Below are 55823 nucleotides of genomic sequence, written 5' to 3' on the forward strand. Positions count from 1 at the left end.
CGTCGTGCGTCGCCGTTCCGGCCACGCGATCCAGCGTGAAATTTTCATCCGCGCTGCGCGACCAGATCGCGGCCCAAACTTCGGCGACAGCTATCCACTCCGTTATCGAACCTCCGGCGCCATCGCTCGTTCGTTCCGGTCGCTCGATGACAATGCGATGCCGGAGGTCACCGGCTTTGACAGGTGCCTTCATAGCCGAATCGTCCGAAATGGATTGATGAGGTCGCTCACGGCATCCGGAATGCGCGCGCCGTCTTGTCCGATCTCGCGCGGATCGCGATGCTCGTACCAATGCGCGGCCAGCATCAGGATCGCGTGCTTCAGCGGCGCGGGAACACTCGCCGCACTATCTCCGAATCCCGCCGTCAAATCGATTTCGATGCCCTTCGCGGCCCGGCCCGGCAGCGGCGGCACGCTATTGTTCCAGATGAGACGCGGCGGCCGCGAGGCGAGGTCGACGAGATAACTCTGATCCGAAACGGTCGTCGCATGTCCGGAGGCGTCGATGACACGAACGCCGCCGACGGAGCGCAACGGCGCGATCGGCAGCTCGATCTCGCGCGACTTCGACCAGCGATCGAGCGTGAGCTTCCATGACTGCGTGATGAGCGCCAGAGACAGCGCCGTCTCGATGTGCAGTCGCGATGTCAGAACGAGGCTGCCAATCAATATGTCTTCGGCATCGGTATCGATGCGCATGTGCGCCTTGGCTTCAGCGACCGTCACCGGCTCGACAGCAGGCGGGCTCGTCATCACGAGAGACATTGCATTTCCTTATTTGTTTGCGCTCGGCGACTCGCGTTCCGCGAGCCGGCCGCCGAGCGTGCTGATGTTGCTCCGTCCGCGCGACAAGGCCGCGCGTTGCGGCCGGCTCCGCGAAGCGGAGTCGCAACGCGCAAACAAAAATGCGAGATCACCGCACTGCGATGACCCCGCACACTTCCACGCGGGCGGGAGGGAAACCCGCGCGAAACTTTTTGATTGCGCCCGGCGACTATCCCCCGGGGAGCCGGCCGCCGGACGCGGGTTTGCTTACTCCGCGAACTTCAGCAGCTTGATCGCGTCAAAGTCCTGCACGCCGCCGCCGACGCGCTTCGTCGTATAGAAGAGCACGTAGGGCTTGGCGCTGTAGGGATCGCGCAGCACACGGATGCCAGCGCGATCGACGATCAGATATCCGCGCGAGAAATCGCCGAACGCGATCGACAGCGAAGCGCTATCGATGGCCGGCATGTCCTCGCTCTCGGCAACGGGATAACCCATCAGCGACGGCCATTCGCCGGGCGCGTTCGCCGGCTGCCAGAGATAGTTGCCATCGCCGTCCTTGAGCTTGCGCACCGCCGCGACCGTCGAACGGCTCATGATGAATGTGCCGTTGGCGCGATAAGGCGCCTTCGTCGCGTAGATGAGATCGAGCAGCTTATCGCCGGGCGCTGTCGACGGGAACGCACCCGCGGCGCCGGTCGCAACGAACCCGATCTTGCCCCACGCCCATGAAGCGTTGGCGACGGTATCGTAGGCGAGAAAGCCCTTCGGCTTGTTCGAACCATCGCCGGAGACGAAGGCCGTGCCCTCCTGCTCCGCGAACGCGATGCGGACTTCGTCCGCCAGCCACTCGTCGATGTTGACGATCGTATCGTCGAGCAGAGATTGCGATGCGGCGGGCATCGCATAAAGCTCCATCGTCGGGAACTGCAGGTTGGCGAGCGTCGGCGTCGACGTTTGCGTGCGCGACGCGGTTTCGGCGACCCAGCCGGTACCGACTCCGCTCGTCGCGAACGGACGATTGTAGACCGCACCGGAGACCTGGCGAAGTCCCGAGATCGCGCGCATCGGCGAGATCGCCTTCAACGCGCGATTGACGGCAGCTTCCGTTTCCGCCGGCACAAGATAACCGCCATCGGGAGCCGATCCGGTCGACAGGGCTTTTTCTTCGATCCGTGCCATCCGCGAAGCGTCGCCACGGCGCACGTAGCCATCGAAGGCCGCTTTATGCGCGAGTTGCGACGCGGGCGACGCACCGCCTGCGAGATGTGGCCGCGCCGACTTCAGAGCCAGATTGTCCGCGGCGCGCTTCGTGGAGTCGAGCGTCTCCTCGATCCGCGCCAGCTTCTCGGCGACGAGAACGTCGGACGCGCCGCGCTGCTCGATCTCTGAGAGACGCTGGTCGTTGGTTTCCTTGAAGGCTTCGAAGGCTTCGATGAATTCTTCGAAGGCGCGCGCGGTTTCTCCGCCCGCCCCCTTCGTTTCGAGGGAAGTCGTATCGGTCATGTGATGTCCTGTTTACGTTTGAATCCTCTCCCCGCGTGCAGGGAGATGGAACTTACATTGCCTGCATCAGCCGCGCGGCTTCGCGAAACCGCGAAGCAAGCATGGCATCGTCGTCGACTGAGCGGCGCGCATCCCGCAGGGCCTTCAGTCCATGAAAGCCCGAGCGGAGAACCGCCTGCGCTTCCGTTCGCGTCAGCCCAGCATCTCGCGTAAGCCAGCGCTCAAAGTCTCTCATCGTCGGAGTCATCGCCACGAATGGCCGCCTCTTCACGCTTTCGACGCGCGCACCGGGCAGCATCGGAAAGGTGACGACGGATATTTCCCAAAGATCGATTTTTTCCAGACGCCGCACGCCGCTCGCCGCATCGCGACGCGCCTTGACCGTCTTGAACCCGATCGACAAACCATCGAGCGCACCGGCCCGCATCAGTGCGAGGACCTCACGCCCTTTCACGACGGCGGTCATCAATCGGCCGCGCACATAAAGCCCGCGCGCATCCTCGCGGATTTCATCCCAGACGCCGATCGGTTCGGCCGGATCATGCTGGAATAGCATCTTGATGCGTGCCGCACCGCGACTCTGCAGGCTTTCGCGAAACGCGCCTGGCGCAATGACGTCGTGCCCCAGATCCTCGCGATTGAAGAGACTCGCATAGCCTTCGAACACGCCGTCGCCGAGCGACTTCGCCTCGAACGGCAATGCCCGGCTCCGCTTCGACAGCGAAGCGGGCAGCAGAAAGTGTTCGGTCGCGTACATGTGCGCTCCGTCGGTTTGCGAACTGAAGTTATGAGTTTCGCCAGACTGGCGATCTAAATTTTTACGGCGCGCCGAGCGGCCGGCTCCGCGAAGCGGAGTCGCTCGGCGCAATCAAAAGCTAGGCGTTTTCGGAGCACATCGAGTTTGAATCAGATCTTTCCGGTAAGATATGGCTCCTGCTCCAGCCTCTTCAGCAGTGACGAAAGAAAATCTCGCACACGCTCGCCGTCCGTAAAATAAACGCCAGATGGCGTCGACGACCAGAAATCAGACATTTCCTCGGCTGAGAGCTTCCTTGCAAGCAACGATTGGAGAAATTGACGCACAACTGCCGCCTGTGGATGCTCAACACCAATCAATGCATAAGGAACCAGTCCATCCATCGACCCCACTTGTTCAACAACATCGTATCCGATCTGCCGAACCATATGTTTGAATTCAACAGGCATCGCCATTTGGCTCATTTTTTAATCCTCCGTCAGCGGAAACGCCGAGTAAATGTACCATCCCCTCGAATTATTGCCTGTGCGCCGAACGCGAACCTCTAAGCTATTTGTCGGTCTTATAATGGGCTCGGAACGTCCGTTAGGAGCGAATGCCTCATAGCCCGTTGGTGACCTGAATGAACTCGTCGGATACAAATATAGATTTGGCAGCAGAAACAGGAGATTTCCCTCTCCAAAACTCTTAAGTTTTTGCTGATTCTGCGGCTCCGCAATAACTGAGTTTATCAATTTATTGGCCGCTTCCACGGATGTAAAAGATCCTGCTCGTTTTTCGCCGTACTCGCCGACCCCTGGAATACTTTTTCTACTCTCCAGAACGCGTGCTCTGAGATACTGCTCGGATTTGCCCACATGTCTTTCAAGCGTGTGCCCGCCAAGTTTATCCTCCTCTAGAATGTCAACCGGATATCCGGATCGCTCTCCGGCCTGCGCGACACGCACGCGGCCGTCGGAGATGCGGCTCGCGCCGCCACCTCCATCCGTCCACTGCCCTCAGCCCGATTGACCGGCGGGAACGCGCGGCTGGTCTTCTGTATATTTTGCGCTCGGCGACTCTCCTTCGTCGAGCCGGCCGCCGAGCGCGTCATATCCCGCCGCAGCGCGTTTCTCGTCGGTGATGATGAAGGATGCGGCGTCTTACGCGCCGAGCGGCCGGCTACGCGAAGCGGAGTCGCTCGACGCAATCAAAAGCTCGGCGTTTCCACAGCGCGTCGCGTTCGGGTGCCAGCGCTTCAATCTGATCGAGGTCAATCCATCTTCACATAGTTAGGACTATTCGGCCTAGGCCTAGCAAACCATGGGCAACGCTCAATCATCGAATAGGAGTCGTAAGGAACAGGTTCCCATTCCGTGATTATGGCTTCAGCAATTGCCTCTCGGCTCGAGCCGTACTGCGTCTGACGGGTCCAATTAAACCCACTTCCGGGAATATGGCGCACCGGCACAGCTCCTGCATCCAAGAGCGCGTAGATGGCGCGGCGGACGTAATCAGCGAGCGCTTCTCCGGACAGCCCAAAAGCGACGCGTCCATCCGGCACGATCTGCCAAATCCCAACGGCGTCAAGATCCAGTTCTCCAGGGTATTGGGATATAGCTTCGCTCAGTGTTTCCCCGGTGTCCTTATCTCGTGGTTCGTCGATCATTTTTTATGAACCTTGTAGCCGTTCTTGAGAATGGTTTCGTCGGCTGATTTCAATACGTCAAGCGTCTCGCCATACTCAACACTTCGGCGCACCCCAATCTCTGTGCCGTCCGGCCGCTGGTACGCTTTTCCGTCATAGCCACGTGGAGGCTCTATTTCCTTTGCGCCATCGAGGATTTCGGACTTCAATTTTTCGAAATCGTCTTTGTCCAGAGTGCGAATTCCTGGGCGCGCTTTGGCAGCTTGAACACCGAGTTCTTTTCCACCCGGCTTCAACAATTCCTCAAGCGTCTTTTCTGCCGGCTTCAGAACCTTCGGGTTGCGCAGAAGGTAGCGGGCAGCACCTTGGATGATCTTGGCCATCGCGAGGCGATCGCCATCCGTCCACTGCCCTCCGCCAGATTGGCCTGCGGGAACGCGCGCTTGATCGTCATTATATTTTGCGCTCGGCGCCACTAAGAGAGAGCCGTTTCCATAGCGCGCCGCGCTCGGATCAGGATTCCTGATATGGCGGCTGGACCAGTCTGGCGCCCAGCAATCTCAGGAAGCCTTCGACGTGCTCACCGTCATAGAAATAAATCTCTGAGGGCGTTTCGCGCCAAAAGTCTACCCTCTGTTTCGATGAGAGTCCCTTATTAAGGAAGTCATCGATGAACTCACGTATTGCTTTCGCTTCATTCCTATCAATACCGATAATCGCAGTCTGGACGAGGAGAGTATTTGCGTCAGCAACGCTCATCGCTCGGGTTTTGCGCGCAAGATCTTGTCCTAGGTTCCGGCAAGCCTTACGAAATTCTGGGGGTATATCGATCTGCACGTGTCACTCCTCATTCATTGGCCATGCTGAATCGACGTAGTAGCCTCGCTGCACCCTGTCGGTCCTTATCAATCTTACCGTTACTCCAGATGTAGATCTTATTTTCGGAATTGTTCTATCATCGGGCGAATAAGCCTCAATTCCGGTTGGCGAGGAAAAGCTCTTAAAGATCCGCAGTTCCGGAAGCCAAAATGGGAATTTCGCCTCGCGGAACATCTCGATTTTTGAAGCATTTTCAGGATCTCCTACGGTCGAATTAACGAGCTTATTTGCCGCGTCCACAGAGGGGAACGAACCCGCCCGTTTTTCCCCTACGCCAAAGATATATGGAACGCCGGAACGACTTCCGGTGATCCGTGCTTTCAGATACTCTTCTGACTTTCCAACATGCTCGGCATATGTATGCCCACCGACTTCATCTTCTTCCAGTATGTTGATCGGGTATCCTGATCTTCCGCCATCGGCTTGAGCGACACGAACGCGACCATTATTTGAGCCTGACCCGACGCCAGCACCATCCGTCCATTGGCCGCCGCCGGATTGGCCTGCGGGAACGCGCGGCTGGTCTGGAGCATACTTCGCGCCCGGCGGCCTCCCCGCGAAGGCGGGGATCGACGAAGGAGAGTCGCCGGGCGCATCAGAAAGACTCGCATATCCCGCCGCAGCCCGTTTCTCGTCTGTGGTGAGGAACGATGCGGCTTCGAGACGTTTCCACAGCGCATCGCGTTCGGGTGCCAGCGCTTCGATCTGGTCAAGGTCAGGTTTGAGTTCTAGCACGCTTGGCGGCCGGCTCGCGGAACGCGAGTCGCCAAGCGCAAACAAAGACTCATCCCTAGCTCCGAATGCCGAGCTTTTTTCAAATGCCGGCGCCAGCCAGTTCGCCAGCGCCCGCGCCGTGCGGCTTACCAGCGGCAGCACCGTTTGACGCCAGAAGGCGCGCTGCGCCTCCTGATAGTTCGAGTACGTATTATCGCCCGGAATGCCGAGCAGCATCGGCGGCACGCCGATCGCCAGCGCGATCTCGCGCGCAGCGGCGTTCTTGGCCTCGATGAAATCCATGTCCTTCGGCGACAGCGACAAGGGCTTCCAGTCGAGGCCGCCTTCGAGCAGCAGCGGGCGCCCGGCGGCGCGCGCGCCTTGAAAATTCGTTTCGAGCTCGCTTTTCAGCCGCGTGAACTGTTCGTCCGTCATCTGACCGTTCGACGCGGCGTAGACGAGTGCGCCGGAGGGCCGCGCGGAATTATCGAGCAGCGCCTTGTTCCAGGCCGCCGCCGTGTTGTGAATGTCGATCGCGGTTGCGGCCGCCTCGATCGGGCTCATGCCGTAGTGATCGTTGAGCGGATGAAAGAGCTTCAAGTGCAGGATCGGCCGCACATCCTCGACGACCTCGTCGAGAAAACGCACACTTCGTCCGCAGACGGTGTATTCGTAGCCTTCGGGCCAGCCGTCGACGCCAGGGATCACCTTCATGCGGTCGGGCCGCAGGATGTGCAGCTCGCGCAACTCGCCATCAAGAGCAACGGCTTCGACGTAGGCGTTGCCCGAGACGAGTAGGAAGCCGTACCAGGCTTCGAGAAAATCGGTGCCGGTGTGATCGAGGCTCGGCCGCCGGAGCAGCCCGATCAGCGGATGATCCTCGATCTCGGTCGTGCCCTCATAGAGGAGCAACGGGATCGAGGCGGCGGCCTCCGCTATCATGCGCACGCAGCGATAGACGATGGCATTCTGCATGAAGCCTTCGCGCGCGAAGGCGGAGTAGTCGCGCGGCGCCCACACCGGTTCGCCGAGATTGTGATAGGCGATGAGCGGGCCCGTCGCAGTGGCTTTGTTGATTGTGCCAAGCGACTCGCGTTCCGCGAGCCGGCCGCTTGGCACACGACCGTGCACCGGCAGCCAGCGCGTCAGCGCTTCCGAGATTATTGACATGCTAAAACCTTTGAAATTTTCGTATCGTCGAAGGCTCCGCACGGCGGCTTGCAACGCGCGCGGTTGATCGGTTATTCTGTTCAGGTAAGCTTAGTTTGGCAGGTACGCTGGGTTTTTCAGGTTGGGGTTCGAATCCCCATCTCGTGGTCTGTCTCACTGGCCTTCTGACGTTGATCGCACTGAGTTTCCTTCAGTATCTCAGCATCGGCCTCAAAATCGGGGCAGAAAGGAAGGTTGGCATGAAGAAGAATGACAAGGCTCGTGTCTCGTTGTTGTTGAAAGCTTTCACCTCAACGTCTTGGGCCATTGGGACTTCCATGTGGTCTGGTTTGACCCTGTCAAACTAAGCTTACGCCCCCCTCAGAGCATCCTGACCGTTGGCTTCAGCGCGGCGCTCAGCAGCAAATCCGTGATCGCCCAGACGAGCGCGTCGACGCGATCGGGGCTGCGGCCCTTGACCGTACCGTCGCTCCCGAATGCGCACATCTGATCTTCGAGCGCATCGAGCCGCCCGACGTGCGCGACGCGGCCTTCCGCGTAAAGCGCCGCAACCGGCTCGGCACGAACCCATTTTCCCCGCGTCGCTCTGACTTTGACGACGGGGAAATTCTGTCGAAACTGCTGCAGAACGGAGATGACGAGATCTCCGCCTTGATTGACTTCCGCGACCATGCGGTCGGCTTCGTAATCGTCGAACGCTGAGAGCGCCGCACGCGCCCACACCTCTGGCGTTCGTCCCTGTACGGTGCGATCGGCGAGAACATAGGCGCGCTTATCGACACCCAATCCCGCAACAACGATTCCGCACGCATCCGACGACGCCGTCGCCGTCACCGGCGGATCGACCGCCACGACGACACGTTGCATCTCGGGAGCCGCCTCGACGCGCGCTTCCTCGATCCAGTGGCGCCGCCACAAACCGTCGCTCGCATCCTCGACGATCTCGCCGAGCAGTTCCTGCCGCCCGATAGCCGAGCCCGCATAGCGACGCGTCATCTCGGCGAGGAACGTCGGCGCGAGATTCAACGCATTGTCGGCCGTTGCGAGATTGACAGTCACGGTCGCCTCGTCGGCAATAATCAATTTCAAAAGCTTCGTTGCGCGCGGCGTCGTCGTCACGCAGGCGCGCGGTGCATCTCCGAGGCGCAGAGCAAACTGAAGCATGTCCCACGCTTTCTCCGCGTTGCGCCACTTCGCAAGCTCATCGCACCAGGCAGCGGTGAACTGCGGCCCGCGCAAGGCTTCTGCTTCGTCCGCCGAAAACAATTCCGCGACCGCGCCGTTCCGCCATGTCAGCCTCCGCTTCGACGGTTCGAACACAGGCCGCTCGTGTGCCGGATGCACGGCAAGCAATCCCGACTGACCTTCGACCATCACGTTGCGAACATCGGCCAATGTTTTTCCCACTAGCGCGAGTCTTGCTGGCGCCTTGCGACTCCCCTGCGGAGAGCTGGCCGCAAGGCGCGGCCCTGGATCATCGCCACAGGCAAGACTGCGAATCCACTCTGCGCCAGCGCGCGTCTTGCCCGACCCGCGTCCGCCAAGCAGCATCCACACGCGCCATGCTTTATTGATCGGCGCTTCCGACATCTTTTTGTTGGCACCCGGCGAGTCCCCTGCGGGGAGCCGGACGCCGGGCGCGCTTGATGTTGCGCCCTGCTCTTTCAACAAGGCCGCGCCTTGCTGCCGGCTCTGCGGAGCAAAGTCGCAAGGCGCAATCAACAATGGCGCAAGCTGATCGTCCCGCGCCCATAATTCCCAATCATGCGCGATGAACTCCAGCTCGGCCGCACTCAGCTCATTCAGAACTTCGCTGAGACGTCCGTTTTCGATTGAGGCGTTCAAGACGTTCCGCAATTTCGCGGCGTAGGTCTTCCGCATGAGCCAGCGCCTCCTTGCTCTTGGCGTCGCCCCCCGTTGCCTTTCGCTTCGTCATCTCGCGTTGCATCTCAACGGCTTTCTCCAAAGCATTGACCATCTGCGACAGCGCCCGGGACGCACGCTCGCGATCCTGCGAGGTGAGGCCCTTCTGCTTTTCGAGTTTTTCCAGTTCGCCATCGATCGTGTTGTAGACACGTTGCACGAGCGCGCCGGGCTTGGATTTTTTAGCTGGCACCGAGTTAGTTGGCACCGAGCGACTCGCGTGCCGCGAGCCGGCCGCTCGGTGCGGGCTCGTTGCATCGTCTGAGATTTCTTTCCGGCTTCCCTTCTGGGAGCCGGTTGAGTTCTGCTTTTGCGCGCCGCGACTCCCGTTCTTGGAGCCGGCCGCAGCACGTGGCGTGGTTTTCTTCGAGCGGACACGCGTCGTCGTTCGCCGCGCGCTCGATGCCGCTGCCATGCGCTTGCTCACCTTTTCAAAATTTCGGGAAACGCGTCCCGGCACAATGGCCCGCACTTCGGTGAGAGCGTCGTCTCACACTTTCCGCGTTATACAGAGAAGATGCCTGATAAGCGTCGCGCTGTCAATTGACAAAATGCAATAACATATTGAAAATTAAGGCGATTATTAAATTTATAGAGCCAAACCGTCCAAGTATAAATCAGTGCCGGCAAACGAGGATAAGTTTCCTCGACAGATAGCGGTTCGTAGATCGGCACGGATCTTCGTTGCGTGGCCGCGGTCAAATGGCAGCCCACACCCGTCATGGCCGCGAAGGCGGCCATCCACGACCTCAACGGCAGCTTTGCTGACATCGGGCCTGCGCGTCTGCAGACCGACGTTCGACGACGAATGGTTCCGAGCGAGGCGCCCGCGGTGCCTGCTCTAAAAAATAGCTCGCAGAAAAAACGTGGATAGCCGCCTTCACGGCCACGACGTGAAGTGAAGGCTTCTGGCGTCGATAAAACGATGGCAGTTCAAGCCGACGACAACCACCGCTCCATGGCCGGGCTCGCCCCGCCCATCCAGGGCAGCTTGCTCAAACGGCTCCAAATGAAGGCCGCAACGCCCGCCTTAGCTCTTGGAGCTGACAGCACGCTCCTTGGACTTGCGCCGCTGCTGAGGTTCGCCATGATCCTCGCCCTGCCCCAAATCCGGAATGATGTAGCGCCAGTAGTTCTCTTCCTTGACGCGCCGCTCGCTCATCGCGAACGAACTGACGGCGATGCCCGCCTGATGCACGGTCTCGGGCGATCCCGAAACGAGCGGATGCCACCACGGCAGATCGCGCCCCTCGTCGACAATGCGATAGCCGCACGTCGGCGGCAGCCATTTCAGCTCGCGCGCGCGTTTGACGTCGATCTGGAGGCAATCGGGCATCTTGCTGAAACGATTCGCATAATCCCGGCAGCGGCAGGTGCCCACGTTCAGCATGCTACACGCGAGCTTCGTAGTGTAGACCTCACTCGTATCCTCGTCCTCGAGCTTGACGAGGCAGCAGCGGCCGCAGCCGTCGCAGAGTGATTCCCACTCCTCGGGCGACAGCTGCTCGAGCGTTTTGGTCTTCCAGAACGGTTTGCTGTCGCCGTCCAACGTCGGTCTCTCTTTCACTTGCCAGCGCCGCCGAATTGACCACAATTTGGTCGCCTTGGGACGCGTAACGTCCGTCGCCGAGGGTTTGCGGTGCATCCAGAGGGACGCGCCGCAATTGGTGCTTGCAATGCGTCACGTGTTTTGGTGCTGAAGGGGGCTTAAGCCCCCCTGCGCTGCAAGGCAAGTCTGGCCCCGCAAGGCAGGTCTGGCGTCGGGGGCGGCGTGGCAAGGGGTGACGGGTCTTGAACGACTGGTTCTTCAGACAGGGCGGACGCGACCGTTTCATCAACTGGCTTGCCCTTGATTCGAAACTCAACTCGACGCTCGGCGAGAGTTGGTCTCGCATCAAGGATTACTGGAACGCCGGTTCGAGTTACTTCGCGCGCTTTCAGCTCGTGGGCTGGCGCCGCCTGCTGAACGAATTTGCCTCCGAAGGCCTGACGATGCTGTTCGGCGGATTGGTCGTGCTCTACGGCCTTGCCCTCCCCGCCTTCCAGGAATTCGACGAAAGCAAATTCCTGACCGGCAAGTTCGCGGTCACCTTCCTCGACGTCAACGGCAACGAGATCGGCAAGCGCGGCATCCTGCACAACGACGCGGTGCCGCTCGACCAGATCCCGGACGTTCTCATCAAGGCGACGCTGTCGACGGAAGACCGCCGCTTCTTCGAGCACTATGGCATCGACGTGCTCGGCACCATGCGTGCGCTGTTGACGAACGTGCAGGCGAACGAGGTCGTGCAGGGCGGCTCGACGCTGACGCAGCAGCTCGCCAAGAACCTGTTCCTCTCGTCGGAACGCTCGCTGCAGCGAAAGATCAAGGAGCTGTTTCTCGCCTTCCTGCTCGAAAGTCGCTACACGAAGCGGCAGATCCTGAAGCTCTATTTCGATCGTGCCTATATGGGCGGCGGCACGTTCGGCGCCGAAGCCGCGTCGCAGTATTATTTCGGCAAGTCAGTGCGCGACATCAACATGGCGGAAGCGGCGATGCTCGCCGGACTTTTCAAGGCGCCATCGAAATATTCGCCCCTCGTCGACTTGGCGGCTTCGCGGGCACGCACCAACCAGGTGCTCGATAACATGGTCGAAGCCGGATACTACACCGCCGGGCAGGTTCACGCCGCGCGCATGAGCCCGGCAAGGGTCGCCGAAAACCGCACGTCGACAAGTCCGGACTGGTTCCTCGATTGGGCGTATGAAGAAGTGCAGCGGCTTGCCGAAGGCAAGGAACAGTATGTCCTGACCGCGCGCACGACCGTCGACTTGACGCTGCAGCGGCAGGCGGAAGAAGCGCTCAACGCCACGCTGAAGCGCAACGGCCGCTCCGATCATTTCAATTCCGGCGCCATCGTCGTGATGGAAACCGACGGCAAGGTGCGCGCCATCGTCGGCGGCCCCGATTACGGCGAAAGCCAGTTCAACCGCGCGACGCGCGCCAAGCGCCAGCCCGGCTCGTCGTTCAAGGTCTACGTCTACGCGGCAGCTTTGGAGAATGGCTACAAGCCTGACACGATGGTGCGCGACGCCTCGCGCTCGTGCGGAAATTGGTCGCCGTCGAACTACGGCGGCGGCGGCGGCTCGGGCGGCAGGTTGCCGCTATGGCAGGCGCTGGCAAAGTCGTTGAACACGGTGGCTACGGAACTGTCGTTCGCGGTCGGGCGCGAGAAAGTCATCGAGATGACGAAGCGTCTCGGCATCGAAGGCGTGAAGAAAACGTGCTCGATGGCACTCGGCGACGGCGGCATCACGGTGCTCGAGCACACCGGCGGATTTGCGACTTTCGCCAACGGCGGCAAGCGCGCGAAGCCCTACGGCATCCTCGACATCACGACGTCGAAAGGCGATCTCCTCTATTCGCGTGAACGCGACGAGCCGCCGGCGGAGCAGATCGTCTCGCGGCAGGTTGCCGAGGGGATGAACACGATGCTCTATCGCGTCGTCAACGAAGGCACCGGCGGCATGGCAAATCTCGATTTCACCAACGTCGCGGGCAAGACAGGAACTTCGACCGGGCCAAAGGACGCTTGGTTCATGGGCTTCACCGGCAAGTACGTGGCGGGCGTCTGGATCGGCAACGACGACAACCACGCGATGCGCATGGGCGTCACTGGCGGCCATCAGGCGGCGCCCATCTGGCATGACCTGATGACGGTCGCGCACACCGACATGAACATTCCGACTATTCCGGGCCTGCAGCCGCATCCACGCCAGATCGAGGAACAGCAGCGACTGGCGGCGATCAAGGCCGCGCAAGTCGCTGCCGGGCTTGAACCTGCGACGAAGTCCGAGACCGGCAAGCCAGAAGCGATCATGTCCGACAAAACCCGCGCCGTGCTGAAGTCGCTGACGACGGCGCTGCGCAAAGCCGAAGGCGGACCCGGCGATCCTGCAACCCCCGCTCCATCGGACGCGCCGCAAGACCCGCCGAAGGACAACAAGACGCCCGAACGGGCCGACCGGCGCGCGACGCTTTTCGATTCACTGTCCGGCGAGCAGGCGGTTTCGCCCGCCCAGCGCGCGCAATAGGGGGATCGCTGAGTGGCGTCGCTCGAACTCAAATCCTATGAGCGGCCATCGGCGATGACGCTTGTGCGCACCATCGCCGCGATCATCTTCCGCGCCATCAGCCTGATCGCGGCCGTAGCGCTCGCGACCGGCGTCGGCGTCTGGTCCAGCCGTTATATGATCTCGCGCGGCTCGCCGCTCTCCGTCGACACGTATGGCCCCTGGCAGCACTGGCGCGACCTCGGCCGCGAAAGCGCCGATCCGTATTCGAAGGCGCATCTCGCCTCGACGGGAAAGCTCAGGATTTCCGCCGACAGCGCCGGAATATTCGAGGCGAGGACCGACTCGCAAGGCGCGCGCCTGCACTCATCCTGCAACTACAAGATCGATGGCGCGAGCCTGCCGGGCCTTTGGTGGAGCCTTTCGGTCTTCGATTCCCGTGGCCGCCTGATCCGTAACGACGCGGACCGCTACACGTTCACCGCCGATACGATCGCACCCAATCCGAACGGATCGTTCGTTGTGACGCTCGGCCGCGACGCACGTCCCGGCAACTGGATTCCGACCGGCGGCGCCGGACGCCTGGTTCTCGTCTTCACCGTCCTCGATCCGGCGAACGGCCTCTCCGACGACCAGCGCGCCGAACGCAACAAGCGCCTTCCCGTCATCACGCGGGAGAGCTGCTCATGAACCTCTTCAAGCGCATCGACTGGCGGCTCTTGGTAATTTTCGTCTTAGTCGCGGTGATCGTCCACATCGTTGCGACGTTCCTCGCGGTCAACGATCAGCGCGGCACCGCTTACGCTCGGCTCGCAAATCTTCTGCCGCACAACACGATGACGATCGTCGGCCCCGTCGATCAGCAGCAGGCGCTTCTGCCGTACCTCTCGCCAGACGCTCGCTACGCTTTCTGTCCGTTCGATACCGCGGACCGGGCGATGCGCGTGCATGCGCTGCTGCCCGATCTCGGTTGGACGGTCGGCGTCTACGCTCCGGACGGCACGAACCTTTATTTCGCGGCCGCCTCATCCGAGCGCGAGACGACGATCAATCTGTCCATCATTCCCGCCGACGATCGCTTCCTCGGCCTATCGAGCGAAGCTCCGCAAACCAGCGACGCGGACCAGACCATCGCGGCGCCGAAAGGCTTTATCGTTGTGCGCGCGCCCGACCGGGGCGACCCATATCGCTCCGAAACGCAGTCCGTGCTCGAGAAGGCCTCGTGCTCCGTACGCCGCACCTGACGATCACAAAACGATAACGCGCGCCAGATTAGAATTCCCGTGCGGAGCGCTTACCCCACATCGCAAATATTCGCTGCACCGATACTCACGTGGATGGCCGCCTGCGCGGCCATGACGTGGCGGGGGCTTTCGCCTGTCGCGAGTGGCGATGACGACAAGAATGAACGCGATGACAATCTCGTCGGCGCCAAAAGTTGCTAGCCGACATTTCCCTCACATTCGTCATGGCCGCGAAGGCGGCCATCCACGACATGCCGAAGGCAGCAGCGATCCGAACGTCAGCCGTCGATTTCGAGCGTGTCGCGGCCCGGCTTGCCCGTCATCGGTTTTTCGACTTTTGGCTCCGCGGGCCGCTCGTACCTGACGCCGGGAAAGAAAACGATGTCCGCCGAGCCGCCGTCATTCACCGATAAAGGTTCGGTTCGCCGCGGAGTGCTCCTGAATTCCACGATTGTCGCCATGCGTAGCCCCCCAAATACACGAAGCTTACTTCGTGCATGCGGCTCCCCCATCATGAGGCTCACCAACCGCCCGTTATGACACCGTACAAAAACGGTTGCGGCGAGACTGCGTTGTGGCCGCTCGAATCAGCGCATGCTTCAATTAGAAGCGCCGCCTATTAATGGAATGTAAAAACTTGGACTCGCTCGCGCAGGTGAAGCTGCCCCTATGGCAGCAATTCATCGCCGAGAAAGTGCCGCCCGTCGCGATCCTCGATCTCGACGATCCAGAGATCGCTGTCGAAACCCGCCTCTCGTTTCAAAAGCGTTTCCGCCTCGGCCTCCGGAACGAAGCCGTTGTCGAAGCGCGACACCCAGCGCCGGTCGTGATCGGCATCGTCGAGTCCGGCGGGAGCGGGCGCGTAGACGGCAGCCATAAAATCCTGGCGGACGATTTTGATGAAGATCGCGCCGGCATCATCGTCGCCGTGACGCACGACGACGCCGCTCGCACCGTTGACCGTGCAACGGCGCAAATACGCTTTGACCCAGATTTCCGATTTAAGGCGCATGCTCTTCTAGTTAGCAGCAAGGATACCGATAAGCCTAGCGCGCGGCGGAGCGCGACGGCGCGGCATGGCGCAACTTCGCCTGCCCCTGCAGACGGATCAAGCGGCCCATCATCGGCCCCGAGATGCGGCCGCTCGACTTGAGCTTCTGCTCGCCCTCGAAATCGCGGATCGCGCGCCCAAGCTCCGGCGTCAGCGCGCCGCCTGCGGCACCCGTCTGATAGCCGAGCGCACCGAGCTTCTGCTTGACGTCGCGCACCAGCGCTTCCCCATCGGCCGAGATCGTTTTCCCGGGTCGCGCGCTGTTCTGCTCGAGCGAGGACGAGCCGAGCACGATCTGGCTCAGCAGCGGCTCGCTCGGCTTGCCGGTCAGCACCAGCCCGTTGTCGTACTCGTAGGCGAAAATCGCGGCGCGTGTGACAAGCCCCGCAACGCCGTCCGGCTGGCCAACGTCATAGCCGCGCGCATCAAGCTCTCGTTGAATACCGCGCGTGATTTCCGCGGTGTTGGCGTCGTCTTTCAGCGGGCCTGTCGGAGGATCGGTCGGCCCCGGCAATGGCGGCGCCGCCGATGGAGGCGTCGTCGCGCCGAGGCCCAGTCCCGGACCTTCGACCCATCCGCCGCGCGAAGGCAGGCCGCCGGTCTCGATCGCGCTGCCCTGGCTCGCGACCTGGCCTGCTACAGGTCCCTTGCCCTGGAACGCAGCCATGTTGACAGCGACGCTGAGCGTCATCAGCACGGAAGCACCGATGGCAAGTCTGCGGTCCCATCCGATCATGTCTTCGCGGCTCCCGTTCGCCCTCTGCAGGGTCTTCCGAGACTATGGAGACCAGCCGTTAAGGTCTTCTTAACTGTCGAAATTTGGCACGATCGGAATGCGAAGCATTTTATCTAAATTTGCATCAAATTCGCATCGAAGACTGTTCGAATTGTACCGCACACGCTAGCGCGGTCTTGAACCGGCTTTGGTATGACATCGCGACGGGACGCTCTTCTCCCGTTTAACTTTGCGAAGGTCGACCATGGGCTTGTTGCGTATCGCCACAATCGTTGCCATCGGGGTTGCCGTGCTGCCGTCGGACCATGAGCAGCAGCAGCGCCTCTACGAGCGCGCCGGCACAACCGCGCAATGGGTCGTCACATTCTGCGACCGCAACGCCGGCACATGCGCCAAGGGCTCGGAATACTGGTCAATGTTCGTTGCCAAAGCCCAGTTCGGAGCCAAACTCGCCTACGACATGATGCGCGATAGGCAAGGCGCGGGAAGTGACACGGCTGCGGCCGATCATGACGATCGGCCGTATAAGCCGGCCGTGCTCGAGCGCGAGATGGGAACCCTGACGCCGTCCGACAAAGAACCGGCCTGGCGCGGCAAAAAGTCGAGCAAAGGTAGCATCTAGGCGCAATTCGAGCCTTGCCCCGACCGGGTCCGGCCACTTATTTCTAGGTGGCGCCCGATGAGCGGGCTGCTTGGATTTTCCGATGACGATTAACGACATCCGCGCCGACTTCGCGCTCCTCGACGATTGGGAGGATCGCTACCGGTACGTGATCGAGCTTGGCCGGGCGCTGCCGCCGTTACCCGAAGACCTGCGGACCGAAGCGAACAAGGTTCGCGGCTGCGCCAGCCAGGTCTGGTTGGCGACGAAGCCGGCCGCTAACGGCATGGACATGCAGGGCACGAGTGACGCTCTGATCGTGCAGGGCCTGATCGCCGTGCTCTTCGCCGTCTACGAGGGCAAGACACTCGAAGAGATCGCCGCAACCGACGCACAAGGCATCTTCGCCGAACTCGGATTGAGCGAGCACCTCACGCAGCAGCGTTCGAACGGCCTCGCCTCGATGGTGAAGCGCATTCACACCGACGCCGAGATGATGCTCGCCGCCTGATCACGCCGTATCCTGCTCGATCGCCGGACGATAGTCGCTCGCGCCCCAATGACGGACGCGGACTGGCGCGGCGCCGATCGGCTCGGCCTCGCGCAGCAAGCCATAATGGCGGGCAAGCTGGCGCAGCGCGATCTGCAGGATGATCTTGCCGGAACGTTGCGGCCAGCCGCTCGCCTTCTCGCTGGCTTCGAGCCCCTTCAGGTGACAGCAGACGTCGATCAGAACGCCGGCGAGATCGGGACCGACGCTCGCAAGCGCACGTCGCACGCGCTCGCGCGCCGCGATGATGGAATCACGTACGTCCGGCCCGAGATCCGGCGCGCCTCTGCTGCCGCCGCCGCCGCCAAGCAGCATCGACCAGTTGGCCGTGACTCGCGGTGTCATCTGAGCAAACCAGAAATCGGCGCGAAGACGCTCGCCCGCGTCGAATTCCTCATCCGACAGCATCGGCCGCCCGTCCTTGTCCTTGCGTCGCGCGAGCCACGCCAGCGGACTTTCCTTGAGATCGCGCTCGGGCGCTTGATGTTCAGCAGTCTTCGCTGCCGAAGCCGCGGAGCTTCGTCTCGTCGCCATCGTCATACCTCGCAGGAATGGATATTACTTACGAAAGGGCCGCGTCAGTGCGGACGCCGTTTTTCGGCGCGCATGACCAGCGTCGGCAACGCCCAGCCGAGAAGATCGAGCGTCCGGTCCAGGATCGGATCGTCACGCCGGTATTCGACTTTCAAACAGCCATAGGAAACCGTCGTGCGATCCCGGCCGAACATCGCGCCGACATCCGTCAGCGTCATCCCGCAGGACACGTGCGCGAGATACATCGCGATCTGCCGCACCGACGCAATGCCTTTGGCGCCGCGCGTGCCGTGCCATAGTGCGCCGTTCTCGACGCCGAATACGCTCGACATCGCGAGATCGAGCGCCAGACGCGCCTGACGATATTGCTGCTGGTCTGCGACAACCGAAAACGCGGGGCCGCGTTGGCGCGTCTTCAACGCCAAGGTGCGAGAGGCTTCAAGCATGTGTACTTCTCATGGTCTGAACGGATTCCCAAAGCGGATGCGCTTCGTTGCTGCGGTGCCGGCCAAGGTCGCATTGCCGTCTCATGCAAAGGCAACGAGGGGAGGATAGGTCCAGCGCGACGAGCGGGGATAAGTTTTTTATTCGCGCCCTCATTCACCTTACCCGCAGAACACAACTCGCAAACTTATCCCCGTGCCCGTGCGCTGCAGCACAGTACGGCATCATGCAAAGCAACGTCTCGATACGGAACATCACTACGCGGACAAACGGCTCCAAGGCCGGCCGCTTCAATTCGAAGGCCAGATACGTTGATGATTCGCAGCGCGTATTGCCGCTGTGGCCGCACGAGCGCGATGATCGAAGCCTCGAGGGGCGAGAGAAACTTATTGCAGCACTCGAGTGTGCGCTGCGGAGAGAGCGCCGTTACGGCCGCGCGGGTCATCCCGTCTATGACCTTGAACGCCACGCATCGCTCAGCCGGATATTGAAAGAGGAACGCGCAGCGCTCACGGAGCTTCTGTCTCGCGTTCACCAATCGCGGCAGCGGCCGCAAACGTGAAATGATGCGCCAGGGCGAAAATCAGCGCCGCGTTCCGAGGCCCATCTTCTTGGCAAGCTGCGAGCGGGCGTTGGCATAGTTCGGCGCGACCATCGGATAGTCCGGCGGCAAGCTCCACTTCTCGCGGTATTCCTCAGGCGACAGATTGTAGTGCGTGCGCAGGTGCCGCTTCAGCGATTTGAACTTTTTTCCGTCTTCGAGACAGATGAGGTAGTCCGGCATCACGGATTTTTTGATCGCGATCTTCGGTTTGGCTTCTTCCCGTTCCGCCGGAGCACTGCGTCCGGCGGCGCGGCTTAGCGCGGCATGGGTTTCCGCGATAAGCCCCGGCAGATCCGTTGATGAAATCGAATTGTTGCTGACGTAGGCAGCGACGATGGTCGCCGTGATCGTCACAAGTTCAGGCTGGGACGGACTGTCCATCGATATGTCTTTCGCTTCTTCTTTCTGTCCGGCTTCGGAGGTACGCCTAAGAGATGGCAAGCTTCTAGACATATCGCCAGGACGAGTTCTTAGCCATATTTTGGTATTGCATTAACCCGCCCCAAATTGATCTTGTCTTCACTTATGAAAGCTTTGACTACAGCTGATCTTCATTGTCAATTGCGAGACCTTGACACTTCACAGCATCGCTAATGCTTGGCACGGCGGTCACTCAATTGCGACGTTGCTTCGATCCCGGCTCGTCGTTGACGCGGACGGCTAACGGGTCAAGAAACCGTGCGACGCCAATGCGCTCCCGAATGAAAGGCTTCCCATCCCATGACCGCGCCGATCGCCCCCGCTTCCCGAGATCAGGTTCCTGCGACGGCTGAGACATCCCCACCGGAAGCGCGGCGCGAACCGGTGACGGCAACTCATCACGGCGTCGTGCTCACCGACGATTATGCCTGGCTCCGTGCCTCCAATTGGCAGGAGGTCATGCGTAAGCCGGCGACGCTCGCGGCCGATATTCGCGCCTACCTCGAAGCCGAGAACGCCTACATCGATGCGACACTCGCCGATACGAAAGCGCTGCAGGAAACACTTTTTCTCGAGATGAAGGCGCGGCTCAAGGAAGACGACCGCCAGGTGCCGCAGCCGGACGGTCCGTACGAATACTTTCCGCGCTTCGTGAAAGGCGGCCAATATCCCGAGCTTTGCCGTATCGCGCGCGGCGGCTCGGCTGACGATGCCGAGGTTCTTCTTGACGGCAACGCCGAGGCCGAGGGCAAGAGCTATTGGGATCTGGGCGCCGCCGCCCATTCGAACGACCATCGCCTGTTCGCCTACGCGACCGACGACAAGGGTTCGGAGCTTTACACGGTCCGCATCCGCGATCTCGCGACGGGCAAGGACCTCGCCGACGAAATTCCCGATACGCGCGGCAGCCTGGAATGGTCGCGCGACGGCTCGACGCTTTTCTACATTAAAGTCGACGATCATCAGCGGCCGCTCTTCGTCTACAGCCACAAGCTCGGTACGCCCGTGAGCGACGATAAGCTCGTCTACGCCGAAAAGGATTCAGGTTTCTTCGTCGGCCTCTCCTCGACCCAATCGAAAAAGTTCATCCTGATCGACATCCACGATCACGAGACGAGCGAAGTTCACCTGATCGACGCCGACAGCCCGGACGAGCCGCCGCGCATCGTCGCCGGCCGCCGCGTCGGCCACCAGTACAGCGTCGAGCATCATTGGTCGTTGTTGATCATCACCACCAATTCCGAGGACGCGGAGGATTTCCGCGTCGTCGCAACGCCCGTGCACGCGACGAACGAAGCCAACTGGCGTGAGATCGTTGCGCACAAGCCGGGCCGCCTGATCCTCGATGTCGGCGTCTATGAAAACTTCATGACGCGCCTCGAACGCGAGAACAGCCTGCCTCGCATCGTCGTGACGCCGATCACCTCGGGCATCGTCGTCGATCGCGATGTCCTCGATCTCTCCGGCGAGCACACGATCGCCTTCGAGGAAGAAGCTTACGCCCTCGGCCTCGCGTCGGGCTACGAGTTCGAAACGAACAGCATCCGCTTCACGTACTCATCGCTGACGACGCCCGCCGAAACCTACGACTACGACATGGCGACCCGCGAACGCGTTCTGCGCAAGCGCCAGGAAGTCCCGAGCGGCCACAACCCGGCCGACTACGTCACGCGGCGTCTGCTTGCGCCTGCCGAGGACGGCGCGCTCATTCCCGTGACACTCCTTTACAAGAAAACGACGCCGCTCGACGGTTCGGCACCGCTGTTCCTCTACGGCTACGGCGCCTACGGCATTTCGATGCCCGCATCGTTCTCGACGGCGCGGCTGTCGCTCGTCGAGCGCGGCTTCATCTACGCGATCGCGCATGTCCGCGGCGGCAAGGACAAGGGCTTCCGCTGGTACACCGACGGCAAGATGAAGAAGAAGAGGAACACCTTCACGGATTTCATCGCATCCGGCGAATTCCTCGTGCAGCAGGGGTTGACCCAGCGCGGCCGCATCGTCGCCAACGGCGGTTCTGCGGGCGGCATGCTGATGGGCGCCATCGCCAACATGGCGCCGGATCTCTTTCTCGGCATCATCGCCGACGTGCCGTTCGTCGACGTGCTGAACACAATGCTCGACAAGGATCTGCCTCTGACGCCGCCGGAATGGCCGGAGTGGGGAAATCCGCTGACGAACAAGGACGACTTCGACTACATCCTGAGCTATTCGCCCTACGATAACGTCGAAGCGAAGCGCTATCCGCATATCCTGGCGTTGGCTGGCCTCACCGATCCGCGCGTCACCTATTGGGAACCGGCGAAGTGGATCGCGAAGCTCCGCGCACGCAACACCAGCGACAACCTCGTGCTGCTGAAGACCAACATGGGCGCAGGCCACGGCGGCGCCTCGGGCCGCTTCGACGGCTTGAAGGACACCGCACTGAATTTCGCCTTCGCGCTGAAGGTGACAGGGCTGACGGGATAATCCGATGTCCTGAGAGTTCACTGCCGCCACACGCGACAAGTGGAAAACGAAGCGTGCCGGTCTCGCCATGGAGCAGCAAACGAGCCCGCGTCTCATGTCCCGTGGATGGCCGCCTGCGCGGCCATGACGGTAGAAATATGGAACAAGATCCATCGACCTGACATGTGAAATCGTCATTGAACAAATATGCGCAGACCATACTCAACCTCCGTCATGGCCGCGCAGGCGGCCATCCACGCAAGCCATTCAAACGCGGATTAACGGATGCGCGATCACCGTCCGAAGCAGCCGTGTGTTTATTTGCTCGCGAGCCGTCCGAATAGCGTTCTCTACGCCGGGGTTACCAGCGACCTTGCGCAACGCATGTCGTTGCATAAGCAGGAGCTCATCGACGGATTTACGAAGCGCTATTACGTCACTCGGCTTGTCTATTACGAAATGCACGAGACGATGGACGCAGCCATCCGGCGCGAGAGCCAGATCAAAAAATGGAAGCGGGCCTGGAAGGTTCGTCTGATCGAACAGATAAATCCAGAATGGCGCGATCTCTTCGACGAAGCGACTGGAGAAATCTTGTTCGCCCCCGCTGACGTCGAGCGGGAGAGATCATGAGCAAGCATCCAAGCCGTCGTGGATGGCCGCCTGCGCGGCCATGACGTGAGGCGGGATGTCGATATCAAAACCGCCGCAATAGCGTTGGACAAACCATCCGTGTTCGGAGTGCCAGGATTTCGACAGCGATCCATGGAGCGCCATATCGAAGCCGGGAGAGTTACGAAACGCTCTCGCGCAAAACTGGCCGTCAAGATTTCAAAGCCGTCGTGGATGGCCGCCTGCGCGGCCATGACGTTGTGTGATTATTTATTGCGGCGCGAGAGAATACTTTGATCAGCGTTGCGAGATTATATTTGCGCGATGCCCAATTCCGTCCTCGCCGCCTGCGCGGCCATGACGCTTGTCGCTTAAAGCCGATCGAGAACCTCGGGGCGCTTCATGAACATTCGTCTTATCAACGTCATGGCCGCGAAGGCGGCCATCCACGATCGTCCCGACGACTGCTCCGCCTCGCCTTCTCCCAAAAACAAAAAGGCCCGCCGTAGCGAGCCTTTCATCCGCGAAACAAAGTGTCGCCGTTCAGCGCTTGCCGCCCGGCTTCTGCGATTTAGAGAAGGTCGCTGAGACCGAGCCCGATCCGGCCGGCGGCTTTGGGGCGGCGGCCTTTTTCGGCTTGCGGACTTCCTTGTTGGAATGCTGTTGGCCCTTGGCCATGGGAGAACCTCTTGAGGTTGTGCCGTGTCGCCTTTGTTTATAGGGCGCACCGATTCGACTCTTGCATACTGCCTATCTGACGACTAGCGCCGATCATCTGCAGCGCATTGAGCTTCCCCCAAAAACAAAAAGGCCCGCAGATGCGGGCCTTTCGTTTCAAAGGAGCAGCGCTAGGCTGCGACCGTGCCGAAGGTAGGCGATTTCGTAGCCTCCTCAAGTGCCATGTCGGATTTGAGTGCGATACCAATATACCGGACTCGACCGGCCACCTTCTCCTTTTTCACGCCCAGCTCGGCGAATTCACGCGCGAAGCTCGGAAGTGCTGCGGGTTCCTTGTTCTTGGTGTCACACCAAGAGCAATAGTCCTCGTAAAGTTCAGTAGCCGTTACACTTGATCCGTCACGGACCTCGACATTCTCCTTGTAGAAACGTTCGGTGTTATTTTCAGGGGCGAGACGCGCAACCGGAGCTGCGACTCTCGTTTCGACAACCTTCTGCTCGACCTGATGCACTTCTGCGGGCCGGGCTTCGATTGCAGGCACCTGGACAACTTCGCGTTCGAGAGGAATCTCGATCGAGCGGTTGTCGTTGGCGCCGGAACGCGGCTTGCTTTTCTCAACGGCAATCGGTGTGAGCACCGGAGCCGCCACCGCTGCCGCAGCGGTGCTTTCTTCTGCCCTTGCCAGATTCGGCGCGGCAGACTGACGGTCATAGAGCCGCCACTGACTGAATGCGACGTACATGCCGAACCCAGAACCAATTTCGAGCAGCAGCGCCACGAACAACGTCAAGGCCATCTGCACGTTCTCGATCTTGATGTTCGGGAAGAACGCCGACGCAAGCTCGGTCAGAACCTTGGCTTGCGGATCGGCTTCCGACAGCGCAGGCGTACCTGCGGCCGCATCAATCTTCGATCTCAACTCGGACATCCGGACATCGGCGGTCTTCGCCGCGCTCGCGGATGCAAGCTCAGCATCAAGGCCGGTCAGCTTCTGACAGAACGATCGTTCCGTCTTCGAATTGACGTCCTTGCAGCCGTTCGACCATTTCCAGGCCTTCTGCATCTTGAGACCGTCGATCTCGCTTTGCACCGCCTCATAGGGCCGATGCTGCGGAATCCAGCCAGCTTGCTCTTCGGCACGCTTCAGCTCGGTTCTCAGATCCTGATACGACTGAGCCTCCTGCGCGCGATGCCCGGTCGAGTCGAAGCGGTTCAACGCTGCGTGTCCGAGCGCCGAGGTCATCGAGTAGGTCGTCACGACCACCCAGACCAGCGCCGACGCAGCCGCCTGCGACCAGATTCTGTTTCGAACAGCGGCGAAGAAGAAAAACGGTATCAGTGCTTTTAAACAGTCGGCCGCAGCGGAGGCTGCGCCATAGATTTGGCCATCCAGCTCGGTGCGTCCGAGACTGAAACCAAAACGCCAGTTCATTGCGGCCGACACGGCTAATAGTACGCCGGCTGCTAGAACCCCCAACACGCCTAAAACGTGTCTCATTTCGTGTGCCCTCTCCTGTGAGGACCGGTTTCGTGACGCGATACAAGACCGGCCATTTCGGCTTGTGGCTGCCTGCCCGAGGGTGGCGGCGACCAATGCTCCGGAACGCACAACCGGCACGGCTGCGAACGATATCCTGCTTGTCCGGCTGTGAGCTCCACCGTCATCCCCATGACAGTGGCAGACGAGCAACTAGGATACTGCGCAAACCACGCGAGCCAAGAGCTACCAATCTCCGTCGAGTTGAAGATGCCACGCCGGTTCGCCGCTCGAATCCGGTGGATGACTTTTCCTCAAGGTCGACGCGAGGCTGGAAAACGTAAACGCGAATTAAACTCCCCTCGCCCCCAGCCGTAACTGAGTCGACCTGGGTTGTGAATCGTTTTGATAGGAGAATCAGAATTCTAGGTTTTGCCGTGCGCCGAGTTTCGAACGCGGAGCGCCTCTGTGCACAGCGATCCGGCTCGGTTGATAACAGAGCGGTTTTCCAGAGGTTTTGCACCGCCTGTCCCAGCTTCGCCATACAAACGCGATAGCTGCGCACGCTATTCGCGCATTTAATACGGCGTGAGCAAATCGATCCCTCTGTGTCGATCATGTTACAGCATCGCGCTTGCGAGTTTCCCCTTACAACCGTGCGCGCTTTGGTGCATTCTCAGGGGCGGCGCGGATGTATGCGGCCGCGCGACGGCAAGTCCTTCAGCTGGCATGTCCGAGGCCATCGCAGCCGCTGAAAAGGACGAAGGTCGAAATCGCCGATCGCGATGTCGATCCGGTCATTGCGCGTCGCCGAGTTGAGTGGAGTTTGGGCCATGCAGCAGTTCGGTGGATGGCTGTTGTTGCTCTCGGGCGTGGTGGCGTTGGGCGGTTATCTAACTTTACCGCCGGCACCCGATGACATCCCCGATCCCGCCGAGATCTCACACGTTTCAATCGTGCCCTATCATGCGCGGCGTCCGGGCGAACCCGCCATGCGCACGTTCTCGCCTGCGTCCGCGACCTACCGTGATGCGCTGAATGCCGACATTGGGCAGGCAACGCCGGCACGCCAGCCGGCGTCCGCCACCTGGGCCGCGACCGTGATTTCAGAACCGTCGCGGAGCGCCACGCTGAGATCCGCGAAACCCGCCGACGCACGGACCCGCTTCGAGCTTGCGCGCGACCTCCAGCGCGAACTCAAGCGCGCAGGATGCTATTGGGGCGATATCAACGGTCTCTGGAATCCATCCACCCGACGCGCGATGTCGGCCTTCATGGATCGCGCCAATGCGACCCTGCCGATCAAGTCGCCGGACTACATTCTTCTGACCCTCGTTGAAACACGCAGGGAGATTTCCTGTTCATCCGGCTGCCCGTCGGGACAGACGATGGATCAATCGGGACGCTGCGTTCCGCACGCGGTCATGACGCAAGCCTCGAAGCGATCGAAGCGGCCTGATACGCGCGTTGCGTCTGAGACGCGCGATGCATCCAGTGCGCGGGCAGCCGCCGATCCCGCAAGCGTTGCCGCAGTCAAGGCGGAACAACTGCCGTGGCTCGACCGGAGTGGCCGCTCGATCGTAGCGGAGACATCGCCGCGCATAACGCCGCCTCCGGGTATGATGTCCGTCGGCGGCCCGGGCACCAGAGATGGCGCCGGAGAGTCTACTCTTTCAGGCGAGCCGCTCTCTCAGAAGCCGCTCGCTCAGAGGATTGTCATCGAACGCGACGACCGCATGGTCGCCGAAAGCTCAGATGCCACAGACGCAGCAGCGAACCCTGAGAAACTCGCGGCATTGTCGTCCGACAGCGACGACGCATCGCCCGCCGCGACGACAGAGTTTGCACCGGCCGTCAAGGCGGGCAAATCTCGCCGCGCTAAGCACGAGCGCGACTGGAGAGACGAGCGGCCTCGGCGCTCAACTTACGGCAGCCGCTCGCGTCGCGGCGATCCGAGGCCCGGAACGATGCGCTATAATGTGGCGCAAGTGCTCGGCGGCATTTACTGACGCGCAGACCGACGTTGAAGCTGCGCGCGGCGATCAGAACCTCGTCCCCTCGCGTACCCACGCGAGATAATCCGCGTTGCCGCCGGAAACCGGCAGCACCAGCACCGCCGGGGTTTCATAAGGATGCTGCGCCAGGATGTGTGCGACGGCGCGCTCCGCGCCTTCGGCTCCGAGCTTGGCGATCAGCACGGCTTCGTCGGACGTCTCCGTTGCACCCTTCCAGACATAGACCGAGGTCATGCCCGGAAGCACATTGACGCAGCCAGCGATCCCCTGCTCGACCATGCCCCGTCCGGCCGCGAGCGCCGCAACACGGTCAGGGTACGTCGCATAAATCATGACCACGGCCTCCGCTGGCGCGGCAACACCTGCTCCTTTATCAGCCTCTAGGGGCTTGTCGTTTTCCGGCACTTGAGCGAGCCTCCCTGCCGCCGTAGGCCCCGCATCAGCAAAGCCACACATGTCCAAAGAAAAACACAAATTCGAACGCATCGCCTTCGTCGCGAGCGACGTGCCAGAGGCGATCGAGGCCCGCAAGGCGCTGATCAAACGCTACGGCAAAACCGATCCGGCAAATGCCGATGTCATCGTCGCGCTCGGCGGCGACGGACTGATGTTGCAGACGTTGCACCGGTTTATCAACGATAAGATCCCAACCTACGGGATGAACCGCGGGTCCGTCGGCTTCCTGATGAACGACTACAGCGAAGACGATCTCCACGAACGGCTCGCGGCCGCCGAGATCAGCCGCATCCATCCGCTATCGATGATCTCGACCGACAGCACGGGAAAAGCCCACAAGAGCCTCGCGATCAACGAAGTCTCGCTGTTCCGGCAGCGCTATCAGGCCTCGAAATTGAAGGTCGCCATCGATGGCAAGGTCCGCCTCGAAGAGCTGATCTGCGATGGCATTCTGGTCGCGACGCCCGCAGGCTCGACGGCCTACAATCTCTCCGTACACGGCCCGATTTTGCCGATCAAGGCCGCCCTCCTCGCCGTAACGCCGATCAGCCCGTTCCGTCCTCGCCGCTGGCGTGGCGCGCTCGTCTCCAACAAGGCGCACATCACGATCACCGTGCTCGAAGCGGAAAAGCGTCCGGTCAGCGCCGCCGCCGACCATTTCGAAACGCGTGATGTCGTGAAAGTCGAGGTCGAGCAGGCCCGCGCGATCGAGCTTTATATGATGTTCGACCGCAACCACGGCCTCGAAGAACGCCTGCTCGCCGAGCAATTCAGTTATTGAGTGGCGCCTTGCGACTCCGCTTCGCGGAGCTGGCCGCAAGGCGCGGGGCGCCCCCACGTCCCGGGAGGTGAGCTATAGGACGCTCCCGTGGATGGCCGCCTGCGCGGCCATGACGGGAAGTGGGATCGCAACGGCGGCGCAGTCACAGTGACGTTGGATTAGCGCCCCCTGTTCAGATGGCTGTCTTTCTCGTGCGAGGGCAATGTTGCGCCTTTGGCGCCAAGTTTTTTATTCGTCATGGCCGCGCAGGCGGCCATCCACGACAAGGTCCGAAACAATCGCCCGATCGCCGACGCGCCCCCCAAAACCGACTGGCCTCCTCGGCCGCACGGGAAAGACCCGAGGGCGAAGGAGGCCATGATTTGGTGAGTATGCCCGGCGTCTCTGCCGCTGGCGGAGCGGTGCTGATCCCGCCGCAACGGATGACGTCCGAAGCACGCATTTCGTTAGAATGCCGCCAATCCCCTTAACAATCGGTTAAAGGTTTCGCCGCTGGCGGCCCAAACCGCGCACCAGCCTACGCCGGCCACTCGGTGATCAGGGTCTCGATCACCGGCCGCTCTCGCTCATCCGGCTTTTCCATCGGCTGGCCCATATAGATGAACCCGACGATCCGTTCCGACTCCTTGAGGCCAAGCGTCTCTCGTACCGTCTTGCTGTAGGCGACCCACTCCGTCAGCCACGACGTGCCGAAGCCCAGCGCGTTGGCGGCAAGACACGTGTTGTAGCAGACAGCCGCCGCGGACAGGACCTGCTCCCATTCGGGCGCGCCGGGCCGCGCCTTGATCGATGAGACGACGGCCACGACCAGGGGGGCACGCAGGAAGCGCTCGCGCTCCATGTCCAGCCGGACGTGCGACGGCGGCTGGCTTTCTTCCGCTTCGCAGGCCTTGGCGAAAACGTTCCCCATGCTTTTTCGCGCATCGCCCTCGAAAACGATAAACCGCCACGGCGTCAGCTTTTTATGGTCGGGCACGCGCGCACCGACCGTCAGAATTTGCCGCAATTGCTCAGGGTTTGGACCGGGCGAGGCGAGGCGATCCGGCTTCACCGAGCGCCTTGCCGCAAGAAATTCAAAAATCGGGGTATTCATGTCGTATTCCGTCTCGTTCTGGTTGCCGTCTCGCTATCGTAGGCCGTCGCCTGTTACAATTGGAATCAGGACGAAATTGGCGTGAGGGGACGATGCGCCTAGGGATTTTGCAATTCGCCGCAGTTGTGACGGCCGCAAGCGCCGCCGCGTTCTCGGGTGCACACGCCGACGATACGCCGACGGCTATGCTGATCGTTGACGGCTCAGGGTCGATGTGGGCGCGGCTCGCGCCCGACAACAAGCCGAAGATCGACATCGTGCGCGAAAAGCTCGCGACCATTCTTCAGACGCCATCGTCGACGCGCGTCGGGCTCGTATCGTTCGGTCATCGCCGTCGCGGTGATTGCAACGACATCGAGCTGATCGCGACTCCCGATAGTCCGCGCGACGCCCTCCTCGTCCCGCTCGCGAAGTTGAATCCCAGAGGTCCGGGTCCGGTAACGGCCGCTTTGGAGGTCGCAGCCGAAGCTATCGGCACGTCACGTCCGGCGCAGATCGTCATCGTTAGTGACGGCGCCGACAACTGCCAGCGCGACACCTGCGTAGCGGCCGACGAATTCGCGAAGTCGGCGCCTGGCGTCGCGGTGCAGGTCATCGGCATCGGAATACCCGCGTCCGACCGGCCGCGCATCGCCTGCGTCGCACAGGCGACGGGCGGGCATTATTATGACGTCACGGACTCGAACGGGCTCAACGCGGCGCTCGATGAAGCGACGAAATTTGCGATCCTCGCGCCTGACGCACCCGCCGTCGCCGCGAAAAGCCAAGCGCCAGCCGCCCCCCCGCCTCCCGCAGGCGCGACGCTGCGCGCGTCAGCTAGCCTTGCGCAAGGAAGCTCGCTCCTCACGGTGCCGATGCGCTGGCGCATCTTCAAGGCGGGCGAAAAGTCCGTCGCCGGACGCTCGAACGGCCCCGACATCAGCGCCAAGCTCGAGGCCGGAAGCTACGACATCGAGGTCGAACTCGGGTCCGTCGTCGCACGGCAACAAATCACCGTCACGGATGGAGCCGCCGAAAGCATCATCATTCCGCTCGACGCGGCGCACCTCAAGGTCAATGCATCCGCCGCCAAGGGCGGTGCGCCGTCGCCAACCGCAACGATGACGATCGCCGCCGAAGACAAACCCGTCGCCATCGCACGAAACGGCGCGATCGATCTCTATTTGCCGCCCGCCGACTATACCGTAACGATCGCCGACGGCATCGCGCATGCGAGCCGGACCATCTCGCTCAGTGCGGGTGACGTTAAAACCGACGACGTGGCGCTCGGCACCGGGCGCGTCGATCTCTCGGCAACGACCGGCGTCAACGGCGCGGCACCCGATGACCTCGTCTACACGATCTTCGAAGACGATCCTGAAAGTCCGAACGGGCGGCGCGAGGTCGCCCGCTCGCACGCCAGCGAAGCGAGCTTCGTCCTGCCGGCCGGGACGTACTACGTCAGCGCGCGGTCGGGTGCCGCCGATGTCCGCCAGCGGATCGCGATCGGCATCGGCGAAACCGTGAAGCAGACGTTGTCGCTCGGTCTCGCACCGTTGAAGCTTTCGACCATTGTGGCGGGAGCGCCCGCGACGGCGGCGCAGGGCATCGTCTATCGCATCGACAAGGCCGATGGCGACAAGGCGCGCATCGCCCGTGCGGTCGGGCCAGAGACGGCCTTCTCCTTGCCACCCGGCCGCTATAATGTCAGCGCCACGCTTGCAGCCTATCCGCTGTCGACGGCTCAGGAAATCACGCTCGAAGCCGGCAAGCCCGTTGAAGCAACGCTGAGGATCGAGGGCGGAATGGTCAGCTTCCGGCCGCCCGCCGAAATCGCCACCAGCGACATTTATTGGGAAGTGACGGACCAGAGCGGCGCACCCGTATGGCGTAAGACGGGCCGTGATGCGAAGACGCTGCTGGCGCCCGGCCGCTACAAAGTCCGATTTGAATCGCAAAGCATACGCCGTGAAACCGACTTCGACGTTCGGGCCGGCGAAACGAAAGATGTCGAGATCGGCCGAGGATGATGCAGGCTCTGAACCAAGAGAATTCCGCGAGACACAGCGATCCTGTTCGAAGATCGCCTTTGACGATGCTTGCGCGCGTGGCGCTCCGAACGCGATCCGTGGCCTTGGCGCTCGTGGGCATTGTCATGCTGGCCGCGCCGCAGCCCTCGCTCGCGCTCGACCCTATTCCCGACGGACCGCCGAGCGGCCCGCTCAACCTTCACATTCCCCCGCACAAATCAGCGCCGAAAGCGCCCAACACGACGGTCATCGAACGCGGCGGCAAAGCGGGACTGCCGTCGATCAGGCTCGTCGCGCTGCTGACAGGAGACGGACAGCAGATCGATGAAGGCCTCGTCTGGAGAATTTTCCAGAACACTGGCACGGCCGGCAAGGCGAAGCTCGTTCTTGAATCGCACGAGGCAACGCCGCTCGTGAAACTTCAGCCTGGCGACTACACCGTCAACGCCGCATTCGGCCGGGCGAACCTGACTCGCAAGATCGCGGTGAAGACCGATGGCCCGCCATACGAAGCCTTTGTTCTGAATGCCGGCGGATTGCGCGTCGGCGCGACAGTCGCGGGCGCGCCCGCGGCCCCAGGAGCCGTGACGTATTCAATTTACGCCGACGATCACGATCAGTTTGACAGCCGCTCCGTCGTCATCAGCGGCGCCAAACCCAATCTCATCATCCGGCTCAATTCAGGCATCTACCGGATCGTGTCGCAGTACGGCGACGCCAACGCCAAGATCGAGGCCGACGTGACCGTCGAAGCCGGCAAGCTGACGGAAGCAACCGTCACCCATAGCGGCGGCAAGGCGACGTTCAAGCTCGTCACGCGTACGGGCGGCGAAGCGATGCCCGACACGCGCTGGACGATCCAGACGGAAGACGGCGAGATGGTGAAAGAGAGCGTCGGGGCACTGCCGACGCACGTCCTGGCGCCCGGCAAGTACATCGTCACGGCATCGTCCGGCGGCCACCTTTACAAGAACCGCTTCGAGATCGCTGACGGCGATGTGAAAAACGTCGAAGTACTGATGGCGGCTTCGGCGGCGGGCGCCCGTTCAGCCGGCGCGACCGACATCGCTCCGACGACCGGCGAACCGGACATCGACAGCATCGGCAAGCCGTCGTTCGATTTCAAAACTCCGTAAGCACCCAATCCGTGGGGCAGCCGTTGTCGCGCATCAGCTTTTCGACGCGCGCGTGCTCTTCGGCGTGGCCGCTGGCCTGAAACGCCTCGCGCGCCATATGCCAGTGCTCGCAGGCGCTCGTCAGATCGCCGTTGCCGCGAGCGGCTTCGGCGAGTTGCATTCGTGCGTTTGCGTGTGTTGCCTCCGGCCCATGCAGCGCGGCATAACCAGCGGCGGCCGTAAGCGCAGTCATGCGGGCCTTTTCATCGCCGATCTTCTGATAGGCATGCGCTTGCGCGAGGTAGAGATCTGCGAGCGCCATGGTGTTGTCTCCCGCCTTCGCTGCATCGATCCGCCGTGCGATCGCACCGGCGTCGTCCACGGGCATCGAATAGGCCTGCACGACGGAGTCGCGATCCCCGCCAGTGCGCTTGATCGCAATACGCCGGACCAGAAGAAGCACCAGCGTCACGAGCACGGCAAACGGGATCGCGAAAACCGCTTCACTCGTCAACGTCTCGAATATCGTCTGGACGGTCACAACCCTGCTCTTTCGATCTATCGCGGAGTAGCGCTCATGCCGACGTAACGCAGCCCCTTGAAGTGCTTCCGGAAAAGTGGGAACCGATTTTCCGCTAAGAAGCACGGAAAAGCAAAGAGCTAGAGCCTTTCCGCGTTTCCACCAAAATCGGAAAGGCTCTAGCGCATCGGCGCCGAATACATCAGCCCGCCCTTAGTCCAAAGGTTGTTCAATCCGCGATCAAGCTTCAGCGCCGATCCCTGCCCGAGCGTGCGATCAAAAATCTCGGCATAATTGCCGACTTGCCGAACGACCTGATACGCCCAGTCGCGCGTCAGCCCGAGCGGCGCGCCAATGTCGGCCTCGAGCCCCAGGAGACGGCGAACATCGTGCGCAGGCGAGACTTTCATCATCTCGACGTTACTGCTGTTGATGCCCAGCTCCTCGGCCGCGACCAGGGCCATGAATGTCCAGCGCACCACCGCGAACCAGGAATCGCGGCCGATCTTGACGGCGGGACCCAGCGGTTCCTTACTGATGTATTCCGGCAATAACATTTGGTCGGCGCCGCTGGTGAGCCGGCTGCGCTCATAAGCCAGCAATGAAACGTCGCCGGTAAGGACCGTGCAGCCGCCGCTGGCATACGTCTTGACGAGTTCATCCCAGCGGTCCGAGGTGATGAGCTGGTAGCGCATGCGCCGGGCGCCGAAATAGTCCGCGATCGCGCTTTCATCGGTCGATCCGGGCAGCACGCAAATCGACGCTCCGGAAAGCTCGAGCACGCTTGAAATCGAATGATTGCGCGGCACGATGAAACCTTGCCCATCGTAGTAGAGCGTCGCCACGAAGCGCGCGCCAAGCTCGGTGTCGCGGGTGAGCGTCCACGACGTCGCGCCCATCAGCACATCGATTTCGTTGTCCCGGAGCGCGTTGAACTTCTCACTCGGCATCAAGCTCAAAAACTTGACCGAGTCCTTGTTTCCCAAGACCGCCGCCGCAAGAGCTGAACAAAATTCAACATCGAGGCCCTTGCGTGTGCCGCTGCCGCTGATTTCGCTGAAACCCGGCGCTCGATCGCTGACGCCGCAGACGACATGTCCACGCTTGCGAATGGTGTCGATGAGGCTGGCTTCACTCCAGGCCGGGACGCAAAATCCGCCAACCATCGACCCGACGGCCAGGATCAGCGCCACACACCTCATTGCAATTTTCATATGCACTTTCCAGCGAACCCTTTGACCGGGCATTCGATAGGATTGGCGCTAAGCGACGAATGCGAGCGCCCGCCTACCGTGCGTCAATCGTCCCGATTACAGGGGCCACACACATCCCGCGCCAGAGCTTAACGGTCAAGGCCTTGACCGCGCACGAAACTTGCGCCACGAGGTCCGATCGTGCGGCCGGAGACGCGAAGATATGACGGATAAAGACGATCGTTCAAAGCCTATAACGCGCCCGGAAACAAAGGTCGTTCACCTCGGGCGCGAGCCGTTCGAGCAGCATGGCTTCGTCAATCCGCCCGTTTATCGCGGTTCGACGGTTCTTTACAAAACACTCGATGCCATCAAGTCGCGGACACAGCCCTATACCTACGGCCGCCGGGCAACGCCGACCACGCGTGCATTGGAAGACGCCATCACCGAACTCGAAGGCGGCGCAATCACCATTCTGACCTCATCGGGCCTTGGCGCCGTATCGACCGCGCTGCTCGCTTTCGTTTCGGCGGGTGATCATATTTTAATCACCGACAGCGCCTATCAGCCGGGCCGTGCCTTCGCCGACCGGATGCTGAAGCGGCTCGGCGTCGAAACGACGTATTACGATCCGCACGTCGGCGCCGACATCGCGAAACTCTTCCGGCCGAATACGCGCCTCGTGCTCGTCGAAAGCCCAGGATCGCAGACGTTCGAGATGCAGGACATTCCGGCCATCGCGGCAGCCGCGCACGCGCGCGACATCTGGGTGCTGGCCGACAATACGTGGGCGACACCGCTCTTTTGCATACCGCTGGCGCTCGGGGCCGACGTGTCGATCCAGGCGGCGACGAAATACACCGTCGGTCATGCCGACGCGATGCTCGGCACGGTCACCGGCAACGCCCGCGCGGCGCGCTTGCTCGATCACGCCAAGGAAGGTCTCGGCACCTGCCCGGGCTCGGAAGAAACGTACCTCGCCCTGCGCGGTCTCCGCACGCTCGACGTTCGCCTCGAGCGGCATCAGAAATCGGCGTTGACCGTTGCCGAATGGCTCGCCGCACGGCCCGAGGTCGACCGCGTTCTCTATCCCGCTTTGCCGGACGATCCGGGACATGCGCTCTGGAAGCGCGACTATACCGGCGCGAGCGGATTGTTTGGCGCTGTTCTGAAGCCCGTGTCCGAGACTGCACTGGCGGCATTTCTCGACGGGCTGACGCTGTTCGGAATGGGCTATTCCTGGGGTGGTTACGAAAGTCTCGTCATCCCCTTCGACCCGACCAGCTATCGCACGGCAACGACATGGACGGGGCCAGGACCTGCGTTGCGCTTCCACATCGGTCTCGAAGCCGTCGAGGATCTGATCCGCGATCTCGACGCCGGCTTCGCACGGCTCAAGTCGGCGTAATTCAACGAGCGCCGATCAGAACCCGAGCTTCATGCGGATCATGTCGCCGACGCTATCGTTGTAGCGTTTGTATCCCGCATTCGAGAAGCTGTTGGTGACGCCCATCGGCGGGCCGAAACCGTCGCCGTCCTTTTTCGAGCGTCCATCAGCCCGCAGCCGCACCTGTTTCAGCATCGACGTATCGACCGCCGCGAGGTGATCCTTGCCGATGTCGATCTGTTTCCACTTACCAGCCAGCGCGAGAGTAATGCGCTTCTCGTGGCCATAATAGTCCTTGAAATACTGTGGCTGACCGTCGTCGCCGACCCACACCGTGAAGTAGCCGACGTGAACCGGAATGGGCGTCTCGAGCGTGACGTTGTTGTCTTTCGGCCCCTTGCGGACGAGCTGTTTGACATCCGGGGCGGCCGGACCGCGATCGATGTTCAAGAGGTCCTGAGCGAAGACCTGAGGATTGCGCACGCGCACGCAGCCGTGACTGAAAAGGCGTGTCCGCTCATCGAAGAGATGTCGTGACGGCGTATCGTGCAGGTAGACCGAATGCTTGTTCGGAAAAAGAAACTTGACCAGACCGAGAGCATTGTCGTCGCCGGACGGCTGATAGATCGTATATTCGCGCAAATTGGCCTTCGCCCAGTTTATGCGCGTGCTCTCGATTGTGCGGCCGTTGCGCATAACAACGTAGCCCTGCTGCTCGATCGAGCGGCCCGACAGCAGCGCGGTCAACTTGATCGAGTCCGGGAGATTCCATTCCGGCCTCAGCACGATCGTCTTCATGTTCTTCGAAAAGATCGGCGTCTGTGTGCCGGGCGTACCGACCACGACGCGGTCTTCGAAAACCGGGTTGCCGTCCTGCGTCAATCGAATTGAGAACGCGGGAATATTGACGAAGACGTGCGTTGCGCCGAGCGATTGCGGCATCCAGCGCCATTCTTCCATGTTGGCGATGACGGCCGCGATCTTATCCGCGTCATTGCTAGGCCCGCCGCCGGCAAGAGCGGCGCGCGTCGCCGGCCCGACGAAGCCGTCGGCGCGCAGGGACGCGGAGGCCTGGAATTTTTTCACCGCCGCCACGAGCGCGGCATCGAACACGGACTCTTCACCCGGAGCCGACGCAACGCCGAAGCGCTTCTTCAAGATCGCGACTTCAGGACTTTTAGTTTTTCGCTGCAAAGTCGGGCCGCGTCGCGCAATCTGCTCATCCTGCGCCGCGTCCGGCTGCTTGCCACGCAGCGTCGAAAGCAACGCTTTCAATTTCAGGAACTGATCGGACGACGGTTGCCATTCGCGCAGCGTCGCGTCGGGCGTCGTGGACTGCGAGATTCTGCTCAGGATATCCTGCGCACTCAACAGCGTGGGCTGCCGGTCGAGATAGGAAGACAGTTGCGTCTCGGGGTTGGGGATGCGGCCGCCTTGCGCCTGGTGCGCATAGCGCAGGGCCGATGCCGTGATCTCGAGCTCGGCGTCCGCCGTCTCCTCGCCCGTCCAATGCCCGGCGGTTTTAGGCCGGTTGAGAGCCGCGAAGGGAAAATCGGCGGACCTCATTCCCCACTCGTCGGCGCGACGCATTTCGGCGATCGCCAGATCCGCGGCGCGCGTCGTCCCCCTGTCATCGACCCATAACGGTTGGCAGTCCCGCGCCGAATAGAATGCGATGACGGCCGGACGATCCTCGCTATCGAAATTTTGCAGCGCTCCCGATGCCGTCCTCGAGCAGATCGCCGACTGCGATGCGCTCATCTCCTCCGCATGGCCCGGAGACGCAACGAGAGGCAATGAAGCTGACAAGACCGGGAGCAGCCAGCACATGGCTCTGAACGGAAGACGCATCACGATGCCTACTCTCTACAATCACAACTGATGATCGGCCCGCCCAATATAAGGCGTTTTTGCGCCACGACCACAACACCGGCAGCAAAAATGCAGCGGCTCGTTAAATGTTTATGACGGTGTCATGAGAATCGAAGACTTGGCGATCCCGGCAGGGGTCGAACCTGCAACCTTCGGAGTCGAATTCCGACGCTCTATCCATTGAACTACGGGACCGCGGCACGACGCGAGTCGCACGGCGATTTCTTATCTCTCATGACAGCAATTGTCGACACCCATGGACAAAACCCCTCGATCAATCCGGCGACCGCCCTGGTTAATACAAAAAATTTTTACGCTTTCGCGGAACCTGGAGCGGCCGGAACAGTTTGGGCCAGTTGGGGAGCTGATGTGCACATTTCTACTCAGGGGAAGGCGAACCTGATGACTTACGTCGAGCATCACACCGCAAATACAAGGGTTGTACCGAACCGGCCTTATCTTGCGATCATTCATTCCTACGCGGCAGCGTTACAAAAGCTTCTGGGAGGAGCGCATTCCGCGTGCTCGTCCATCTTCGCATATCTCGCGCACTCCCACGGCCCGACGCTTTCCGCCTCGGCGCTGCTGTACGGCGGCGTCGCCGCGGCCGGTAGGGTGCTTTACGAATCTTGGCACGACACCTCCACTGACGGAGTTCAGGCAAGTGGACTGTTTTGCAAGCGCGGATGCCTGCGGCGCTTAACAAACGATCTTCATCTCAAAGCTTCCGACGAACTCCGTCTGCATCAGAACGTTCTCGGTCGGAGTTTCGGATATCGATACGTGAACGATCCGTTGCAGCGAACCTTTCTTCGCGTCGACATTTGAGAATTACCCCCAGCGTATAAAATCCCCGTCGTGACTCGCGCCGAACTCTGTTTCGGCGCTTTTTTTCTGTCGAGGGCTTAGGCGCCATCCCCTCCGACTGTTCCCTCACTTTTTTCCGGAACTCCCAGGCAAGCGAAACATTTGAGCGCAAACCATGAAGGCTGCGCGATCGGGCGAACGCGGTGTTCGAATCTCGGCGCGCGGTTCTGATCTGCGATGATTGCCAACGCAGGAAACCGGCAGAGTAAGCCCAGCACGAACGGAGACAGAAATGCATTCTGAAACGACAATGCTAGAGACCAGCAAGGTGCCGGGAACGTCCGTTTACGGCGCATCGCGTGAATCGATCGGCGAAGTCGACGATCTGATCGTCGACACGGTATCGGGAAAAGTGCGATACGCCATCCTTAGCTTCGGCGGTTTCCTTGGCCTCGGGAAAAGCAGCTACGTTATCCCCTGGACGTCGCTCAAGTGGGACCCCGAACTCAACGGATACGTGACGGGCGTGACCGAAGAGCAATTGAAAATGTCGCCGGATCTCGATCCGACGTCGTTGCGAAATCGGGACTTCGAGCAACGGCTGCACACCAACTACGGCGCGCCCAGCTATTGGGATTTGGAAACGCGCAACACTTAGAAAGGTCAAAAGCAAACCGGCATTCGTGAGTTTCAGCTCGCGGATGCCGGTTTACATTGGAAGAAATCGTCAAACCTTCGTTGGAGCTGCGCCAAATCCGTCGGGCGCGGTGTTCTGTGGATCGAGCATCATCAAGGCACTGTTGACTTCATCGAGCAGAGGCGCCTCTCCGCCGCTCATATTTTCATCGGTCGCCCTTTGCAGAGCTCGAGCATCCAATTCCCACCGTTTCAGGATGTCGATTTTCTGGTCTCGCGATAATCCCGGGCACGCGATCACCTCAAGCGGAAAATCAAAGACCGATACCGGGCTCGTGATGGCATCGGCGAGTTCTTGTTTTGTGAGCGTAACCGACTCCGTCTTCATGGCGAACATCCTAGCGAACAAGTTCCATGATTTTCAAACGTCGTCGGGGGAACCGAAGTTCCTGCGGGCGATGCGATAGCTCGTTGCGTCGAACGGCAACGCCATTTCTCCGGAACGAACGCTTGCAATGCGGGGTTTCCCGACCAGGAACAGCAAGAGAAGGAGAAGATGAATGAATATTCTAAAAGCTGCGGCTGTGGCGGCGGCATTATCTGCTCTCGGCTCTGCGGGAGCGATGGCGCAAAGCAATGATACCGTTCAGCGGCCGCCGTCGATGGCTCCATCTGAAACCCCGTCCACGACGGCGCCGTCGAGCGAAGGCATGAGTTCGGGTGAAGCAGGCGTCAATTCGCCGGCAGGTATCCCTGCCGATCCGAACACCAATCAAAATGTTCAGCCGGGTCCGTCGACCGGAACCCCCAACGACCCGGCGGCGGGTTCCAATCCGGGCGCCAGAGTTCCGACTTCGCCACCCGGAACGGGCACATCAAGTCAGTAAACTTCAGTAAGCTGAAGTTACCCCGATAAAACGAAAGGTTCCGAGCTCTCGCCCGGAACCTTTTTAGTATGATCTGCAATGACCGCGGTGCTTACGCGGGCTCAGTACGCGCAATCCTGATAGCGACGCCACCAGTACGGACTGCCAGTGTTGAGCGCCCGCTGGTAAAGCCAGCCGCAATCGCCGCCGTAGTATCCGTAATCATTGTAATAGCCATAATCATAAAAGTAGGGCGCGCCGATGAAGATGCGCCGGCCGCGATGATGACGCCAGTTGCCGCCATGATGGCGTCCCCAGTTGTTCCCGCGCCCACGGCCATCCCAGCCCGCTACCGGACCGCGACGGCCGCGCATCCCACGGCCATCGCCAAAATTCCCGCCCCGGTTAAAATTCCGGCCCGGATTGAAGGAACGCTGGCTGAAGTTGCCGCCGCGAAAACCGCCCGACCGTGGACCGCTGAAACCGCGGTTGCCGCTAAAGCCGCCGCCGCCAAAGCTGCGTCCTCCGCCGCCACCGAAGCCGCGGCCGCCACCGCCGCCGCCACCAAAGCCTCCAACGCTCGGACCGCCACCGCCACCACCTTGGGGTCTTGCCTCGGCGACAGCGCCGCCGAGCGCCAAGAGCAAGACGGCTCCCGACGCAATAATTAATTTTCTAATCATCGATTTCGCTCCTGACTGGATTTCGTGTCGTGCACGTATTCAACAAACGGAAAAATTCAACGCCCAGTTCCTGCATTGCTGCCGAGCCTTCGCTGGCGACGGATTTGGAACATTGAGTGACCGAGATCATGGCTGGCGGGACGGGCGATGCCTGAAGATTCCTCTTTTCGACTGCAGGCGATCGTTGCTCACCATTGGCCACGAACGCAGGCGCCTATCGATGTCCCGATCGGCCCCTGCAAAGGTCACGGATGTCGAATAGCTACCACCGCGCGCATGAAGGCGCGATGAACCACGCAGGGAATTAACCCTCGCTATTGTCGTCAGAATTAAGCAGGCCATAATCCTGCGATCGCATGGGCTTCAGCGCTCCTTCGAGCTGCTTGATGCGCAGCCCGACATTCAGCAATTGCCGTATAGCCGCTGCGCGGCTCGGCATGCGCTGCTGAAAACGCCAATTATCGATAGCCGCGAGCTCTTCATCGCTCAGCATGATCTGAAGGCGTGTCTCGCGCGATAAACCGCTCATATCCGTCCTTCCCAACAGATGAAGCAGCATCAACTACTCATTCGACATATAAACTGCGTTTGACGTAATATGTTCCCGGGACTCATTGTTCTCGCAATTGGGATTTCGCGGATAGTTCCCCGGCCGCACATGCCCTATGTTCTGGTTTCCAATAACGTTAGTGAGCGAGATGTACTCAGGGTTTAACGTCTTCGCGCCGGAAGATCTCGATCGTGCCGAAAGCATCCTCGGTGAGGTCTGGGCATCGCTGCCGGCAGACGTTCGCAAAGGTCCCGGAGCGGACATCTTGCGCGAGCGCATGGCTCGGCATGTTCTCGCCGCCTTCGCCAACAGCGGTTCCAACCGCGATGAGCTCAAGGAGTCGCTAATGCGTGCCGGCGCCGCGAATTGGGCGAGCGCGTAGCGGACGTAATGGAGCCCGCAGGGAACCTCTTTTATATTTTGGCGTTTTCTGAACCAGACGCATGTATCAACGTGTGTCAGGCGCCGAAAGGTGCTGGGCCGTCCGGGAGCCTCCATGACTCCCCGGCGGTTTTTCTTTATGTTTGAGGCGTCCGCTGGCAGCTGGCGCAGGTCGCAGCTAAGCTCCTGAAGCTTTTCGCGGAGACCGGGGATGGCAACCAAGCAGCTTTCCGAATATCGCGCCAAGCGTGATTTCACCAAGACTGCCGAGCCCAGCGGTTCAACGGCGATCCGCCCAGCCAAGCATCTCCGCTTCGTCATCCAGAAGCACGACGCGACGCGATTGCATTACGATCTCCGGCTCGAACTCGATGGCGTCTTCAAATCCTGGGCCGTGACGAAGGGGCCGTCGCTGGACCCAAAAATCAAACGCCTCGCCGTCGAGGTCGAGGATCACCCGCTGGATTACGGCGACTTCGAGGGCACCATCCCGAAAGGTCAGTACGGTGGCGGCACCGTCATGCTCTGGGATCGCGGCTACTGGGCGCCGCTTGGCGACCCCACGCCGGAGCAGCAATTGCGCAAAGGCGATCTGAAATTCGTTCTCGTCGGCGACAAGCTCGAGGGAAGCTGGGTTCTCGTCCGCATCAAGAACGACCGCGCAGGAAACAAACGAACAAATTGGCTTTTGATCAAGCACCGAGATCAGGTCGCGAAGCCCGGAGAAGGCGACAGCATTCTGGCTGAAGATCGCTCGGTCGCATCCGGTCGAACGATGCAGGATATTACCGCCGGGCGCGGCAAAGGCCCGGAGCCTTTCATTACGAAGCGGCGTCAAGCCGCCAAGCCAGACGCCGTTTGGAATTCAAACCGCTCGGACGGACGCGCCGATAAAGATAATAAAGATGATAAAGCGCCGCCACCGCTTCGCCGCGTGCCGGTGCAAAGAACGGCAAAACCAGCAAAGCGCTCCGCGAAAAAAGGCGCCCCCGAACCCAATGCCGTTTGCGGAATTGCGATCTCGAATCCCGACAAGACGATGTGGCCCGCGGATACAGGCGCCGCCGTTTCGAAACTCGATCTTGCGCGTTACCTGGAAGTAGTCGGACCCTGGATGCTCGAGCACATCAAGGGCAGGCCGTGCTCCGTCGTCCGCGCCCCCGACGGCATCAACGGCGAGACATTCTTTCAGCGCCATGCGATGCGCGGCATGTCGTCCGAGATCGATCTCGTCCGCATATCCGGAGATCGCGAACCTTATATCGAAGTCAACAGCCCCGGGGCTCTCGTAGCGCTCGGACAGATCGCGGCACTCGAATTTCACCCGTGGAATTGCCAACCGTTCGAGCCGGATGCGCCGGGCCGCCTGGTGTTCGATCTCGACCCGGCGCCAGACGTCGCGTTCGCGCGCGTCGTCGATGCCGCCAACGAGTTGCGCGAGCGCTTAGAGGCCGTAGGGCTCGTGCCCTTCTGCAAGACGACGGGCGGCAAGGGCCTGCACGTCGTCACGCCGCTGCAGCCGCGCCGCGGCGATGGCATCAGTTGGAAGGAAGCAAAGATGTTCGCCGGCGCACTGTGCCAGCAGATGGCCGCCGACGATCCGAAGTCCTATCTGATCAAAATGACGAAGAAGCTGCGCACGGGCCGTATTTTCCTGGATTATTTGCGCAACGATCGCATGGCGACGGCCGTCGCGCCGTTATCGCCGCGCGCGAGACCAGGGGCGACTGTCTCGATGCCGTTGACATGGAACCAGGTTCGCAAGGGTCTCGATCCGGCGCGCTTTACCGTGCACACCGTTCCCGAACTCCTCGCAAAATCCAAGGCGTGGGAAGACTACGACGCATGTTGTCGACCGCTCGGAGCTGCGATCAAATCGCTGCTCAGCCGGTGACTGAGCGAGTGACGCGGCGCACGACGGCAAAACCGCGAGACCACCCGCTCGCTCCAGGCTCACTTGCCACTGCCGTCAAAAGCACGCTTCCGGATTTCGTCGAGCCTTGTCTTGCGACGCTCGTTGCAACGCCGCCCGAGGGCGACGATTGGGTACACGAGATTAAGTTCGATGGTTACCGCGTCCAGGCCCGCATCGATGGCGACAAAGTGCGTCTCATCACGCGCAGCGGGCTCGACTGGACCGAGCGTTTCGGCGCGCTTCCCACATCGCTGCGCAAGCTGCATCGCGGCAAGGTGCTGATCGATGCAGAGCTGGTTGTCGAGGACAGCTCCGGGCATTCGAGCTTCTCGAAACTGGCGGCGGCGCTGAAGGACGGACATTCGGAAAGCTTCGTTCTTCAATGTTTCGACCTTCTGCATCTCGACGGCTTTGATCTGAGGCCCGCCGCTCTGATCGATCGCAAGGCGCTACTTCTGCAATTGCTCACGCATCGCGCGCCACCCGAAATCCGCTACAGCGAGCACCTGACTGGCGACAGCTCGCGCATGCTGAGCGAAGCCTGCCGTCTCGGCCTCGAAGGCATCATCTCCAAACGCGCCAGCAGACCCTACCGCTCCGGCCGTCACGATGACTGGCTGAAGAGCAAGTGCATCAAGGTCGACGAATTCGTCATCGCCGGGTACATCGTCTCGAATGTTGCGGCCAACGCCGTCGGCGCGCTCGTCGTCGGATATTTCGAAAGGAAGCGCCTAGTCTATGCTGGGCGAGTCGGAACGGGCTTCACGCAGAAAACATCCGTGGCGCTGATGAAGACATTGAAGCCGCTCGCGACAGCTCCGCCCTCTTTTGCGTCGGAGTTGACGGGGCTACAGCGCAAGGGCGTAGTCTGGATCGAGCCCGTGCTCGTCGCACAAATCGAATATCGCGCCTGGACCGACGACAACCTGTTGCGTCATGCAGCCTTCAAGGGGTTGCGCGAAGACAAGCCTGCCGCCCAGGTCCGTCGGCCCATCGTCAAGTCCTCGAAAAGCCGAGGCAACAAGCACTGAGACGATCAGGCGTGCCGCGATCAACCGCGCGCACGGCTTTTCGCTTTGGCCCGCGGCTTGCTACGTTTCGCCGGCTCAGGCTTCTGCTGCGACGCCGCCGTCTTCGCTCGCGATCGATCGCCTTTTGCCGAAGCCTTGCCGGTCGAGCGGCGCAGCGCATCCATGAAATCGATGACAGTCCCGCCCGCCGGGCGCTCGTCGCCACCGCCGACTTCGGTTTTTTCTCCACCCTCGACCTTTTCCTTGACGAGGTTCCGCAACGCCTCCGCGTAATGGTTTTTGAATTCGCCGGGATCGAATTTGCGCGTGCGCTCTTCGATGAGTTGCTTCGCCATTTCAATGAGCTCGGGCCGGAGCTTGCCGTTGCCGATGTCGGAAAAGACATCGTCCGCGTCGCGCACTTCATTGGCGTAGCGAAGCGTCTCGATCATCAGGCCATCACCGCTCGGCTTCATCGCGATCAGGTTTTCGCGGCCGCGCATCGTCAACTGCCCGACACCGAATTTCTTCGACGCCTTCAGCGCATCGCGAATGATGCGATAGCCTTCCTCCGCGACGTCGCCGTCCGGAAGCACGTAATAGGGATTGTCGAAATATAAGGGGTCGATGGAGCACGCGTCGACGAATTCAGTCAACTCAATCGTGTGCCGCGTCGACAGCCTGAGCTTGTCGAGCTCATCCGGCTCGAACAGCACATAGTTGCCGTCGTCGAGTTCATAGCCTTGCACGATGTCGGATTGCGGCACGATCTTGCCGGTTTCTCCCGCCACCTTCTGATAGCGGATGCGCTGCTTCGATTTGCGATCGACCTGATGTAGCGCGATCTTGTCTTCGGAGGCAGTGGCGCTGACGAGCCGGATCGGAATGGTAACGAGGGCTAAGCGGAGATGCCCCTTCCAGAACGACCGCGCGGTGGCCATGGCTTGCTCTCCCAAAACGCAATACGTGGAGAGGACTATAGCGCACAAGCAGCGCGAAATCCCCCAATTACGCTACGCAACGCCGCGATCCTTCGATCGGTTCCGCTTAACGCTGTTCGGCGCATTTGCTATTTCGGAACGGTGACCGCAACCCAATGATACCGTTGGGTGAGTGTCCGGCGATGCGCTTCCGCCTCCTGCCGGGTTGCGAACGTCATCGCCAGATCGACGTCCGAGACGGCGCCATTGCCGGTCCCGAGATAGGTTTCCTCGCCGCCGGAATAAATGACGTCCGGTTTACGTTCGACCAGCATCCATTTCATCGGCAGGCTCTGTGATCGCTCCTGTAATCCCGCGCGACCATCGCCGGGGATCCGCACCGGAGTTTATCCATTCGTTTGCCCAGCGGAATTCCAAATCTGCGTCATCCCAAGGTTTTAACCACCCTGCTCCGGGGCGTCGGTCGCCGGAATGTCGGCCGACACCTCAGCCGAATGCCTGCGCGGCGGGCCGGCGTATAGAAAGATCGCCGGCCTCGAAATTCTCGAGTTCGTCTGGCCCGCGCGGAGGCGAGAAATAGAACCCTTGGAAGCTGCCGCAACCCATGCTTTGCAACAGCACAAACTGATCGAAGTTTTCGACACCTTCGGCCGTCACGCGCAATCCGAGACTCTGACCGAGTTGAACGATGGCCTTCACGATCGACAGGCTGTCGTTGTTCTCGTGCATGTCCTGAACGAAGGTGCGATCGATCTTCAAGCGGTCGATCGGGAACGCCTTAAGATGGGTCAGTGACGCGTATCCGGTGCCGAAATCGTCGAGCGCGACTTCGACGCCCAGCGCGTTGATGCGATGCATCGCCTCCGCGATGTTCGTCACACCGGCGCCGAGGAAAACCCTTTCCGTGACCTCGATGCACAATTTGCTCGCGGGAACATGATACCGTGCGAGAGACGCCTGCAGCCGGGTCGCAAGGCAACCGATGGTGAAGTCCGCGGACACCACATTGACCGCAATCCGGCCAAACTCCTTGCCTTCCGCCATCCATGTCGCCGCCTGCCGTATCGCCATTTCAATGACGTGGCTGCCGACGGAAGAAGCAAGTCTCGGATCGTCCATCACCTCTTCAAATTGACCTGGCGTCAACAGACCTTGCGCCGGATGCTTCCATCGCAACAGAGCTTCGAATGATAACGGACGCTTCGGATCGGCCGCGATAATCGGTTGGAAGTACAGAACGAATTGACCGGATTCGAGGCCGTGACGGGCTTCATGCTGCAACTCCACACGTCTCCGCAACGCGCTTCGCATGTCGGGAACGAAATGGACGACGCGATCGCGTCCGTCCGATTTGGCGCGGTAGAGTGCAAGATCGGCATTCTTCAGAAGTTCGCCGGCCGACGTCGCGTCTCGCGGAAATTTGGTGATGCCGACGCTGATCGTGCAGCTCCGGCGCGTGCCGCCGATCGTGAGTGGCTTCTCCAAAGCCGCGTGGATAACGTCGAAGGCAGCCGAAATTTCCGCGTCTTCTCCTCGGATCAAGACGGCGAACTCATCGCCTCCGAGCCGCGCGATCTTTCCCACGCCGCTCAACGCTTCATTTAGGCGCCCGGCCAATTGTTTCAGCATCTGATCGCCGACGTCGTGGCCGAGCGTGTCGTTGACCTCCTTCAAGCGATCGATATCGAGCAGCGCCACGGCGAACTGCGCACGGGTCAATTGCGCGAACTGAATTTCATTGAACAGGAGTTCGTTGAACGACAGCCGGTTCGGCAGCGATGTCAGGACATCGAGGTTCGCAAGACGCCAAAGCTCGTCGCGGATTTTATTTCGCTCCGAGACTTCTTCCGTCATCATGATCATTCCGCCGATAGTCTGGTCCGGGAGATACCAAGGGCGAACTTCCCAGCGGATGACGTTTTCGCGGCCGTCGGCGCGAACGAATTTTTCTTCTTCGCAGCGTTCCGTCGCGCCTGCCAGAATGCGCAAATGCTTGCGCTTCCAATGGTCCGGAATTTCGGGAAAGATGTCGTAGTGGCATCGCCCCGTAAGATCGTCGCTTCCGAGATTATAGTCCGCCAGCCAACGGTCGGTATAGGCGACGTAGCGCATATCATTGTCGAACATCGCAACCGCGGCTGGAGCATGCTTGACGAAAGCCTGCAGCCGCGAGTTTGCCTCCTTGAGCGCTTGCTCGGCGCGGCGCTTGTCGCTGATATCGACGCCAACCGTCGTGATCGATTGCAGGGCGCCCTGGGCATCCCGGACCGGCACGACGATCGCGCTCATCCAGACAAGCGAGCCATCCTTGGCCTGGTCGCAAAATTCGCCATTCCAGGAACTTCCCGACAGAACAGACGCCCACATCTCGGACAGCGAGGCGTTCTCATAGTGGAGGCGGTGTCTTGGAAGCTGACAGAGCTCGCGAAGCGAGTATCCGATGCGTGCAAGATATTTGGCGTTCGCATCGATGAGCTGGCCGTGCCCGTTCCACTTCAGCACGTAAAAAAAATGTTCGATCGTATCGTCGTAAGACCCCGGCAGCTGTTCGCGGCGGACCGAACCGTTCGCCTGGAACGCCGAGACACCGGCGACCAGAGCGACAACCGCAGCCGTGGTGATGCCCCAAATGGAGACGCCCGTTAAGGCGAAGATGAGAAGCGCCAGCGTCGCGCCAAGCCCGATAACCGCCCAAATGCGCGGGTTTCTGAGATATCTAACGATAATCGGAGCCGTCATGCTTGGGAACGCTTCTTAACGCGACTTACTGCGGGCGCCCAGCCTAAGACAAAAAGCTAAACGGACGGCGAACGCCCGCGTCATTTCGCCGTTGCGAAATACTCCCAGCCGAAAAGGGTGAATGATCCACCTGCAAATCAAGAGGCGGGACACGGGGCTGAGCTGCCGGCGGATTTCGTCAGCGAGACGCGCAATCGCGCTCCGCGCATCGAGGAGCTTGCTCACCCGCGCCGTGATGCCGGCGGAAGGCTTCGGACGGCAGTTCTCCGAACATCATATTGTAGTCGCGCGCGAAGCGGCCGAAATGCCAGAAGCCCCAGAGGGTCGCCGCCTCCGCTACGGACTTTTCAGTTTTGATCGCGCGCCGCGCGCCATTCATGCGGACGGCCCGCATATAAGCGGACGGCTTTACCCCGAGCGTATCCTGAAACGATTGCTGAAGCGCACGCCGGCTGACACCCAATTCGCGGCACAGATCCGCGATGCACTTGATGTCTTGCGACCATTCCGAAATCAGGTCGCGGGCATCGCGGACGATTAGCGTCCGCTTGGCCTGCGGAACGTCGAACCGGTCGCCATAGCCATGCGCAAGGCCGCCGACGATCGCGGCAATCAGATCGCGTGACATCGACGACAGGCGCACACGATCCTGCGCCGAAGCCTCGGGCTCCGCGACGATCTCGCAGACGTCCAGAAAGATGGTCCGCATGCGATTGAGCGCGCCGATATCCGCGAACCGCAAGTGAGGCCGCGCGAGAGACGGCATGACGTCTTCGAGTTCATCACTTGTGAGCGCGCTGCGAAGATCTTGTACGTCCAGGACGAACCCGACGATGTCCAGTCCGCGTGGAGAAAAAAATTCGAACTGATCCTTGCCCGAGAAGACGTGCAACTGCTGCCCGTCGCACAGCCGCCCGCAAAACGTCGCGTTGCCCTGCAGCAAAACCGGAGCGCCGACGGCGATTGTTCCTTCTGGCAGCGCACCCGTCTGCTGCAGGGAATTACTGGTGACTTCCCGGAACAACTGAACGCAGTCGATCTGCGTTTCGAGGAAAGAGCCGTTGAAGCGCCCCGCCGAAATCTGCTCGTAGGTCTGGTTCCACCCGCGCAGCAGAGCCGCCTGCTCATCGATGTCCGACGTACTGGCCGCGTGGATGAATGCCGTATCGCCCTGGAGCGCGGTCGTCCGAAACCCATGATGGTCGGACTGCAATTCCATGCCGCGATAACACCCTATCTCAAGTGCTTCCCATCGCCTGTCGCGTACCCGACTTAAGTCGGCATGTAATCATGCCGAAATTGGATAGACGACATATTAGCGCAGTTTTACCGTCCTCCGCTACCCGGAACCGGAGAAGTTCCGCCGCTCCTTTGGGGGCTGGAAGTGCCTGAATATTCGTCACTTGAAACATAAGGCGAGCCCATCGGCGTAGCTGACCGATGCGCCAGTGGGACTGAATAATAATTATAATCAAGAGGATTCGGTATGGAGACGACGGGACAGGGTGGAGTCGAATACGACAAAGTCGGTAATGAGTACTTCGAAAAACGGCAGTTGAAACGCGGCGCGGCCGGATGGCTGCTGCTCGTCGGCCTCGGCGTCGCCTACGTGATCTCGGGCGACTATGCGGGCTGGAACTTCGGCCTCGCCCAGGGCGGCTGGGGCGGCCTTTTCGTGGCCTCGCTGCTGATGGCGACGATGTACACGTGCATGTGTTTCGCGCTCGCCGAACTCGCGACGATCGCTCCGACCGCCGGCGGTGGCTACGGCTTCGCGCGCCGCGCTTTCGGGCCGTGGGGCGGCTTCCTTTGCGGCATCGCGATCCTGATCGAGTATGCCATCGCGCCTGCCGCAATCGCCGTCTTCATTGGCGCCTATTGCCAGTCGCTGTTCGGCATCGACGGCTGGATAGTTTATCTGGCTTTTTACGTGGTGTTTCTCGGCATCCACCTCTATGGCGCCGGCGAAGCCCTGCGGCTCATCTTTGCTATCACCGCGCTCGCGGTCGTGGCGCTCGTCGTGTTCCTGGTCGCGATGATCCCGCACTTCAACGTCGACAACCTCTTCGACATTCCTGTGACCAATGCAGCCGGGGCAAGCCCATTCCTGCCCTTCGGTTACATCGGCATCTGGGCGGCCATTCCCTATGCCATCTGGTTTTTCCTCGCGATCGAAGGCGTGCCGCTCGCGGCCGAAGAAACCAGCGATCCGAAACGCGACCTGCCGCGCGGCTTGATCGGCGGCATTCTCGTGCTGCTCGCCTCCTGCGCGCTCATCCTGGTATTCGGACCCGGCGGCGCCGGTGCGGACGCGTTGAAGTCCTCGGGCAATCCGCTTGTCGAAGCGCTCGAATCCGCCAAGGTCTATGGCGGCCCGACCTGGGTGAGCCGCTTCGTCAACTTCGTCGGCCTCGCCGGCCTGATCGCGAGCTTCTTCTCGATCATCTTCGGCTATTCGCGCCTGGTGTTCGCGATGTCTCGCGCCGGTTATCTGCCGCGTGCGCTGTCGCTGACCAACAGCCGCAAAACGCCCTACGTGGCGCTGATCATTCCCGGCATCATCGGCTTCCTGCTCTCGCTCAGCGGGCAAGGTGATCTTCTGATCTTGATCGCGGTCTTCGGAGCGACCATTTCCTACGTGATGATGATGGCGGCGCATATCGCGCTGCGCGTCCGAGAACCCAACCTTGAGCGCCCCTACAGGACGCCGGGCGGCATCGTGACGTCCGGCATCGCGCTCGTGCTCGCGTGCGTCGCGGTGGTCGCCGGGTTCCTCGTCGATCCGCGCGTTGTGATCGGCGCCGCCGTTGTCTATGCCGTCTTCATCGCCTACTTCGGACTTTATAGCCGGCATCATCTCGTGGCGACGGCTCCAGGCGAAGAAGAAGTTTTCTAAAGCTGTCGAACCTCCAGCAACGGCGAGTGCCATATGAGCTATACCTATTCCATCGGAGGACACCGGTTCAGTTTCGAGAACCTCAAGGTCCTCATGGCGAAAGCCACGCCTGCGCGGTCCGGAGACTATCTCGCCGGCGTCGCGGCAGGCGACGACGAGGAACGGGTCGCCGCTCAGATGGCGCTCGCCGATGTTCCGCTCAAAGAATTCCTCGTCGATCATCTCATCCCCTACGAGATCGACGAGGTGACACGCCTCATCATCGACGACCATGATGTGAAGGCCTTCGCGCCGGTTTCGCATTTGACCGTCGGTGCCTTCCGCGACTGGCTGCTTTCGGACGAGGCGACGGAACGCTCGCTAGCCCTTCTCGCTCCCGGTTTGACGCCGGAGATGGTGGCCGCCGTTTCAAAGATCTGTCGCGTGCAGGACATGATCCTTATCGCGCAGAAATGCCGTGTCGTGACCAAGTTCCGCAACACGATCGGCCTCAAAGGGCGGCTGTCGACGCGCCTGCAGCCGAACCACCCGACAGATGATCCGACCGGCATCGCGGCCAGCATCGTCGACGGGCTGATGTACGGCAACGGCGACGCCGTGATCGGCATCAATCCCGCGACCGACAGCACCGCGGCCGTGACGACGCTCATCGAGATGCTGCATGAGATCATCCAGCGCTACAACATCCCGACCCAGTCTTGCGTGCTCACGCACGTCACGACGAGCATCGCCGCCATCAACAAGGGCGCGCCGGTCGACCTCGTGTTCCAGTCCATCGCGGGCACGGAAGCCGCGAACGGCAGCTTCGGCATCAACCTCGCGATGCTCAAGGAAGGCTATGAGGCGGCCCAAAGCCTGCAGCGCGGGACGGTTGGCAACAACGCCATGTATTTCGAGACGGGCCAGGGCAGCGCACTCTCCGCCAATGCGCACCACGGGGTCGATCAGCAGACGCTGGAAGCGCGCGCTTATGCGGTTGCCCGGAAATTCCAGCCCCTGCTCGTCAACACCGTCGTCGGCTTCATCGGCCCGGAATATCTCTACGACGGCCGCCAGATCATTCGCGCCGGACTGGAAGATCATTTCTGCGGCAAGCTCCTCGGCGTGCCGATGGGCTGCGACATCTGCTATACCAATCACGCCGAAGCCGATCAGAACGACATGGATACCTTGCTGACGCTGCTCGGCGTCGCCGGGATCACGTTCATCATGGGCATTCCGGGCTCCGACGACATCATGCTGAATTACCAGACGACGTCGTTCCACGATGCGCTGTATGCCCGTAAGGCGCTCGGGCTGAAGCCGTCGCCGGAGTTCGAAGACTGGCTTCTGAGCGTCGGCATTTTCCAGGGTGGCGACGCGCTGAAGCTCTCCGATACGTTGCCCAAGCCGTTTCAGCGCGCACTCGCACACCTTCACTGAGGTTCGCTACGCCAGGCCGGATAAAAAAACATGTCGGATGAAAAGAAGCCCGTTGTCGTTGCCAATCCCTGGGGCAAACTTCGCCAGTACACTCCGGCGCGTATTGCGCTCGGCCGCGCCGGAACGAGCCTTCCGACGAAACCGCATCTCGAATTCCAGCTTGCGCATGCCCGCGCGCGCAACGCCGTCCATCATGAACTCGACACCGCGAAGCTCGATCAAGCGCTCAAAACACGCGGCCACGAAACCTGCTTGATGCACAGCGCGGCCGCAAACCGTCCGATGTATCTCCAGCGTCCCGACATGGGCCGTCGCCTCGACGAGGAGTCGCGCAACGCCTTGAACGAGACGGCGCGCGCAAGCAGCGGCTATGACGTCGTCTTCGTGATCGGCGACGGACTTTCCTCGTTTGCGATCGAAGAAAACGCAGCCCCCTTTCTCGATGTCATTCTGCCGCCTCTCGTCAAGGAAGGCTGGCGCATCGCGCCGCTCGTCATCATCCGCGAAGCTCGCGTCGCGGTCGGCGACGAAATCGGACAGTTGCTCGGCGCCAAGATGGTCGTGGTCTTGATCGGCGAGCGTCCGGGCCTCAGCTCTCCAGACAGCATGGGCATCTATATGACATTGAACCCGCGTGTCGGGCTCACGGACGAGGCGCGTAATTGCATCTCCAACGTCCGCCGCGAGGGACTGAACTATGAGGGCGCCGCTCACAAACTGTTTTATCTGATGACGGAAGCGCGCAAGCGCGGTCTCTCGGGCGTGCACCTCAAGGACGAAGCAGAGACGCCGCAAGGCGCGATTTCGACATCGAGCAAAAGTTTTCTGATCGAACCGGATTCATCCCCGGGGCGCTGAGCGCGATTTAGTCTCCGCCAGAACGTCTCGCAGAACGACCGCCTGATTATGCTCCGTATCCTTGGCGCCGTAGAGCAGCGTCACCGGCTCTTTTTTCGCGCGGTCCCGCAACTCATCCAATCGTTCGCCAAGCTGTCTGAGTTCGGCGCGGTATTTCTCCTGAAACGTCGTCCATCGCGCGGCATCGTGATTGAACCATTTGCGCAACTCCGTGGTCGGAGCGATATCCTTCATCCAGAGATCGATCCGCGCAGCGTCCTTGCTCAACCCGCGCGGCCAGATCCGATCCACCAGAACTCGATAGCCGTCGGACTTTCGCGGAGGATCATAGATGCGCTTGATCTGAATAGACTGCATGGCTTTTCTTTTACTATTTCGACGGGGCACCAATTCAGCAGCATTTTTGCACAGACTTGCGAAGCTCCGGAATCACATCGGCTTCGAACCACGGATTTTTGCGCATCCAGATCGTGCTTCGCCAGCTCGGGTGCGGCAACGGAAAGAAACGCGGGCCATACTTCGAAAACGCCCTGACGGTTTCGGTGACCGACGACTTGCCTTCCAAATCCAGATAATGGCGATGCGCATATTGCCCGACCAGCATCGTGAGCTGAACCTCGGGCAGAAAACTCAGCAGGCGTTCGTGCCAATAAGGAGCGCATTCCGGCCTCGGCGGATTGTCGCCGCCTGACTTGCCGACGCCGGGATAGCAGAACCCCATCGGGAGCAAGGCGATCTTCGTGGCATCGAAAAACGTCGCGCGATCGAGCCCGAGCCAGTCCCGCAGCCGGTCGCCACTCGCGTCGTTCCACGGCACGCCTGTCAGATGAACTTTCCGTCCCGGCGCCTGACCTACGATCAAAATCCGCGCCGTGCTTCCGAGCTGCACGACGGGACGCGGACCGAGCGGCAATTGCGCCTCACATATTCGGCAGGCGCCGACGTCACGCAAAGCTTTCGCCAGGGATCCGCCCGGAGGTGCGACCTGAGATGCCGAGTGTCTTTGCATCGGGAACTGCGGTTCAAACCCTCGCCAGTCAGACGATCGTCCCATTTGCACCCGCGATCGATGATTTGCAAATCCGCTCTGGCACTCGGCCCGGAGCTTAGCGGCCATTTCAGGCATTAATTTTTTGTTGAAAGCTCTATATATCGCCAATCGATACATGTTTCGCCGCGCGATGCAGAAAGGCGTTGAAACGCCGCCAGCCGACGTCGTCCCGGCCGCGCAGCGCAGCACACGCTTCGCCGGCTAAGCGGCACGCCGCCTCAGCTTCGCCAGCAGCCACCAGTGCATCGAGACTGGAGAGCAAAATCGCAACCAATGGAGTAGCGGCGTCACGGCGCGCATCGGTCATGACCGTATCCTGCGGTTCACCATCCGCCCCCGATATCGAGATGCTCCTTTGCATCGTCGCTCATCATGGCCGGTTCCCACGGAGGATCATACGTCAACTCGACCTCCACGCCCGCGATAGACGGTACCGTTTCTGCCGCGGCCCGCGCGCCGTCCACGAGATAGCTCGTCGCCGGACATCCGCGCGTCGTCGTGGTCATCGTGATGTGCGCAATGCCATCGGCCGCGATCCCCACGTCATAGACCATTCCGAGATCGACGATGTTGTATCCAAGTTCCGGATCGATCACGGTGTGCAGAGCCCGCTTGACCTGCCGACCGATATCCTCTGTCGTCTCCGTAGTCATGCCGCCCTCCCGCCATGCTCACCGACGCGCACCAGCACCTTGTAGGTTTTGCCGTCCGGCTCATAGCCACCACGCCAGCTATGCCCGCGCTTTGCCAGCTCCGGAAACAGAAACAGCGGTTCGCGGCAGAGCAACGCCGAGAGCACCTCGCCCGGCTCCATGGCTTCGGTCGTTGCGAGAATGCGAACCATCGGCTCTGGCGGATCGAGATCCCGGTTGTCGAGATTAGTCGTAGGCTCCGGCCAGAGACCGTCACGGCTGGCTGCGGCACCGGCAGGATGCTCGTCTTTGGCAGGCACCGCACCGGCGGGTGAGAACAAGACTTCCCATTCACCGCCGTCGAGTTCCTTTGCTTCGTGCGTGAAACCTTTCGAAGCAAGCATCGTGAGCAGCGGCGTCGGCTTGAACGTCGCGAATAGGCGAAGGCCTTGACCGGGCTTCAGCGTGTTCACCGCTTCCATGATTTGCTCGAAGGGCTCGCCGCCCGCCCGTAAAATCGGCCGAACATCGACCTCGACGAATGGTGTCTGCATGATCGTATCCCTTCCAGGCTATGACGCGCGCGAGAACAGCAGGCTTGGCCTCTGAATATCGACCGGCATTTTCGGCATCGCCTTGACATCGGCCAGCATGCGCGATTTCACGAGTTGCACGGCAATCCCGATCGTCGCGACAAGCATCAGGGCGGTAGCTCCGCGAAACGCGATCGAAACCTCGAACAGCAAAGCCCCCGTCGCCGCCCAGACTGCTAAATAATAAAGGATGAACCATTTGATCGCGCGCGCCTCGGCCACGAGGTCTTGCACGCGCGGCGTCGGCGCCTTGCCGATGATGGGTCCGTAGCATTCGAGCCACGTCATGAACGGCACGATCTTATAGAGCTTGGAAAGACCGAGACCCGACAACCATCCGAACGCCACCAGGAACACGACGGCCGCCGCATGCTGTTCAAATTTTCCGGCAACGAGAAGCGCGATAATCAGCAGCGTTGCGATCGCCAGGCTCGCCAGCGCCAGACCCACCATCCGGCTGTTCAATTCAATCTTCCGGCGCTTGCGTTCGCGATGGAGGAAAAGAATATCACGCCCGTAAAGAGCGACTGCGAGAAGTCCGAACAATCCGGCTGCACCCAGGACAGCAGACAGATTGACGCCGAAAAAGATCGCAAATAGTCCTCCGA

The 55823-nt window shown here is 60.9% G+C and carries 60 protein-coding genes and 1 tRNA gene (1 of these 61 running past the window's edge); 21 read left to right on the forward strand and 40 right to left on the reverse strand.

What is annotated here, in order from left to right; translation table 11 throughout:
* The 13 genes from WC026_RS07435 to WC026_RS07495 form a co-directional block, all read right to left on the reverse strand.
* The coding region (locus tag WC026_RS07435) for a phage head closure protein (RefSeq protein ID WP_372710200.1) at positions 1 to 193 on the reverse strand (193 nt) is incomplete at its 3' end.
* Positions 190 to 765: a head-tail connector protein gene (locus WC026_RS07440; RefSeq protein WP_372710201.1), complete on the reverse strand. Its 576-nt coding sequence runs from the start codon at positions 763 to 765 to the stop codon at positions 190 to 192. The genes WC026_RS07435 and WC026_RS07440, both read right to left, overlap by 4 nt.
* A 267-nt stretch (positions 766 to 1032) precedes the next feature.
* Complete coding sequence (locus WC026_RS07445; RefSeq protein ID WP_372710202.1) at positions 1033 to 2271, reverse strand: phage major capsid protein; 1239 nt, start codon at positions 2269 to 2271, stop codon at positions 1033 to 1035.
* 52 nt (positions 2272 to 2323) lie between these two features.
* Entirely contained in the window at positions 2324 to 3028 is a 705-nt protein-coding gene (locus WC026_RS07450) for an HK97 family phage prohead protease (RefSeq protein ID WP_372710203.1), read from the reverse strand.
* Between the two features lie 149 nt (positions 3029 to 3177).
* On the reverse strand, positions 3178 to 3492 hold the full coding sequence (locus tag WC026_RS07455) for a hypothetical protein (RefSeq protein WP_372710204.1): 315 nt from the start codon (positions 3490 to 3492) through the stop codon (positions 3178 to 3180).
* Positions 3493 to 3495: 3 nt separating this feature from the next.
* On the reverse strand, positions 3496 to 3975 hold the full coding sequence (locus WC026_RS07460) for an RNase A-like domain-containing protein (protein ID WP_372710205.1): 480 nt from the start codon (positions 3973 to 3975) through the stop codon (positions 3496 to 3498).
* A gap of 305 nt (positions 3976 to 4280) precedes the next feature.
* Positions 4281 to 4676, reverse strand: a complete 396-nt coding sequence (locus WC026_RS07465) for a hypothetical protein (protein ID WP_372710206.1) — start codon at positions 4674 to 4676, stop codon at positions 4281 to 4283.
* Positions 4673 to 5038 (reverse strand): hypothetical protein, encoded by a 366-nt coding sequence (locus WC026_RS07470; RefSeq protein ID WP_372710207.1) that lies wholly within the window; start codon positions 5036 to 5038, stop codon positions 4673 to 4675. Before WC026_RS07470 ends, WC026_RS07465 begins: the two co-directional genes overlap by 4 nt.
* Positions 5039 to 5168: 130 nt before the next feature.
* Positions 5169 to 5492 (reverse strand): hypothetical protein, encoded by a 324-nt coding sequence (locus tag WC026_RS07475; protein WP_372710208.1) that lies wholly within the window; start codon positions 5490 to 5492, stop codon positions 5169 to 5171.
* A gap of 3 nt (positions 5493 to 5495) precedes the next feature.
* Positions 5496 to 7418 carry a phage portal protein gene (locus WC026_RS07480; RefSeq protein ID WP_372710209.1) on the reverse strand — a complete coding sequence of 641 codons (1923 nt, stop codon included), beginning with the start codon at positions 7416 to 7418 and terminating at the stop codon, positions 5496 to 5498.
* Between the two features lie 360 nt (positions 7419 to 7778).
* Positions 7779 to 9299, reverse strand: coding sequence for a DNA-packaging protein (locus tag WC026_RS07485; RefSeq protein ID WP_372710210.1), 1521 nt, complete (start codon positions 9297 to 9299; stop codon positions 7779 to 7781).
* On the reverse strand, positions 9217 to 9549 hold the full coding sequence (locus WC026_RS07490) for a hypothetical protein (RefSeq protein WP_372710211.1): 333 nt from the start codon (positions 9547 to 9549) through the stop codon (positions 9217 to 9219). The genes WC026_RS07485 and WC026_RS07490 overlap by 83 nt, the downstream gene beginning before the upstream one ends.
* 822 nt (positions 9550 to 10371) lie before the next feature.
* Positions 10372 to 10908, reverse strand: coding sequence for a YcgN family cysteine cluster protein (locus tag WC026_RS07495; protein ID WP_372710212.1), 537 nt, complete (start codon positions 10906 to 10908; stop codon positions 10372 to 10374).
* A gap of 224 nt (positions 10909 to 11132) precedes the next feature.
* Here WC026_RS07495 and WC026_RS07500 point away from each other — a divergent pair, with 224 nt between their 5' ends.
* The 3 genes from WC026_RS07500 to WC026_RS07510 are packed head-to-tail and all read left to right on the forward strand — an operon-like array spanning position 11133 to position 14638.
* Entirely contained in the window at positions 11133 to 13415 is a 2283-nt protein-coding gene (locus WC026_RS07500) for a transglycosylase domain-containing protein (protein ID WP_372710213.1), read from the forward strand.
* A gap of 12 nt (positions 13416 to 13427) precedes the next feature.
* Positions 13428 to 14084 (forward strand): DUF1214 domain-containing protein, encoded by a 657-nt coding sequence (locus tag WC026_RS07505; protein ID WP_372710214.1) that lies wholly within the window; start codon positions 13428 to 13430, stop codon positions 14082 to 14084.
* On the forward strand, positions 14081 to 14638 hold the full coding sequence (locus WC026_RS07510) for a hypothetical protein (RefSeq protein ID WP_372710215.1): 558 nt from the start codon (positions 14081 to 14083) through the stop codon (positions 14636 to 14638). Before WC026_RS07505 ends, WC026_RS07510 begins: the two co-directional genes overlap by 4 nt.
* A 278-nt stretch (positions 14639 to 14916) precedes the next feature.
* On the opposite strand, the gene WC026_RS07515 is transcribed toward WC026_RS07510, so the two are convergent.
* From WC026_RS07515 to WC026_RS07525, 3 genes are all read right to left on the reverse strand, one after another.
* On the reverse strand, positions 14917 to 15099 hold the full coding sequence (locus tag WC026_RS07515) for a hypothetical protein (RefSeq protein WP_372710216.1): 183 nt from the start codon (positions 15097 to 15099) through the stop codon (positions 14917 to 14919).
* 206 nt (positions 15100 to 15305) lie between these two features.
* Complete coding sequence (locus WC026_RS07520; RefSeq protein WP_372710217.1) at positions 15306 to 15650, reverse strand: DUF1491 family protein; 345 nt, start codon at positions 15648 to 15650, stop codon at positions 15306 to 15308.
* Between the two features lie 34 nt (positions 15651 to 15684).
* Positions 15685 to 16425, reverse strand: coding sequence for a peptidoglycan-binding protein (locus WC026_RS07525; protein ID WP_372710218.1), 741 nt, complete (start codon positions 16423 to 16425; stop codon positions 15685 to 15687).
* 244 nt (positions 16426 to 16669) lie between these two features.
* Between WC026_RS07525 and WC026_RS07530 the strand changes: the two genes are divergently transcribed.
* Positions 16670 to 17047: a DUF5330 domain-containing protein gene (locus tag WC026_RS07530; RefSeq protein ID WP_372710219.1), complete on the forward strand. Its 378-nt coding sequence runs from the start codon at positions 16670 to 16672 to the stop codon at positions 17045 to 17047.
* A gap of 82 nt (positions 17048 to 17129) precedes the next feature.
* Complete coding sequence (locus WC026_RS07535) at positions 17130 to 17537, forward strand: SufE family protein (RefSeq protein ID WP_372710220.1); 408 nt, start codon at positions 17130 to 17132, stop codon at positions 17535 to 17537.
* Here the strand turns inward: WC026_RS07535 and WC026_RS07540 are convergent, their stop codons facing one another.
* From WC026_RS07540 to WC026_RS07550, 3 genes are all read right to left on the reverse strand, one after another.
* Positions 17538 to 18110 (reverse strand): DUF6456 domain-containing protein, encoded by a 573-nt coding sequence (locus WC026_RS07540; protein WP_372710221.1) that lies wholly within the window; start codon positions 18108 to 18110, stop codon positions 17538 to 17540.
* Positions 18111 to 18154: 44 nt separating this feature from the next.
* Positions 18155 to 18556, reverse strand: coding sequence for a helix-turn-helix domain-containing protein (locus WC026_RS07545; protein ID WP_372710222.1), 402 nt, complete (start codon positions 18554 to 18556; stop codon positions 18155 to 18157).
* A gap of 581 nt (positions 18557 to 19137) precedes the next feature.
* Positions 19138 to 19539, reverse strand: a complete 402-nt coding sequence (locus tag WC026_RS07550; RefSeq protein WP_372710223.1) for a MucR family transcriptional regulator — start codon at positions 19537 to 19539, stop codon at positions 19138 to 19140.
* A gap of 339 nt (positions 19540 to 19878) precedes the next feature.
* Here WC026_RS07550 and WC026_RS07555 point away from each other — a divergent pair, with 339 nt between their 5' ends.
* Both WC026_RS07555 and WC026_RS07560 read left to right on the forward strand, forming a co-directional pair.
* The gene (locus tag WC026_RS07555; protein WP_372710224.1) at positions 19879 to 22047 is read left to right on the forward strand and encodes a S9 family peptidase; all 2169 of its coding nucleotides are present in this window, start codon (positions 19879 to 19881) and stop codon (positions 22045 to 22047) included.
* Between the two features lie 264 nt (positions 22048 to 22311).
* Entirely contained in the window at positions 22312 to 22659 is a 348-nt protein-coding gene (locus tag WC026_RS07560) for a GIY-YIG nuclease family protein (RefSeq protein ID WP_372710225.1), read from the forward strand.
* Between the two features lie 522 nt (positions 22660 to 23181).
* Here WC026_RS07560 and WC026_RS07565 read toward each other — a convergent pair.
* Both WC026_RS07565 and WC026_RS07570 read right to left on the reverse strand, forming a co-directional pair.
* The gene (locus WC026_RS07565; RefSeq protein WP_372710226.1) at positions 23182 to 23316 is read right to left on the reverse strand and encodes a hypothetical protein; all 135 of its coding nucleotides are present in this window, start codon (positions 23314 to 23316) and stop codon (positions 23182 to 23184) included.
* A gap of 170 nt (positions 23317 to 23486) precedes the next feature.
* Positions 23487 to 24815, reverse strand: a complete 1329-nt coding sequence (locus tag WC026_RS07570; RefSeq protein WP_372710227.1) for a hypothetical protein — start codon at positions 24813 to 24815, stop codon at positions 23487 to 23489.
* Positions 24816 to 25627: 812 nt separating this feature from the next.
* Here WC026_RS07570 and WC026_RS07575 point away from each other — a divergent pair.
* Positions 25628 to 26803 carry a peptidoglycan-binding domain-containing protein gene (locus WC026_RS07575; RefSeq protein ID WP_372710228.1) on the forward strand — a complete coding sequence of 392 codons (1176 nt, stop codon included), beginning with the start codon at positions 25628 to 25630 and terminating at the stop codon, positions 26801 to 26803.
* 33 nt (positions 26804 to 26836) lie between these two features.
* On the opposite strand, the gene cutA is transcribed toward WC026_RS07575, so the two are convergent.
* Complete coding sequence (cutA, locus tag WC026_RS07580) at positions 26837 to 27142, reverse strand: divalent-cation tolerance protein CutA (RefSeq protein WP_372710229.1); 306 nt, start codon at positions 27140 to 27142, stop codon at positions 26837 to 26839.
* 121 nt (positions 27143 to 27263) lie between these two features.
* Between cutA and WC026_RS07585 the strand changes: the two genes are divergently transcribed.
* Entirely contained in the window at positions 27264 to 28046 is a 783-nt protein-coding gene (locus WC026_RS07585) for an NAD kinase (RefSeq protein WP_372710230.1), read from the forward strand.
* A 517-nt stretch (positions 28047 to 28563) separates the two neighbouring features.
* Here the strand turns inward: WC026_RS07585 and WC026_RS07590 are convergent.
* Positions 28564 to 29139, reverse strand: coding sequence for a nitroreductase (locus WC026_RS07590; protein ID WP_372710231.1), 576 nt, complete (start codon positions 29137 to 29139; stop codon positions 28564 to 28566).
* A 92-nt stretch (positions 29140 to 29231) separates the two neighbouring features.
* Between WC026_RS07590 and WC026_RS07595 the strand changes: the two genes are divergently transcribed.
* Positions 29232 to 31148 carry a VWA domain-containing protein gene (locus WC026_RS07595; protein ID WP_372710232.1) on the forward strand — a complete coding sequence of 639 codons (1917 nt, stop codon included), beginning with the start codon at positions 29232 to 29234 and terminating at the stop codon, positions 31146 to 31148.
* A gap of 65 nt (positions 31149 to 31213) precedes the next feature.
* A complete protein-coding gene (locus WC026_RS07600; RefSeq protein WP_372710308.1) occupies positions 31214 to 32284 on the forward strand; it encodes a hypothetical protein in 1071 nt (356 codons plus the stop codon).
* Here WC026_RS07600 and WC026_RS07605 read toward each other — a convergent pair.
* Together WC026_RS07605 and WC026_RS07610 are read right to left on the reverse strand one after the other, a co-directional pair.
* On the reverse strand, positions 32271 to 32804 hold the full coding sequence (locus WC026_RS07605) for a hypothetical protein (RefSeq protein ID WP_372710233.1): 534 nt from the start codon (positions 32802 to 32804) through the stop codon (positions 32271 to 32273). The genes WC026_RS07600 and WC026_RS07605 overlap by 14 nt on opposite strands.
* 158 nt (positions 32805 to 32962) lie before the next feature.
* The gene (locus tag WC026_RS07610) at positions 32963 to 33997 is read right to left on the reverse strand and encodes an amino acid ABC transporter substrate-binding protein (protein WP_372710234.1); all 1035 of its coding nucleotides are present in this window, start codon (positions 33995 to 33997) and stop codon (positions 32963 to 32965) included.
* 202 nt (positions 33998 to 34199) lie between these two features.
* On the opposite strand from WC026_RS07610, the gene metC reads away from it, so the two are divergent.
* Positions 34200 to 35384, forward strand: coding sequence for a cystathionine beta-lyase (gene metC / locus WC026_RS07615; RefSeq protein WP_372710235.1), 1185 nt, complete (start codon positions 34200 to 34202; stop codon positions 35382 to 35384).
* Between the two features lie 15 nt (positions 35385 to 35399).
* Here metC and WC026_RS07620 read toward each other — a convergent pair whose 3' ends face one another.
* Positions 35400 to 37124, reverse strand: coding sequence for a murein L,D-transpeptidase (locus WC026_RS07620; protein ID WP_372710236.1), 1725 nt, complete (start codon positions 37122 to 37124; stop codon positions 35400 to 35402).
* A 230-nt stretch (positions 37125 to 37354) separates the two neighbouring features.
* A tRNA-Arg gene (locus WC026_RS07625) sits at positions 37355 to 37430 on the reverse strand.
* 39 nt (positions 37431 to 37469) lie between these two features.
* Between WC026_RS07625 and WC026_RS07630 the strand changes: the two genes are divergently transcribed.
* Positions 37470 to 38063, forward strand: coding sequence for a hypothetical protein (locus WC026_RS07630; RefSeq protein WP_372710237.1), 594 nt, complete (start codon positions 37470 to 37472; stop codon positions 38061 to 38063).
* Positions 38064 to 38352: 289 nt separating this feature from the next.
* Complete coding sequence (locus WC026_RS07635; protein ID WP_372710238.1) at positions 38353 to 38700, forward strand: PRC-barrel domain-containing protein; 348 nt, start codon at positions 38353 to 38355, stop codon at positions 38698 to 38700.
* Between the two features lie 69 nt (positions 38701 to 38769).
* Here WC026_RS07635 and WC026_RS07640 read toward each other — a convergent pair whose 3' ends face one another.
* Positions 38770 to 39075 (reverse strand): hypothetical protein, encoded by a 306-nt coding sequence (locus tag WC026_RS07640; RefSeq protein ID WP_372710239.1) that lies wholly within the window; start codon positions 39073 to 39075, stop codon positions 38770 to 38772.
* Positions 39076 to 39238: 163 nt separating this feature from the next.
* Here WC026_RS07640 and WC026_RS07645 point away from each other — a divergent pair, with 163 nt between their 5' ends.
* Positions 39239 to 39565, forward strand: a complete 327-nt coding sequence (locus WC026_RS07645; protein WP_372710240.1) for a hypothetical protein — start codon at positions 39239 to 39241, stop codon at positions 39563 to 39565.
* 101 nt (positions 39566 to 39666) lie between these two features.
* On the opposite strand, the gene WC026_RS07650 is transcribed toward WC026_RS07645, so the two are convergent.
* Both WC026_RS07650 and WC026_RS07655 read right to left on the reverse strand, forming a co-directional pair.
* Positions 39667 to 40227 (reverse strand): hypothetical protein, encoded by a 561-nt coding sequence (locus tag WC026_RS07650; RefSeq protein WP_372710241.1) that lies wholly within the window; start codon positions 40225 to 40227, stop codon positions 39667 to 39669.
* Positions 40228 to 40531: 304 nt separating this feature from the next.
* Positions 40532 to 40756, reverse strand: coding sequence for a hypothetical protein (locus WC026_RS07655; RefSeq protein ID WP_372710242.1), 225 nt, complete (start codon positions 40754 to 40756; stop codon positions 40532 to 40534).
* 169 nt (positions 40757 to 40925) lie between these two features.
* Between WC026_RS07655 and WC026_RS07660 the strand changes: the two genes are divergently transcribed.
* The 3 genes from WC026_RS07660 to ligD (WC026_RS07670) all read left to right on the forward strand — a co-directional run bounded on the left by WC026_RS07660 (position 40926) and on the right by ligD (WC026_RS07670) (position 44104).
* On the forward strand, positions 40926 to 41159 hold the full coding sequence (locus tag WC026_RS07660) for a hypothetical protein (RefSeq protein WP_372710243.1): 234 nt from the start codon (positions 40926 to 40928) through the stop codon (positions 41157 to 41159).
* 210 nt (positions 41160 to 41369) lie between these two features.
* On the forward strand, positions 41370 to 43052 hold the full coding sequence (gene ligD, locus WC026_RS07665; protein WP_372710244.1) for a non-homologous end-joining DNA ligase: 1683 nt from the start codon (positions 41370 to 41372) through the stop codon (positions 43050 to 43052).
* Entirely contained in the window at positions 43004 to 44104 is a 1101-nt protein-coding gene (gene ligD, locus WC026_RS07670) for a non-homologous end-joining DNA ligase (RefSeq protein WP_372710245.1), read from the forward strand. Before ligD (WC026_RS07665) ends, ligD (WC026_RS07670) begins: the two co-directional genes overlap by 49 nt.
* Before the next feature lie 20 nt (positions 44105 to 44124).
* On the opposite strand, the gene WC026_RS07675 is transcribed toward ligD (WC026_RS07670), so the two are convergent.
* The 4 genes from WC026_RS07675 to WC026_RS07690 form a co-directional block, all read right to left on the reverse strand.
* The gene (locus tag WC026_RS07675) at positions 44125 to 45024 is read right to left on the reverse strand and encodes a Ku protein (RefSeq protein WP_372710246.1); all 900 of its coding nucleotides are present in this window, start codon (positions 45022 to 45024) and stop codon (positions 44125 to 44127) included.
* Between the two features lie 128 nt (positions 45025 to 45152).
* The gene (locus WC026_RS07680; RefSeq protein WP_372710247.1) at positions 45153 to 45347 is read right to left on the reverse strand and encodes a hypothetical protein; all 195 of its coding nucleotides are present in this window, start codon (positions 45345 to 45347) and stop codon (positions 45153 to 45155) included.
* A 163-nt stretch (positions 45348 to 45510) separates the two neighbouring features.
* Positions 45511 to 47763 (reverse strand): putative bifunctional diguanylate cyclase/phosphodiesterase, encoded by a 2253-nt coding sequence (locus tag WC026_RS07685; protein WP_372710248.1) that lies wholly within the window; start codon positions 47761 to 47763, stop codon positions 45511 to 45513.
* A 178-nt stretch (positions 47764 to 47941) separates the two neighbouring features.
* Positions 47942 to 48982 (reverse strand): helix-turn-helix domain-containing protein, encoded by a 1041-nt coding sequence (locus WC026_RS07690; protein ID WP_372710249.1) that lies wholly within the window; start codon positions 48980 to 48982, stop codon positions 47942 to 47944.
* Between the two features lie 267 nt (positions 48983 to 49249).
* On the opposite strand from WC026_RS07690, the gene eat reads away from it, so the two are divergent.
* From eat to eutC, 3 genes are read left to right on the forward strand one after another with little or no spacing between them, the layout of a single operon-like run.
* Positions 49250 to 50659, forward strand: coding sequence for an ethanolamine permease (gene eat / locus WC026_RS07695; RefSeq protein ID WP_372710250.1), 1410 nt, complete (start codon positions 49250 to 49252; stop codon positions 50657 to 50659).
* 33 nt (positions 50660 to 50692) lie between these two features.
* Positions 50693 to 52081 (forward strand): ethanolamine ammonia-lyase subunit EutB, encoded by a 1389-nt coding sequence (locus tag WC026_RS07700; RefSeq protein ID WP_372710251.1) that lies wholly within the window; start codon positions 50693 to 50695, stop codon positions 52079 to 52081.
* 30 nt (positions 52082 to 52111) lie between these two features.
* Positions 52112 to 52939, forward strand: a complete 828-nt coding sequence (eutC, locus tag WC026_RS07705) for an ethanolamine ammonia-lyase subunit EutC (RefSeq protein ID WP_372710252.1) — start codon at positions 52112 to 52114, stop codon at positions 52937 to 52939.
* Here the strand turns inward: eutC and WC026_RS07710 are convergent.
* The 6 genes from WC026_RS07710 to WC026_RS07735 all read right to left on the reverse strand — a co-directional run.
* Positions 52922 to 53296, reverse strand: coding sequence for a DUF488 domain-containing protein (locus WC026_RS07710; protein WP_372710253.1), 375 nt, complete (start codon positions 53294 to 53296; stop codon positions 52922 to 52924). The two genes, eutC and WC026_RS07710, sit on opposite strands and share 18 nt — an antisense overlap.
* A 34-nt stretch (positions 53297 to 53330) precedes the next feature.
* Positions 53331 to 53948, reverse strand: coding sequence for a uracil-DNA glycosylase family protein (locus WC026_RS07715; RefSeq protein WP_372710254.1), 618 nt, complete (start codon positions 53946 to 53948; stop codon positions 53331 to 53333).
* A 136-nt stretch (positions 53949 to 54084) separates the two neighbouring features.
* Positions 54085 to 54297, reverse strand: a complete 213-nt coding sequence (locus WC026_RS07720) for a hypothetical protein (protein WP_372710255.1) — start codon at positions 54295 to 54297, stop codon at positions 54085 to 54087.
* 16 nt (positions 54298 to 54313) lie between these two features.
* A complete protein-coding gene (locus tag WC026_RS07725) occupies positions 54314 to 54643 on the reverse strand; it encodes a metal-sulfur cluster assembly factor (RefSeq protein WP_372710256.1) in 330 nt (109 codons plus the stop codon).
* Positions 54640 to 55176: a DUF2249 domain-containing protein gene (locus WC026_RS07730; RefSeq protein WP_372710257.1), complete on the reverse strand. Its 537-nt coding sequence runs from the start codon at positions 55174 to 55176 to the stop codon at positions 54640 to 54642. Before WC026_RS07730 ends, WC026_RS07725 begins: the two co-directional genes overlap by 4 nt.
* A gap of 18 nt (positions 55177 to 55194) precedes the next feature.
* Positions 55195 to 55823 carry the 3' end of a hypothetical protein gene (locus WC026_RS07735; RefSeq protein ID WP_372710258.1) on the reverse strand. The gene runs 718 nt beyond the window's last position, so the window shows 629 of its 1347 coding nt (coding positions 719-1347); its start codon lies beyond the right edge, outside the window; its stop codon occupies positions 55195 to 55197.

It is taken from the genome of Hyphomicrobium sp., assembly GCF_041674905.1.
In the GTDB taxonomy this organism is placed as follows: Bacteria; Pseudomonadota; Alphaproteobacteria; order Rhizobiales; family Hyphomicrobiaceae; genus Hyphomicrobium_B.

Excerpts from the sequence above, each read along its gene's own strand:
- WC026_RS07530 (WP_372710219.1), top strand. The coding sequence starts at position 16,670 with ATGGGCTTGTTGCGTATCGCCACAATCGTTGCCATCGGGGTTGCCGTG.
- WC026_RS07535 (WP_372710220.1), top strand. The coding sequence starts at position 17,130 with ATGACGATTAACGACATCCGCGCCGACTTCGCGCTCCTCGACGATTGG.
- WC026_RS07595 (WP_372710232.1), top strand. The coding sequence starts at position 29,232 with ATGCGCCTAGGGATTTTGCAATTCGCCGCAGTTGTGACGGCCGCAAGC.
- WC026_RS07545 (WP_372710222.1), bottom strand. The coding sequence starts at position 18,556 with ATGCTTGAAGCCTCTCGCACCTTGGCGTTGAAGACGCGCCAACGCGGC.
- eat (WP_372710250.1), top strand. The coding sequence starts at position 49,250 with ATGGAGACGACGGGACAGGGTGGAGTCGAATACGACAAAGTCGGTAAT.
- WC026_RS07565 (WP_372710226.1), bottom strand. The coding sequence starts at position 23,316 with ATGGCCAAGGGCCAACAGCATTCCAACAAGGAAGTCCGCAAGCCGAAA.
- WC026_RS07620 (WP_372710236.1), bottom strand. The coding sequence starts at position 37,124 with ATGAGCGCATCGCAGTCGGCGATCTGCTCGAGGACGGCATCGGGAGCG.
- WC026_RS07690 (WP_372710249.1), bottom strand. The coding sequence starts at position 48,982 with ATGGAATTGCAGTCCGACCATCATGGGTTTCGGACGACCGCGCTCCAG.
- WC026_RS07630 (WP_372710237.1), top strand. The coding sequence starts at position 37,470 with ATGACAGCAATTGTCGACACCCATGGACAAAACCCCTCGATCAATCCG.
- WC026_RS07715 (WP_372710254.1), bottom strand. The coding sequence starts at position 53,948 with ATGCAAAGACACTCGGCATCTCAGGTCGCACCTCCGGGCGGATCCCTG.
- WC026_RS07585 (WP_372710230.1), top strand. The coding sequence starts at position 27,264 with ATGTCCAAAGAAAAACACAAATTCGAACGCATCGCCTTCGTCGCGAGC.
- WC026_RS07455 (WP_372710204.1), bottom strand. The coding sequence starts at position 3,492 with ATGAGCCAAATGGCGATGCCTGTTGAATTCAAACATATGGTTCGGCAG.
- WC026_RS07570 (WP_372710227.1), bottom strand. The coding sequence starts at position 24,815 with ATGAGACACGTTTTAGGCGTGTTGGGGGTTCTAGCAGCCGGCGTACTA.
- WC026_RS07645 (WP_372710240.1), top strand. The coding sequence starts at position 39,239 with ATGAATATTCTAAAAGCTGCGGCTGTGGCGGCGGCATTATCTGCTCTC.
- WC026_RS07600 (WP_372710308.1), top strand. The coding sequence starts at position 31,214 with ATGCTTGCGCGCGTGGCGCTCCGAACGCGATCCGTGGCCTTGGCGCTC.
- WC026_RS07685 (WP_372710248.1), bottom strand. The coding sequence starts at position 47,763 with ATGACGGCTCCGATTATCGTTAGATATCTCAGAAACCCGCGCATTTGG.
- eutC (WP_372710252.1), top strand. The coding sequence starts at position 52,112 with ATGTCGGATGAAAAGAAGCCCGTTGTCGTTGCCAATCCCTGGGGCAAA.
- WC026_RS07445 (WP_372710202.1), bottom strand. The coding sequence starts at position 2,271 with ATGACCGATACGACTTCCCTCGAAACGAAGGGGGCGGGCGGAGAAACC.
- WC026_RS07635 (WP_372710238.1), top strand. The coding sequence starts at position 38,353 with ATGCTAGAGACCAGCAAGGTGCCGGGAACGTCCGTTTACGGCGCATCG.
- WC026_RS07725 (WP_372710256.1), bottom strand. The coding sequence starts at position 54,643 with ATGACTACGGAGACGACAGAGGATATCGGTCGGCAGGTCAAGCGGGCT.
- WC026_RS07515 (WP_372710216.1), bottom strand. The coding sequence starts at position 15,099 with ATGGCGACAATCGTGGAATTCAGGAGCACTCCGCGGCGAACCGAACCT.
- WC026_RS07470 (WP_372710207.1), bottom strand. The coding sequence starts at position 5,038 with ATGGCCAAGATCATCCAAGGTGCTGCCCGCTACCTTCTGCGCAACCCG.
- WC026_RS07660 (WP_372710243.1), top strand. The coding sequence starts at position 40,926 with ATGTACTCAGGGTTTAACGTCTTCGCGCCGGAAGATCTCGATCGTGCC.
- cutA (WP_372710229.1), bottom strand. The coding sequence starts at position 27,142 with ATGATTTATGCGACGTACCCTGACCGTGTTGCGGCGCTCGCGGCCGGA.
- WC026_RS07510 (WP_372710215.1), top strand. The coding sequence starts at position 14,081 with ATGAACCTCTTCAAGCGCATCGACTGGCGGCTCTTGGTAATTTTCGTC.
- WC026_RS07655 (WP_372710242.1), bottom strand. The coding sequence starts at position 40,756 with ATGAGCGGTTTATCGCGCGAGACACGCCTTCAGATCATGCTGAGCGAT.
- WC026_RS07440 (WP_372710201.1), bottom strand. The coding sequence starts at position 765 with ATGTCTCTCGTGATGACGAGCCCGCCTGCTGTCGAGCCGGTGACGGTC.
- WC026_RS07485 (WP_372710210.1), bottom strand. The coding sequence starts at position 9,299 with ATGCGGAAGACCTACGCCGCGAAATTGCGGAACGTCTTGAACGCCTCA.
- ligD (WP_372710245.1), top strand. The coding sequence starts at position 43,004 with ATGTTGTCGACCGCTCGGAGCTGCGATCAAATCGCTGCTCAGCCGGTG.
- WC026_RS07730 (WP_372710257.1), bottom strand. The coding sequence starts at position 55,176 with ATGCAGACACCATTCGTCGAGGTCGATGTTCGGCCGATTTTACGGGCG.
- WC026_RS07650 (WP_372710241.1), bottom strand. The coding sequence starts at position 40,227 with ATGATTAGAAAATTAATTATTGCGTCGGGAGCCGTCTTGCTCTTGGCG.
- WC026_RS07520 (WP_372710217.1), bottom strand. The coding sequence starts at position 15,650 with ATGCGCCTTAAATCGGAAATCTGGGTCAAAGCGTATTTGCGCCGTTGC.
- WC026_RS07700 (WP_372710251.1), top strand. The coding sequence starts at position 50,693 with ATGAGCTATACCTATTCCATCGGAGGACACCGGTTCAGTTTCGAGAAC.
- WC026_RS07675 (WP_372710246.1), bottom strand. The coding sequence starts at position 45,024 with ATGGCCACCGCGCGGTCGTTCTGGAAGGGGCATCTCCGCTTAGCCCTC.
- WC026_RS07525 (WP_372710218.1), bottom strand. The coding sequence starts at position 16,425 with ATGATCGGATGGGACCGCAGACTTGCCATCGGTGCTTCCGTGCTGATG.
- WC026_RS07610 (WP_372710234.1), bottom strand. The coding sequence starts at position 33,997 with ATGAAAATTGCAATGAGGTGTGTGGCGCTGATCCTGGCCGTCGGGTCG.
- WC026_RS07450 (WP_372710203.1), bottom strand. The coding sequence starts at position 3,028 with ATGTACGCGACCGAACACTTTCTGCTGCCCGCTTCGCTGTCGAAGCGG.
- WC026_RS07680 (WP_372710247.1), bottom strand. The coding sequence starts at position 45,347 with ATGAAATGGATGCTGGTCGAACGTAAACCGGACGTCATTTATTCCGGC.
- WC026_RS07590 (WP_372710231.1), bottom strand. The coding sequence starts at position 29,139 with ATGAATACCCCGATTTTTGAATTTCTTGCGGCAAGGCGCTCGGTGAAG.
- WC026_RS07465 (WP_372710206.1), bottom strand. The coding sequence starts at position 4,676 with ATGATCGACGAACCACGAGATAAGGACACCGGGGAAACACTGAGCGAA.
- ligD (WP_372710244.1), top strand. The coding sequence starts at position 41,370 with ATGGCAACCAAGCAGCTTTCCGAATATCGCGCCAAGCGTGATTTCACC.
- metC (WP_372710235.1), top strand. The coding sequence starts at position 34,200 with ATGACGGATAAAGACGATCGTTCAAAGCCTATAACGCGCCCGGAAACA.
- WC026_RS07480 (WP_372710209.1), bottom strand. The coding sequence starts at position 7,418 with ATGTCAATAATCTCGGAAGCGCTGACGCGCTGGCTGCCGGTGCACGGT.
- WC026_RS07560 (WP_372710225.1), top strand. The coding sequence starts at position 22,312 with ATGCGCGATCACCGTCCGAAGCAGCCGTGTGTTTATTTGCTCGCGAGC.
- WC026_RS07710 (WP_372710253.1), bottom strand. The coding sequence starts at position 53,296 with ATGCAGTCTATTCAGATCAAGCGCATCTATGATCCTCCGCGAAAGTCC.
- WC026_RS07555 (WP_372710224.1), top strand. The coding sequence starts at position 19,879 with ATGACCGCGCCGATCGCCCCCGCTTCCCGAGATCAGGTTCCTGCGACG.
- WC026_RS07720 (WP_372710255.1), bottom strand. The coding sequence starts at position 54,297 with ATGACCGATGCGCGCCGTGACGCCGCTACTCCATTGGTTGCGATTTTG.
- WC026_RS07575 (WP_372710228.1), top strand. The coding sequence starts at position 25,628 with ATGCAGCAGTTCGGTGGATGGCTGTTGTTGCTCTCGGGCGTGGTGGCG.
- WC026_RS07550 (WP_372710223.1), bottom strand. The coding sequence starts at position 19,539 with ATGGACAGTCCGTCCCAGCCTGAACTTGTGACGATCACGGCGACCATC.
- WC026_RS07540 (WP_372710221.1), bottom strand. The coding sequence starts at position 18,110 with ATGGCGACGAGACGAAGCTCCGCGGCTTCGGCAGCGAAGACTGCTGAA.
- WC026_RS07640 (WP_372710239.1), bottom strand. The coding sequence starts at position 39,075 with ATGTTCGCCATGAAGACGGAGTCGGTTACGCTCACAAAACAAGAACTC.